Source organism: Ectopseudomonas guguanensis (genome assembly GCF_900104265.1).
GTDB classification, from domain to species: domain Bacteria; phylum Pseudomonadota; class Gammaproteobacteria; order Pseudomonadales; family Pseudomonadaceae; genus Aquipseudomonas; species Aquipseudomonas guguanensis.
This window is the reverse complement of sequence record NZ_FNJJ01000006.1, coordinates 1-57,671: the sequence shown is the minus strand read 5'-3', so window position 1 is coordinate 57,671 and position 57,671 is coordinate 1. Positions and strand designations below refer to the sequence as shown.

The following is a 57,671-nucleotide window of genomic DNA, read 5'->3' as shown; positions in this document are numbered from 1 at the left end:
TGCGGGCGAACGCCGGCTGGTTTGCCAGGGTGGTGAGAATGGTGTTGTGTCGCTGCCGTTCGATCGGCTGTTGCTGATGACCGGCAATTACGCTGATGTCGAAGGGCTGGGGCTGGACGAACTGAAACTGCAATGCTGTGACGATGTTACGTTGGAAGTGGATGAGTATCTGGCCACTTGTTACCCGAACATTTACGCAGTAGGAAGTGTCGCCGGGCCGTGCGGGGCCCCGCATGTCGCAGAGCACCAAGCCTGGTATGCCGCGGTGAATGCGCTATTTGGTGGACTGAAACGGTTCGTGGTGAGCGAGCGGGTATTGCCCCGTGCCGTCTTCACCTCGCCGGAGATAGCGTCGGTGGGCCTGACCGAGCAAAAGGCGCGAGAGCTGAAACTGGAGTACGAGGTGACCCGCCTGGATATGGCGACGTTGCCGGGGGCGGTGGTCGAAGGTGCAAAGCAGGGGTTCGTCAAAGTGCTCACCCAACAGGGTGAGGATCGAATTCTCGGCGTCACCATCGTCAGTGCCCAAGCGAGCGAAACACTCGCCGGATTCGTTGTGGCGATGAAGTACAAGCTGGGCTTGCGCAAGCTGGGCGACACAGTCCAGCTTAGTCCTACCCAGGCTCAAGCGCTGAGACGTGTCGCTGAGGCCTGGCGGCAACAGCACAGATCCGCACGACTGCTGGCCTGGGCCGAGCGGCTGAGTCGCTGGCGAATCAAAAGGTAAGCGCGCCAGAGCGACTGGTTACTGTGCGTTGGCCGGCCACGATAGTGTTTTCCAGCCAGCGGACATCGATTAGCGCCAAGGCTTCTTTCAAACACTGTGTGTGAGCCCCTTGTCTGCCTGGCTAGGCTATGGATCTGCGCTTGGATGGTCGTGCGCGAATATCACAACAGCCGCATTCAGACGCAGTGCTTCCTTCATAGGAATCGCACCATGAGAAAACCTTTCCTTCTAGCAGCCGTTCTTTTGGCGGTGCCTGGCTGTCTGGTGGCTGGCTTCATGATGCTCTGCGAGATCGCCACCGATCCTTTTGGCCGAGAACTGGCGCTCCGATCCGGACCGAGCCACGGCCCGGATGGCAAGACCGAGTTGAACCTGAGCGACGAACTGGTCTGGCGGCGGCATGCCGCTCCAGCGTGAGAGGCGCCTACCCGTGTGTTCCGAAGCGGGTCTCAGACGAGTTCGAGGATGCAAGCCCCAAGCGGCAGCCTCACCTGAGTGCGCAAGAGCCGGACGCCACAGTTACCCCCGTGCCGAGTGGCACGTCCACTATTGGAGGACGCATATGAGAGTCGCGCCAACGGCCTTGCTGGCCGCCATCGGTCTTGGCCTGGCAGCCCCGGTATCGGCTGCCGATACGCAGCAACTGGCACAGATCGCCAAGGATGCCTACGTCTACGGTTACTCGCTGATCACCACGGAAGTCACCCGCGTGCAGATGACCAACGTGGCCGAGGTAGACAACGAGCACGCGCCCATGGGGCAGTTCTTCAACGTCAAGCGCTACCCGCCAGCCGAGTACCGCGGGGTGTCGGCACCCAACGCCGATACGCTCTATTCGATCGTGCCCAACCCGCTGAACAAGTTCACCGTCAGCCCGCGCGATGATCTGCAGTACAACGCCGATGGCTCGCTGACCCTGTACTTCCAGCACGAATCGCTTGGCAAGGACAAGGAGTCCAACTGGCTGCCGGCACCTCAGGGCGGCTTCCTGCCGATGCTGCGCATGTACTGGCCGAAGGTGCAGAGTCCGTCGATCTTCGACGGCAGCTGGGCTCCGCCTCAGGTCGTCCGAGCGCAATAGCGACCTTCTTAGCTCACCCCCTCGCCGCTGGGGGGTAAGGTAAAGTCGAGCAACCCTATGCTGTGCCTCGTGCCATCGCGGCGCGCGGTATGACCCGCGCCGGAGAGAGCCCCTACCTCTTACAAGAACAATGGAGCGAAGCCGTGCTGGGTTTGATGCAGGATCACCCCCTACTTATTTCATCGGTTCTCGAGCATGCCTTGAGGTGCCATCCGACGGGGCAGATTGTCTCGCGTACGGTCGAGGGCCCCATGCACCACTGCACCTACGCTGACATAGGGCGCCGTGCAAAACAGATGGCCAACGCGCTGAGTCGGCTCGGAATCGAGCCGGGCGATCGCATCGGCACCCTGGCGTGGAACGGCTATAGGCACCTGGAGCTGTATTTCGCAGTGTCCGGCATGGGCGCGGTGCTGCACACGATCAACCCCAGACTGTTTCCCGAGCAGATCGAGTTCATCGTCAGCCATGCCGAAGACCGCGTGCTGTTCTTTGACCTGAGTTTCGCCGCACTGGTCGAGCAACTGGCGCCGCATCTGACCGGTGTGCAGGCCTTCGTGGCGATGACCGAGCGCAGCCACATGCCCGATATACGGGTACCCAACCTGCTGTGTTTTGAGGAGCTTATCTCCGACGAAAGCGAGGAATTCGCCTGGCCGAGTTTTGACGAACGCCAGGCATCTTCCATGTGCTACACCTCTGGCACCACCGGTAACCCCAAGGGGGTGCTGTATTCTCATCGCTCTTCGCTGCTGCACTCGCTGGCGCTTTGTACCCGTGAGGGTTTCGGCCTGTCTTCGCTGGACTCGGCATTGCTGGTGGTGCCCATGTTCCACGTCAATGCATGGGGCATGCCCTACGCCTGCGCCATGACCGGTACCAAACTGGTGCTACCAGGGCCGGCTCTTGACGGAGCGAGTATCTACGAACTGATGCGCAGCGAGCGAGTGACCCTGGCCCTGGGCGTGCCGACCGTGTGGATGATGCTGCAGCAGCATGTCGAAAGTCAGGGGCTTTTGCCTGCCAGCGAGCTTTGTCTGGAGCGGGTAGTGATCGGGGGTGCTGCGGCGCCGCGCAGCCAGGTCGAGCGCTTCGAGCGTGACTTCGACACCCGGGTCATGCACGCCTGGGGCATGACCGAAATGTCGCCATTGGGCACGCTCTGCGCGCCCTTGCCCAAGCACGTCGGTGCCGACCTCGAGGCGCGCCTGGACCTTCAGGCCAAGCAGGGCAGAGCGCTGTTCGGCGTGACCATGAAGGTGGTCGACGAGGATGGCGCCGAGTTGCTGCGCGACGGCCGCTCGGCAGGGCGCCTGTTGGTGAAGGGGCCCTGGATCGCCAGCCACTACTACCGGCAGACCGAGACCATCCTCGATGAGGAGGGCTGGTTCGATACCGGCGACGTGGCCACCATCGATGCCGACGGCTACATGCAGATCACTGACCGCGCCAAGGATGTGATCAAGTCGGGCGGGGAATGGATTTCCTCCATCGATCTGGAGAATGCCGCGATGGGCCACCCGGCGGTCGCTGAAGCGGCGGTAATCGGCATCCCTCACGAGAAGTGGCAGGAACGCCCGCTGCTGGTGGTGGTGTTGAAATCGGGCAAGTCGGCGAGCAAGGCACAGCTGCGCGACTTCCTCGCCGAGCGCGTGGCCAAGTGGTGGCTGCCGGACGACGTGGCCTTCGTCGATGCCCTGCCGCATACCGCCACTGGCAAACTACAGAAGATGAAGCTGCGTGAGCAGTTTCGTGATCATGTTCTTCAGGCAGATTGAGACCAGGGCCCTGCTTACCGACTGGCGCAGCGGTGGAGTCTGCACCGATACTGGTAACGAATTCATTCCCTGCCCGAGGCGCCGTACGTGGAAAGGATCGAGCCAGAGCTGGTACTCAAGACCACCCCGCCGAGAAGCCAGAAGACTGCCTACCGCCGTGAACGCCTGAGCCTGGAGATGGATGGGCTGGCTTCACGCATGGCCATTTCCGTGCATGCGCCAGCGGGTTTCGGCAAGACCTGGTTGCTGTCTCAGTGGCGTCGCGAGCTGCTTTCTCGCGGTGCTGTCGTGGCATGGCTGACCCTGGATGGCCGCGACGACGGAGTGCGCTTCGTACAGGGCCTGGCCGCCGCCATGCTGGTGGCCAGCGGTCGTCAGGTTTTTGCCAGTTCGACCAACCAGGCCATGAGCCGCCGCGACGCGCTGGGTGATCTGACCGAGTGGCTGGCCGAAGTGGCCGACCTGGGCGGTGAGGTGGCGTTGATACTGGACGAAGTCGACGTGCTGCCGGATGCCACCATTCGCTTTGCTCTGGCTTATCTGCTGCACAATGCGCCGGCCAACCTGCGCGTGCTGATGGCTTCGCGCCGCCGCCTCAATCTGCAAGCTACCGAGCTGGAGGCGCGTGGGGCATTTCTCGGTTTGGGCCTGGAGGACCTGCGTTTTCGCGTCGAGGAAACGGTAGAGGTGCTCGCCAGTCGCTTCGGTGAGAGTCTCGACATAGACCTGCGGGTCGTGTTGCACGAACTGACCGAGGGTTGGCCTCTGGGTTTGCAGCTTACGGTGGCGGCTATCGAGAGAAGCGGTACTCCGGCGCGCGCCATCGAGGAGCTCAAGGCCTGTACCGGGGATATCCAGCGCTACTTCGTGGATAGCCTGGTGGAGAAGCTGCCCGCGGATCAGGTCGACTTTCTCACCTGCATCGCCTTGCCGGAAAACCTGCATCCCGAACTGTGCATCGCGCTGACGGACGACCCGCAGGCGGGCGAACGGATGTCTGAGCTATGCGCCAGCACGCCGATCTTCGCCGAGTCGCAGGGCACCGACTGGGTGCGTATCCACCCTTTGGCTCGCGAGTTCCTGCAACAGCGTGTGGCCCTGCTGTCGCAGGCGCGGCGCAGCGATCTGCACCGGCGGGCCGCCGTCTGGCTGGAGACCCGCGGCTTCTTCGAGGAGGCGGCGCGCCATTACCTGAGTGCCGAACTGCCGGCGAAGGCCTACAACATGATCGAGCAATGCCTGTACGAGATCATGCTGCGTGGCCAGTTCAATCGGGTCATCGAATGGATTGGCGAGCTGCCCGCCGCAGAGGTCGAATCGCGTCCGCGCATGTGCCTGGCAGCTGCCTGGGCACTGGCCATGAGCGATCGTTCGGAGCAGGCCAGGCATCTGATCGAACGGTTGCAGTCCGATCCATCGATCGATGAGGAGGCCAGCTGCGAGGCTGCCGCCATCGCCTCGGCTGCCGCCTATTTCTCCGACCGCCCGGACGAGTCTCAGGCCATCATCGGCCGCTGGACGCAATCGCCGCCGCGAAGCTCGGTGAAGGTGCAGGCCATATTGGCCAACCAGCAGGCACGCCTGGCGCTGTTTCGCGGCCAGCCGGAGGCCGCCCGGCGCATCTGTCGCAAGGCGCCGCAGTTCAGCTGGACGGACGGCCTGGATGCGATTCGCGGTTTTGCCGAGTGGGTGGTCGGCGTCACCTACCTGTGGGAGGGGCGCATGCAACCTGCCGCAGACTCCCTGCGCAACACCTTGCAGCGTGCCGAGCAGGATATCGGTCGGCGTAGTTCGGTGGCGACCCTGCTGGCCTGCTCGTTGGCGGCGGTGCTGCTGGAGCGGGACGAGCTGGGCGAAGCGACTACCCTGCTGGCGAACCGGCTGGACGTCGTCGAACGGCTGGCCAGCCCTGACGCCATCGTCTTCGGTTTCGTCACGGCAGCACGACTGGCGGGCCTGCAAGGGCAGGGTAACCGTAGCTACGATCTGCTGGAGGCGCTATATGCCCTCGGTGACGAGCGCAATGTGCCGCGGTTTCGAATGGTCTCGCTCGGCGAGCAGATCCGTCTGCATGCGCTGCAGGGGCGAGTGGATACCTGCCAGGTGCTGTGGCGGCGGATCGAGGAGGTGCTTCCAGCCTGTTTCCACGACCCTGACAGCCTGCTGGCGCCGGAGCTGCGCCTGCATGTCGGTATCGCTCGTGCCTATACCTTGCTGGCGCAGCGAGGTTGGCCGGAGTTGCTGGTTACCGCCTCCGAACTCCATGAGTTGGCCAGCCGGATGCGGCGTGGTCGCGAGCTGGTACAGGCCCTGCTATTCAAGGCCCTTGCGCTGCATGAGACGGGGCGCGACGGCCAATCCAGCCTGCGGGAGGCTCACAGCCTGGCGGCGGAGTACGGCATGCGTCGGGTGCTGCTCGATACCCACCCGTTGCTGGCTCGCTGGAACCTGCAGGAAGATCCATCCGTGAAGGCGTTACCCAAGGCGCCCGCCATGGAAACTGCTGCGCGGATTCCCGCGACCAAGGTAGCGCCAAGCCGCCTGCTGACACCCAAGGAGCAGGAGGTTCTGCAGCTGCTGGCACGCAATCTTTCCAACAAGCAGATTGCCCTGGCCCTCAACGTCGGCGAGGAGACGGTCAAGTGGCACCTGAAGAATCTCTTCGGCAAGTTCCAGGCGGGTACGCGACGGCATGTAGTGGATCGCGCCTACATGCTCGGTATCCTCGAGGCGGAGCGCTGATTCGGCGCCGCTTCGCTGCCAGCTCCGATCCCTAGCCCCCCATCTCCCTGACGCAACCCCCCATACGCTGGGGGGGGCATGCTCCTCTGCCGCGCATACCTTCTCCACACGGATTCAATGCCAGCCGGATTCCTCCGGCGAGGCCGTCGACCTGGTGGAGCCAACATGTCGGAACGAGTGCTCATCGCAGGGGTTGGAGTTACCCCCTTCACCCCATTGACCACACGAAGCCCGCTGCCCGAACTCGTCGGTCGTGCGGTGCGCCTGGCGCTTGAAGATGCGCGCATCGACTACGACCTCGTCGATCAGGTGTTCATGGCCAGCGTGAATTGTGGGGTCGGCATCAGCGAGCAGCTGTTGATGCAGATCGGCTTGTCCGGTGTGCCGATGTTCTGCATGCGCGATGGCGGAGTCTCCGCCAGCACCGCCGTGCACCAGGCGAGAAACAGCATTCTGGCTGGCGAGGCCGAGGCGATCCTGGTGCTCGGCTTCGAGGACATGCGTGCAGGCATCAGCAAGCGCACCCTGTTCGGGCTGGACGATTTACCCGGAGATGACCTGGCAGAGGCCTCACTACCCGCCACGCCCTTGCACATGATTGCCCTGCGCGACCATCCAGCGGCGCTTTATGCGGCGCAGATGGCTTGGCTGAAAGACCACCTGGGCGTCACGGATGCCGGCTTCGAGGCGGTGGTCGAGCGGGCCCGCAATCGTGCCCGTCAGGGTGGCGCGATCATGGCCGATTCGCTTCAGCAGGACGCTTGGCTGCCTCCCTATCTATGCCCGCCTGCCTGTGGCGCGGCAGCGGTGCTGCTCTGCTCCCAGGCTTTCGCCGCGCGCTACGGCGCCCGTGGCGGGGTGGCCATTCTCAGCAGTACGCGTGCCAGCGAAACGCTCTCGGAACTGGCAGCCGGCAACCTTCTGGATGTGCTTGGCCGTGCGGCGACCCGCAGGGCCTGCTTGCAGGCCTGCGCACAGGCCGGAGTTGGCGTCGAGGATCTGGACGTCGTCGAGTTGCATGACCAGAGCGTGGGCGACTTCCTGACGTTCAGCGCCGCGCTGGGTCTGTGCGAGGAGGAGGGGATGGGCGAGTTTGCCCTGTGTGAAACGTCCAGGCCTGCCGTCTGCCCATCGGGTGGGTTGCTCGGATGCGGCCTGGTGCCGGGAGTCAGCGCCCTGGCGCAACTGGCGGAGCTGGTTCGCCAGCTCCGCGGTGAAGCGGGGGGGCGCCAGGTTCATGGGGCCCGCACTGGTCTTCAGCACAGTGCCGCCGTCGGCCGTTCGGTCACGGTCGCGATTGTTCAGCGGCTCTGAGTTCGTAACTGCAGCATTCACCACAACACAGTGAGTATCACGATGAAGAACAACAATAATACCCGCCATCTCTTGCGGCCCAGCCTGTTGGCCTCGGCCGTGCTGGTCGCGATGGGTGGCCTACCCGTGCATGCCCTCGAGCTGGATACCGGCATCGATGACCTCCAGGTACGCTTCGACAACACGCTGAAGTTCAACTACGCCCAGCGCGTGGAAAGCGCCAATTCCAAACTGGCCAATGCCTGGAACAACAACGACGGCAACCGCAACTTCTCTGCGGGCAGCGCCGTCTCCCAGCGGGTGGATGTGCTCTCCGAACTGGACGTTGTCTATCAGCAGAGAATGGGCTTTCGGGTCAGTGCCAACAGCTGGTACGACCATGCCTACGACAAGGTGGGCAGTGCCAATGCGGCGACCAATCAGCTTCATAACGGCGCGCCGGATTCGCGCACGCTGAGCAGTTATGCCGACCGCTATTTCAACGGTCCTTCGGCCGAAGTTCTCGATGCATTCGCGTTCTTCAGCGCCGAGGTCGGCGAGGAGTCGCTGCTGAGCGCCAAGCTGGGCAAGCATACCCAGTACTGGGGCGAGAGCCTCCTGGCCTTCGCCCATGGCAACAGCTACGGCCAATCCGGCCTGGATATCGCCAAGGCCCTGGCGGTGCCGGGCACCGAGGCCAAGGAGCTGTTCATCCCGCGCAATCAGCTTTCGCTGAATTTCACCTTGAATTCCGAATTGTCCGTCGGTGCCCAGTACTTCCTGGACTGGGATGCTTCGCGTCTGCCTGAGTCGGGAACCTATCTGGGCTTCAACGATGCCATCCAGCATGGCAGCGACGATCTCTCGCTGATCGCCCAGCCCAATCCGATCTTCGGCTTGGTGCCAGGCGCTCCCCGATTCCTGCGGCTGACCGGTGGGCATACCTACACGCCGGACAAACGCGGCGACTTCGGTCTGATGGCCAAGTGGAGCCCCGCGTGGCTCGACGGCACGCTCGGGATTTACTACCGCAATACCTCCGACATCCTGCCCAACCTGGCTTTGCAGCCGGTAGCGGTGGGCATGCCGCAGCTGATGTCCGGTGTCGTGGGCAGCTACAACCAGTTCTATGTCGACGACATCGACGTATACGGCATCAGCCTGTCGAAGAATATCGCCGGCGTCAGCGTGGGCGTGGACGTCAACTACCGCGAAAACATGCCGCTGGCCAGCATCCCGGCTACCGTCAACCCGCTCGCTGCGGCGGGCACGCCGGGTTTCGTCAGCCGCTTCGATGGCAGCGACGGCGTTGCACGTGGCAAGACGGTGCATGCCGTGGTCAACGGCCTGACCACCTTCGCCGGTACCCCGGTGTGGGATGGTGCCTCGCTGTTGGTCGAGCTTGCCTACAGCCGCTGGCTGGATGTGACCAAGAACGAGCAACTGTTCAAGGGCGAGGCCTGGTACCGCGGCATCGACAAGGTCACCAAGGACAACTATGTCCTGGGAGTCAACTTCACCCCGACCTGGTACCAGGTCTTCCCTGGCGTCGATATCCATCTGCCGATGACCTACAACGTCGGCCTCAACGGTCACTCTGCCGTGCAACTGGGTGGCAACGAGGATTCCGGCAGCTACTCGGTAGGCATCGCCGCCGACGTGCGCAATCAGTACCGCTTCGACCTGAAGTACGTGGACAACTTCGGCCCGTTCGACACCTGCGAGTCGCCGGTCGATGGGGCCGCTCCGGGCGCCAACGGTCAGTACAACTGCGCACTGGGCCAGCCCACTGCCTTTGCCGGTACGCCTGCGCAGTTGAAAGACCGCGGCATGGTCACCTTCACCTTCAAAACGACGTTCTGATCACTGCCTGATCACAGGAGATAGCTATGACATTTCTCAAAACCCTGCTGGCCAGTGCACTGGTCATGGCCTTGGGAGGCGTTGCACAGGCGGCCGTCTCGCCTGAGCAGGCCGCAGAACTTGGCAAGAGCCTGACCCCGGTTGGTGCCGAGCAGGCCGGCAATGCCGACGGCACCATCCCTGCTTACAACGGCGGGCTTACCACCGTGCCCAGCGGTTACAAGGCTGGTAGCTCCATGCGGGTCGATCCCTTTGCCGACGAGACGCCACGTCTGGTGATAACCGGACAGAACGTCGCAGAGCATCAGGACAAGCTGACTGCCGCGACCCAGGCGTTGTTAAAGCGTTTCCCAAGCTACCGCGTCGATGTCTACCCGACGCACCGAACGGTGGCGTTGCCGCAGCGTCTGCTCGACAACACTCTGAAGAACGCGGTGCAGACCCAGGCAGTAGAGGGCGGCCTCGCCCTGGAGACCGCCTTGCCCGGCGTGCCGTTCCCCATTCCGCAAAGCGGCTACGAGGTGATGTGGAACCACTTGCTTCGTTATCAGGGCCACGCAATCAACTCCAAATACGATTCGTGGAACGTCGATGCCTCCGGCACGGCATCGCTGGCCACCACGGGTAACGCCTTCATCGAGTATCCGCTGTACGACCCGGCCAATACCGGTCCGGCCAAGGAAAACGACATCTATTTCAAGACCAAGCTCTACTATCAGGGACCTGCGCGTCGTGCCGGCGAGGCGATTCTGATTGTCGACGCGGTCAATCCGCTGAAGCAGCCGCGGCGTGGCTGGCAATATCTGCCGGGGCAGCGCCGGGTCAAGCTGGCACCGGACATCGCCTACGACACGCCGAACCCGGGAGCGGTCGGTGCATCCACCTACGATGACGCCTGGGTATTCAACGGCGCGATGGACCGCTTCGACTTCAAGCTGGTGGGCAAGAAGGAAATGTACGTGCCGTACAACACCTACAAGCTGAACTACCACGAGAAGGCGGCCGACATCACCACGCCCAACCACATCAATCCGGATCTGACGCGTTGGGAGCTGCATCGCGTATGGGTGGTCGAGGCCACGCTGAAGCCAGGCAAGCGCCACATCTACGCCAAGCGCACCTTCTACGTGGACGAGGACAGCTGGATCGCCCTGGCCTCCGATGCCTATGACGCACGTGGCCAGCTGTTCCGTGGCGCCTTCGCGCACATGGCCTACAGCTACGACGTGCAGGCGCCGAACTCGGACAACCACATGTTCTACGACTTCGTCTCCGGGTCCTACAACATCACCGGCATCTATGGCCCCTATGGCGGCGTGAAGTACATCGAGCCGCTCTCCAAAGCCCAGTGGTCGGCGGAGTCGCTGGCCGGTGCCGGTATTCGCTGAGTCGCACTCCAGCGGTGATTTCCACCGAGGGGCCGTATGCCCTCGGTGGCTTTTTAACCCGGGAACTCCATCATGAATATGTTCAAGGGGGCAGCCTTGGTTGCCCTGATCGTGGCCGTGGCTCTGCCGTTTACCCGTGAGGTCGTCGCGGCCGCAAACCTCGATGTGCTGGACACACCGGCGACGTACAGCCCGCTGGCAACCCAGGGCATTCTCACCGGCATCGCTCGGGCCGGAACACGACTGGTCGTGGTCGGCCAGCGCGGCCATATCCTCTACTCCGACGATGCCGGCCAGCAATGGCAGCAGGCCCAGGTGCCAGTCAGCTCGGATCTGGTCGCCGTGCATTTTCCTACCGCAAGTCTCGGCTGGGCGGTTGGTCACGATGGCGTGGTGCTGCATAGCAGCGATGCCGGCGCCACTTGGCTACGCCAGTTGGATGGTCGCCGGATTGGAGCGCTCATGCTCCAGCACTATCAGCGCCTGGCGGCACTCCGGCCCGAGGACGACGCTCTGGCTGCATGGATAGAGGAAGCGCAGCGCATGGAAGAGCAGGGCGCGGACAAACCTTTCCTGGACGTCTGGTTCGCCGATGAGCGTGACGGCTATGTAGTCGGGGCCTTCGGCCTGATCCTTAAGACCGAGGATGGCGGCCGCAGTTGGCATCCGTTGCTCGAGCGCGTCGACAACCCGAGCCTGCTGCATCTGTACGCCATTCGCCCGGTCGGCGAGGAGCTGTTTGTGGTTGGCGAACAGGGTCTGGTGCTGCGCCTGGACCGGTCGGCACAACGTTTCACTGCCATTCCCATGCCTTACAACGGCAGCTTCTTCGGAATCCTCGGCAAGCCCGGAGTGGTCATTGCTTACGGCTTGCGTGGCAACGTGTTTCGTAGCACGGATGGGGGAGCGAACTGGAGCAAGGTGGAGACAGGCCTGGAGCTGAGCATCACGGCAGGCACTGTGATCGCCGACGGTCGCATGGTGTTGTTCACCCAGTCCGGCCACCCGCTGGTGAGTTCCGATGATGGCGCCAGCTTCCAGCCAGCCGAGCAATCGCGCTTGTTACCCGTATCCGCCGCAACCGAGTCAGGTACCGGTTCGCTGGTTCTCGCCGGCCCTCGTGGCGTGCGTCTGTTGCCGTTCGAATAAGTACAAGAAAGAGAGACAACCTTCATGGCTATCCAAAAGCTCGACTCCATGCCCGTGATCCGCGAGCTGAAGGACTTCGACGCCCGCTCCGGCAGCCTGCTGGAGCGATTGATCTTCAACCATCGCCGGCTGGTGATCTTCGCCTGTCTGCTCGTCACCCTGGTGCTGAGTTACTTCGCCGCGACGCGTCTGGAGCTCAATGCCAGTTTCGAGAAGATGATTCCGCACAACCAGCCCTTTATCAAAAACTACCTGGAGAACCGCCACGCGCTGCGTGGCCTGGGCAGTTCGGTACGGGTGGTGGTGGAAAATACCCAGGGCGACATCTTCGACCCTCACTATCTGGAAGTGCTGAAAGAGGTCAACGACGAGCTGTTCCTCACCCCGGGTGTCGACCGCGCCTGGATCAAGTCGTTGTGGACACCGGCCGTACGCTGGACCGAAGTGACCGAAGAGGGTTTCCGTGGCGGTCCGGTCATGCCCGATTCCTACGACGGTTCGGTCCAGGGGGCCGAGCAGTTGCGCCTCAATATCGCCCGTGCCGGCATCGTCGGCAGTCTGGTGGGTAATGACTTCCAGTCATCGATGATCTTCGTGCCGCTGCTGGACAAGGACCCCGTTACCGGCCAGTCGGTCGATTACCATGCCTTCTCCCGGCTTCTCGAAGAGAAGCTGCGCGGCAAATTCGAGTACGCCGGCAGCAACGGCCAGCACGCCGCGGATCAGGAAGGGACAGGCAAGATCAAGATCCGCGTGATCGGCTTCGCCAAGCTGGTCGGCGACCTGATCGACGGCCTGATGAAGGTGATGCTGTACTTCGGCGTCGCTGCAGTGATCGCTACTGCCATCATCTACGCCTACACCCGCTGCGTGCGCAGCACTGCACTGGTGGTCAGCTGTTCGGCGGTGGCAGTGGCCTGGCAGCTCGGCCTCGTGGCGCTGCTCGGCTATGCGCTCGATCCCTTCTCCATCCTGGTGCCGTTTCTGGTATTCGCCATCGGCGTATCCCATGGCGCGCAGAAGATGAACGGCATCATGCAGGACGTCGGCCGCGGTACCCACCAGCTGGTGGCGGCTCGCTACACCTTCCGACGGCTATTCCTCGCTGGCCTGACCGCGCTGCTGGCCGATGCGGTGGGCTTTGCCGTGCTGATGCTGATCGACATACCGGTGATCCAGGATCTGGCGATCACCGCGAGCATCGGCGTGGCCGTGCTGATCTTCACCAACCTGGTGTTGTTGCCGGTGCTGCTCTCCTACACCGGCGTCAGCCAGGCCGCCGCCGTGCGCAGCCTGGTGGAAGAAGGCGAGGAGCGCCGGGGCAGAGGCCTCGGCGCTCTCTGGAACCTGCTCGACCGCTTCACCGAGCGCCGCTGGGCAAGTGTGACCGTGGCCGTCGCCGCTCTGCTGGCGGTTGGTGGGATAGCGGTCAGCAGCCAACTGCAGATCGGCGACCTTGATCCGGGTGCGCCCGAGCTGCGCGCGGATTCGCGTTACAACCGCGACAACGCCTACATCACCGAGCACTATTCGCTGTCCAGCGATCTCTTCGCGGTGATGGTGAAAACCCCGCCGGAAGGCTGCCTGAAGTACCAGACACTGGTGGAGGCCGACAGACTGGGCTGGTTGCTGCAGCAACAGCCCGGAGTACAGGCCACGGTATCGTTGGTCGATGCGGTGCGTCAGATCACCGCCGGTACCTACGAGGGCAACCCGAAATGGCTGACCGTGGCGCGCAACCAGGACGTACTCAACTACGGCGCCCAGCAGGCCTCGGTGAACAACCCGGATCTGTTCAACAACGAATGCACCATGATGCCGGTGGTTGCCTACCTGTCCGATCACAAGGCCGAGACCCTGGAGCGCGTGGTGCAGGTGGCCGATGAATTCGCCCGCGAGCACAGCACGGATGAGCGGCAGTTCCTCCTTGCCGCCGGCAGCGCAGGGATCGAGGCGGCCACCAATATCGTCGTGCGCGAAGCCAACCGCACCATGCTGATCTATGTCTATCTGGCGGTCATCGTGCTGTGTTTCATCACCTTCCGCAGCTGGCGTGCGGTGGTCGTGGCGGTGGTACCCCTGATGCTGACGTCGATACTCTGCGAGGCGCTGATGGTGTGGCTGGGCATGGGGGTGAAGGTCGCCACCCTGCCGGTGATCGCTCTCGGTGTGGGCATCGGTGTGGATTACGCGCTCTACCTGCTCAGCGTGCAGCTGGCCCAGCAACGCGACGGTTTGCCGCTGGCCCAGGCCTACAAGAACGCCGTGGCCTTCACCGGCAAGGTGGTGGCATTGATTGGCGTCACCCTGGCCGCCGGTGTGGTTACCTGGGCCTGGTCGCCGATCAAGTTCCAGGCCGACATGGGCATCCTGCTGACCTTCATGTTCGTCTGGAACATGATCGGTGCGCTGGTGTTGATTCCGGCCCTGTCGCATTTCCTGCTCAGGAAGGCACACTGAGGGTTAGGCCGTGCGCCAGTGGCTGTTGCGGTTGTGGTTGCTTGGCCTGGGGGCCGTTACGCCACTGGCGGCTCAGGCCGATCGCCTGCGTATCTGTGTGAGCGACCATGCCTATCCGCCCTTGACCTTTCCGCATCGTGACGGCCAGGCCCAGTATCTGATCCGCCGTGCCGTCGGCGAGGTCGGCTGGCAGCTGGAGTTCGTCGTGCTGCCCTGGCGACGTTGTCTCAAGGCAGTGACGCAGGGCGACCTCGATGGGGCCGCTACTGTCGCCGACACGGCCGAAAACCGTAGCAAACTGGCGATGCCGCTGCGGCGTGGCATGGCCCATGCGGCGCGCTCCGTGGGCGAGGTCGTGGCGGTGGTAATCCGCCGTCGGGATAGCCAGACCGAGTGGAACGGCAAGGTCTTCAGCGCGCTACGGACGCCGGTCATCCACGAGGCCGGCATTTCGGCCTTCAGCGAGCGCCTGGCGGAACTCGGCTATCGCGGCCTGGACAGCGCCCACTCGCCGGAGCAACTGATGCGCATGCTGCTGATGGGGCGCGCGGACGTCGCCCTCGGCCTGGAGCCAAGGGTAAGCGAGTTGTTGCGACAGCCCGAGTTCGCGGGATTGCAGCGCCTGCCTTTGCCCTTCATGCGCAGTAACACCTACCTGGCGTTCAACAAGGCGCTATATGCCGAACAGCGGGAGCACCTGGATCGCGTCTGGATGGCCATCGAGCGGATACGTCACTCGCCGGAGTGGCCGGAGCTGGCACGCACGATCTACCCGGGCCGCCTGCACACCCCAGGCGTTGCTGGCGACAGGCAGGAGCCCTAGACGGCTGATACTTCTCCGTGAAAGGAGGGAATGTCGATGCGGTTGGCCCTAGTGCCGTTGCTCGGTCGTTTTTATGTGCCGGGGCTGAGCGAGGAGGGGGTACGGAGCCCGACGACGAGGACCTAGCGCTGCGTGTCGGCGCATGGTGCGCCGTCATCTGTGCGAACTGTGGCTAACGACCAGAGCGAGCTGACTGCTCTGGGGGGCGAGAGACCTGTCTTCGACTTACAAGCCATGGCGCCGGCGCATCAGCTCGATCTGTTCCGCGTGCTCCAGGAGGAAACGGTCGAATTCGGCGATCAGCTCTGGTCGCCTGATACTGGATAGGTAGTAGTGGTCCTCCACATAGCCCATTTGCGGCGCGAATACCAATGCGTCTGGTGTCAGTCCCAATTGCTGCAGGTGATGGGCCGCTACCCGGGGGTTGAGGTATACCGCATCTATTCGATTGCTCAACGCCATGCGCAGTAGCGCGTCGATGCGGTTGTTCTGCACCAGTTGCATGCGTCCGCTACGTATGGCTTCCAGATAGGGCCAGGGGGTGAACCCATTCTGGGTGCCGAGCAGCTTTACGCGTCCAGGCTCTTGGCCCAGGTCTGACGGCTTGAGCAACATGCCGTCCAGATAAGTTGCGGTTGGCTGACTGTAATGAATGACCAGACCAGCCTTCTGCTCGGCATTCCACAAGGGATGGTCAGGGTATTTGAGATCAAAGCGGCCGGAGAGAAAGTCGCGGTGGAGGCGTTGCACCGGCCGAGGCTCATAGATGAAGCGGTATCCTCGGCTAGCGGCGAAAGCATCCAGCAGTTCACGGGCGTAGCCGCGGTACTCGTCGTCCTGTACCTCGTAGTAAGGCAGATAGGGCTGCAATTCGACGCCGACGCGGATTGTCTCCTGAGAGTGCGCTTGCAGGCATAGGCAGAGAACAGGCAGGCAGAGCAAGCTCTTCATCGAGACGCCCTCTAGGTGCGAAAGCGTATGGCCTGCTGCTGCAGACCATTGGCCAACTGGGCCAACTCGCGGCTGGCAACGGAATTCTGTTGGGCGGCGCTGACGACTTCCTGAATGCTATCGTTGAGGCCGGTTATATTGAGGCTGATGTCACAGGCCACTGCGGTCTGCTCTTCTGTGGCTGTGGAAATTTGCACGCTGCCGTCGGCGATGCAGTCGACCGCCGCGGCAATATGCTGCAGCACTTCGCCCGAGCGTCTGGCATGGCCGACGCTTTCATCGGCCTGAGCACAGGACTGACGCATCGCCTCGACCGCCTGGCGAGCCCCTTCCTGCAGGGCGGCGATCATGCCGTGGATGGATTCGGTGGCTTGCTGAGTATTGCTCGCCAAACTCCGTACCTCGTCCGCGACCACTGCAAATCCGCGTCCAGCCTCGCCGGCACGGGCGGCCTCGATGGCCGCATTTAGGGCCAGCAGGTTGGTCTGTCCGGCGATGTTCTGAATGACTGTCAGAACGCTGCCTATCTCCTCACTTTTGGCGTGCAGGCGGTCGATGACGCCGGCGCCTTGCTGGACCCTTGCGCTTAGCTGTTCGATGGCCTGCACGTTGGACTGCACCAGGCTGCTGCCCAGATGGGCTTCGCGCCGCGCCTCAGCGGCATTGCCGGACGTGTTCTGCGCACTGCCGGCAACCTCCTGGATGGCTGCGCTCATCTCGTGCACCGCCGTGGCGACCAGGGCGGCCTGTTGGCCTTGCTGGGCGGTCGCACCACTGACCTGGACGCTGATCGTGCTCATCTGTTCGGCTGACGCCGCTAATTGGCTGGCGGTGTCGCCGAGATGACGGATCAGGCTGTGGAAGTGCTCGAGCAGGGCGTTGAGCGCCTGCGCGGTGATGGCCAACTCGTCGCGACCCTCCACGGGTACGCGCAGGGTAAGGTCGCAGTTGTGACGAACCTCACCGATCAGACCGCACAGGCGGCCCAAGGGGCGGATGATTGAAAGGGCGATGGTCCACGAGCAGGCGAGCACCAGCAGCAAAGCGATGAGCCCGACAGCGATGAAGAGGTTGCGTGTCAGCAGATACTCGCTGTGTGTCGACTCGCTCAGCTTTCGGCCTTCGTCCAGTTGCAGCTGCACCAGACTATCCAGCTCGCTGCCCAGCGGGTCGAAGACCGCATAGAGCTGGCGGTTGAAGCTGCTCGCCTCCTGCTCACGCAGCGGTTCGCCAAGCTGGCGCAGATACCCTGTGGCCAGTCCGTCAGCCTCCTGCAGCAACGCCCGAATGCGCTCCAGATGCTGGCGCTCCTCAGCGGTCAGGCGCGTCGCGGAATAGGTGTCCAGTGCCTTGTCTGCCTCTTGGCGTGAGGTGGTGAACGTCTGGCGCAGCTGTTCTTCCACGATCAGACCCGCACGGTATTTGTGCAGGGCATCGACCATGTCCACCGCATAGGCATCGGCCACGCTCTTGATCTGGCTGATTGGTTGCATTCGATCAATGAACAGCTCCTCGAAGTGTCGGTTGAGCCGGCCAGCGATATCGAGAGCCAGTGCCATCACCACCACTAGGGCCGCGAGCGGCGCCAGGGTCAGGATCAGCAGGCGACGCTGGATGGAGATGCTGGCCAGCATGGTGGGTTTCTCCTTCGGTTGGGGCTACAGCTTGATCAACAGGGGGCCGTGGAAGGCCTGCATGATCAGCTCGGCGGGCTGGCCATGGGCGACGAGCTTGGCCATGGCGTTGAGGTAGGGGGTGAGGTGGCGGAAATAGCGCTTGTAGCCGGCGCACAGGTAGTTGAGCCCGGGCTTGCCGTCCGGTGTGTCGATGAAGCGGTTCTTCGGGCACTCGCCGTGGCAGGCGAACAGGTAGTCGCAACTGCGACAGTAGTCGGGCAGCGCCTCTTGCTTGGCCGCGCCGAAGGCCTGCTGGGCGGGCGAGGCGAGCAGCTCGGCCGGATCCTGCTCGCGGATGTTGCCAAGGCGGTACTCGGGGTACATGTAGTGGTCGCAGGAGTACAGGCTGCCGTCGTGCTCGACTATCGCCGCCTTGCCGCAGCGCGGGGCGAACAGGCAGACGCTGGGCGGCAGCTGGCACCAGGCGGCCAGCGCCCATTCGAAGTTCATCACGTGTACGCTGCCGACGTCCTGGCGCACCCATTCGTCGAAGATGGCCACGAGAAAATCGCCATAGGCCTCGGCCTCGACGCTTTGCGCCGTAACCGCTGCCGTGGTTGCCTGTATATCGCGCAGGCGCAGCTCGGGCGGGGTGGCGAACTGTTGACCGCGTGCGGCATCGGGCTGGGTCGGCGCGCGCTCGACCACCGGGTTGAACTGGATATGGCGCACGCCCGCCTCCTTGAGGAAACGGTAGAGTGCCAGCGGTTGTTCGGTGGCCTCACGCGTTACGGTGACCAGCACGTTGTAGGGCACCGCGTGCTGCTGCAGCAGGCGCAGGCCGCGCATCACGGCGTCGAAACTGGAGCGGCCGCGCTTGTCCGGGCGGTGCCGGTCGTGCAGTTGCCGTGGCCCATCGAGGCTGATACCGACCGTGAACCCCTCGCGGGCGAGAAAGGCACACCAGCTCTCGTCGAGCAGGGTGCCGTTGGTCTGCAGGGTGTTGCGAATGCGCTTGCCGCCGGCGAACTCGCGCTGGTAGTCCAGAGCGCGCTGGAAGAATTCCAGGCCGAGCAGGGTGGGCTCGCCGCCCTGCCAGGTGAACTCCACTACCGGGCTGCGCTGCGCCGCGATATAGCGCTGCACATAGGCGCGCAGCACCTCGTCGCTCATGCGAAAGCGGTTGCCCGCAGGGTGCAGCCGCTCCTTCTCCAGGTAGAAGCAGTAGTCGCAATCGAGGTTGCAGATCGGTCCGACGGGCTTGGCCATCAGGTGCAGGCCTTGCGGCTGGTGATTGCTCATGGCGCAGGCTCAGAGATAACCGAACTTGTGCGCGTCCTTGAGGACGATTTTGCGCAGCAGGCCGATCGAGACGCGCTTTAGCTGGAAGATCAGGCGGGCGAAGGGGCCCACCAGGATCAGATCGCGACCATCCTTCACCGCACGTATCAGGCTCTCGGCCACAAGCTCCGGGCTGCAGCCCTTGGCCTGGTAGTAGGACTGCAGGCGGCCGATCTGCTCGTCGCTCACCGAGGCGGCGATATTGCTGCGGCTGGCCACGATGGGCGTGTTGATCACGCCGGGACATAGGGTGGTGACCTGCACCTGGGTATCGTGCAGCTCCATCTTCAGTACTTCGCTGAAGCCGTAGACCGCATGCTTGGATGCTGCATAGGCGGCCATGCTGGGGGAGGGGAACAGCGCTGCCGCCGAGGCCACGTTGATTACCAGGCGCGGCCCGCCGGCTTCGATCATGGCCGGAATGAAGCAGTGGCAGCCATGCACCACGCCCATCAGGTTGATGTCCAGCACTCGCTGCCAGTGGCCCAGATCGCTGTCGAGAAAGCGGCCCAGGTAACCGATGCCGGCGTTGTTGACCAGCACGTCGAGAGTGCCCTGCGTGGCGTGAATGCGCGTTGCCAGCTCCGCCATGGCGCGGGCGTTGCTGACATCCACGGTATAGGCAAAACATTCGCTGCCGACCCCCGCGATCTGCTGGCGCAGCGACTCCAGGGCGGCGGTATCGATATCGCACAGCAGCACGGTAGCGCCCTGGCGGGCGAAGGCCAGCGCGGCGGCACGGCCGATGCCGGAGGCGGCGCCGGTGATCAGGACTTTCTTGTGGTTAAGATCGGCTATGGCCATGGTCGTCTCCTAAGGCCACGCATAGCGCGGCCCATGCAGTCTGGCTCAGGGGGTGTAGCGCACGAGCAGGTCCTGCACCTTGCCGTCGAAGGCAAAGGGCGCGCGCTCGAAGTAGTCCAGTGCCACCGGTGAGCCGAGATCCTCGCCGATGTCGAAGGTCTCGCTGGCGGTAAAGGTCAGCGGTGGGGCGAAAGGGGTCACCCCACTGGCCACTTCCTCGCCGTCTACCAGCAGGCTCAGTTGCACCGGAGCGGCTGGTTTGGCGGCGGTCGGTTGGGTGCGTACCTCGATGGTCGTGTTACCGGCGCTCAGAGGCCGTTCGGCACGCAGCTTGATACGCGCCAGCGCCATGGCGTTGTACTCGTAGACCACATGTCCTTGGTCCAGATAGAGGGTCACACCGCCACTGATGCCACCCAGCGCGTAGATCACGCCGTTGGCCTTTTCCGGTAGCTCGACCTGGACACTCACCAGGCTGCCGCGACTGCGCAGGTTGGGCGCGACGAACTCGGGCAGGCGCTTGGTACGTGCATCGAAGCGCCATTCCTGACGACCGTCACCAGCGAGCAGCGTCGGGTCGAGGAAGGGATACAGCCCCGCGCCAATGGGATAAACGTGGTTGGCCTTGGCCTGCGCATCGAATTCGGCCTTCAGCTCAGCGAGCTTCTCCGGGTATTTGTCCGCCAGGTCGATGGCCTGCGAATAGTCGCTGCGCAGGTCATACAGGGCCCAGCGGTCGTTCTGTGGCTGCCAGCCCATGAACTGGGCGAAGCCTTGGACCCAGGGCTTGCGCGGGCCGAACACCGAGGCCATCCAGCCATCCTTGTAGAGACCACGGCTACCAAATACCTCGAAGTATTGCGGCGGCTTGCGCGAATCGGCATGCGCCTCGTCAAAGCTGTAGCGCATGCTGACGCCGTCCAGTGGGTCCTGAACGACGCCGTTGACCGACTGCGGCGGCGCTATGTCGAGGATGTCGTAGACGGTCGGCGCGATGTCGTTGACGTGGTGAAACTGGTTACGGACCCGCTTGTCCGCCGCGATACCCTTGGGCCAGGACACTGCCAGCGGCGTGCGTGTGCCGCCGAAGTAGCCGGCTACCAGCTTGGTGCCGGGGAAGGGGCCTGAGCCGGCCCAGGCCCAGGCCGCGTTGTACATGCTCTCCAGCTTGGCCCCGCCCAGCGCCGACATGCCGCCGTACATGCTCTCGAGCACCTGCAACTGCTGTTCCTTGGGGAAGGGGATGCCGTTCTGTGCGAGCAGCTCGCTGATGCTGCCTTCCATGCCCTCGGCGGAGGCACCGTTGTCACCGAACACGTAGAAGATCAGGGTGTTGTCGCGCTCGCCCTGGCGCTCCAGCTCGTCGAGAATCTTGCCGGCCTGGGTGTCGGCATGCTCCATGAAGCCGGCATACACCTCCATCAGGCGGGCCTGGTAGCGCTGCTGCTCGGGGCTGAGGCTGTCCCAGGCCGGCAGCTCGGCCGGACGCGGGGTCAGCTGGGCGTTCTGCGGAATGAAGCCGAGTTCCTTCTGGCGCGCGAAGGTTTCTTCGCGGTAGCGATCCCAGCCGCTGTCGAACTTGCCCTTGTACTTGTCCGCCCAGCTGGCACTCACCTGGTGCGGGCCGTGTACGGCGCCCGGCGTCCAGTAGAGAAAGAAGGGCTTGTTCGGCGCCAGGGTTTTCTGTTCGTGCAGCCAGTTCACCGCCTGCTCGGCGAGATCCTCGCTGAGGTGGTAGCCCGGCTCGCGTGGCGGTTCGATGGGGGTGGTGTTGCGGTAAAGGCGCGGCTCGTACTGAGAGGTCTCGCCGGCGAGGAAGCCATAGAAATGCTCGAAGCCATAGCCGGTGGGCCAGGTATCGAAGGGGCCGGCCGCCGTGGTGTACTGGGTCGGGGTGTTGTGCCACTTGCCGAAGGCTGCGGTGCTGTAGCCATACTGCTTGAGCACTTCGGCCATGGTCGCCGAACTCTTGGGTATTTCCCCGGTGTAGCCGTCCCAGTCGGTGGCCAGCTCGGCGATGACGCCATTGCCCACCCGGTGATGGTTTCGCCCCGTCAGCAGCGCCGCACGTGTCGCCGAGCTGATTGCTGTGGTGTGGAAGGCGTTGTAACGGATGCCGCTGTCGGCGACCCGGCTCAGGGTCGGCGTGTGAATGCCACCGCCGACGGTGTCGGCTTGGGCGAAGCCGGCATCGTCGAGCATGATGACCAGAATGTTCGGCGCGTCCTCCGGCAGGTGCGACGGCGCCTGCCGCTTCTGGTGCCGTGACTCCAGCAGGGTCGGGCCGGCATCGCTGGCTGACGGGGTCGGAGGGAAGGGCAGGTTGGCCTGCGCCATGGCGACAGGCGCACCGAGTAGCGCACCGATCGTCAGCGCCATCTGTCCCGGGCAGGGCTTCTTGATCATCTGGGTATCCATCTTGTTGTTCTATGGCGAGGAGCCCGCCGAACTTGCCGAGGCGGCGGGCGATGCGCTGGCTCAGGCTGCGAAGCTGGTGATGTCCCTGGCTTCGATGCCGTTGGCCTTGCAGTAGGCCAGGTAGCGCTCGACCCCGGATTTCCAGTTCTCGATGGCGCAGATATTGTCGTTCTCGTCGAAGTACAACAGGTCGCCCTGGACGATGTTCAGGGTGATGATCTCGTCGCCGTACTCGGTCAGCGCCAAGGGGGTGTGGCTGGTGCCGGCGGTCTCGAAGACCACGCCGCCTTCCTTGGAGATCCAGTCGTGCTCGAGGTATTTCCAGGCACCCTTGATGGTGTAGACGATTACCGTGCCGGAATGGTGGTGCTTGGGCATGGTGACGCCGGCAGGCGACTTGAGCAGGGTAATGGTCTCCCCGCGCACGGGGTCGCACTTGATGTATTTGACGAAGACTTCGTTGCTGTAGGGGGCAAACGGCACCCAGGGCAGGTCTTCATCGTTGATGGCGGCGGTATCGATCGATTCGTACAGCATGGGGGCTCCTTGGCTCAGGCTCGTGCGGGTTGCGAACACTTGCGAGGATTCTGATCAGGTGCCGTGATCCTTGCCCCCCTCTTGTTGGGTGGTGCCACGTGAATGGGGCGGGCAGGCTATCCAGGTGATGACGAGCTGATGGCTGGGACACGCCTACAGGCGCCTGTCACCCGTACAAGGCCCGGTCGTTCCCCATATACCGGCGTCCTTGAGCGCAGCTCTCAGCGTTTCAGCGTGCCAATGCACTCCGTTTTCCCAGCGACTGGCTGGTCGTGAAATGCAAGCTGAAGACGGTTCCTGTCGCGTCGCTTTTGACGCTGGCCTCTCCCGCATGCGCGTGCATGATTGATTGGACGATCGCCAACCCGAGCCCGCCGGAGTCGTCGGGTTGATTGCGTGAGGCATCACAGCGATAGAAGCGCTTGAACAGATGGGGCAGGTGCGCGGCCTCTATGGGGTTGCCCTGGTTGTGAACCAGAATTTCCAGGCTGTTGCCTTCCATCCTGGTGCTGATGGTCACCTGGCTATCAGCGGCACCATAGCGTAGAGCGTTGGCGAGGAGATTGGCCAACGCCCGGCGCAGTAGCTCAGGCTCCGCTTCGAGCTGTCCATGGCTGCGGTTGACCAACAAGATGCCGCGATCCTCAGCCATACCTTCGAAATACTCGCACAGCTGTTCGACAAGAGCCTGCAGGTCTACCGGCTCCCGCTTGATCGTTGCCATGGGCTGCTCACACCTGGCCAGAAACAGCATGCTGTCGATCATTCGGGCTAGTCGCTCGTACTCTTCCAGATTGGAGGCCAGCGCGTTCTGGTATTCCTCGGGTGAGCGGTTTCGGCCGAGCAATTGCTGGCTCTGCCCCAGCAGGTTGGTCAAAGGCGTGCGCATCTCGTGGGCCAGGTCTTCTGAAAAGCGAGACAGCTGGGCGAAGCCTTGCTCCAGCCTGTCCAGCATCTGGTTGAGTGCCTGACTCAGGATTTGGAGTTCGGCGGTATCGGCGAAATCGTCGAGGCGCAGGTGGAGATGACGAGCGTCGATGCCCGCTGCCTGAGCGGCCAGCGTTCTAACGGGTCTCAAGCCTCGCTGGCTGACCAGCCAGCCTAGCGCAAAGGCCAGGAACACACCGGCTCCGAGTGCCATCCAGATTTTGGCGCGGTAGGCGCCCAGCATCTGATCGCGCTCGTCCGAACGTTTGCCTGCGATCAACTTGAGGCTACCGCCGGGACTTGCTACGTCCAGCCATGCCAGGCGCAGTGAGCTGTTGTTTGGAGCATTGCCCAGTACAGGTGAGGAGGTATCCGGCAATTCGGGGAGCGGCAGCGAACCGGGGTTTACTTCGATCAGGGCGCGATCAGACGCATCGACTATCCACAGAAAGCTGTCCCTGTTGCCCAGCATGTTTTCGTAAAGCTGAGGGCGGTTACGCAAAGCTTCGATACTCTCGGTATCGTTCAGAATCGCCTGCATGCGTTGCAGGCGACCCAGCAGAGCCTGGTCGTCTCTCCAGAGGATTTCACGCTCCAGAGAGTGATACAGGTAGGCCGCTACTGCGCCGAGCAGCATGCAGCTCGAAAGCGCGAACATCAGCGCCAGGCGTAGGCTCAGCGTTCTGGGCGATAGTCTCATGCCTGCAGATCCAGCATGTAGCCCATGCCCCTCACGGTGTGAATCAGTTTCAGGGGGTAGGGATCGTCAACTTTTGCGCGCAGCCGCCGGATGGCCACGTCCACCACGTTGGTGTCGCTGTCGAAATTCATTTGCCAGACATGCGAGGCGATCAGCGTCCTCGACAGCACTTCACCCTGGCGGCTGATTAAAAGGTGGAGCAGGGCGAACTCCTTGTTCGTCAGGTTGAGGCGATCACCCGCGCGGCTGACCTTGCGCTTGAGCAGGTCGAGCGCAAGATCGGCCACCTGGAAATGTTCGATCTCCCGCGCTGGCCCTCTGCGCAGAAGCGTGCGAACCCTGGCGAGCAACTCTGCGTAGGAGAATGGCTTGATCAGATAGTCGTCGGCGCCCAGCTCCAGCCCTTTGACGCGATCTTCCACGGCGTCACGCGCGGTCAGAAACAGCACGGGGGTGTCGAGCTTGCGCCGTATGACCTGCAGCAACTGCCAGCCATCGAGTCCCGGCAGCATGACGTCGAGAATGATCAGGTCGAAGTCGAATTCCTGCGCGAGGTGCTGACCATCCAGGCCGTTCAGCGCCACCTCGACCATGAAGCCCGACTCGCTCAAGCCCTTTCTCAAGTAGTCAGCCGTTTTGACTTCGTCTTCAACCAGCAGAATGCGCATTTCTGTCTCCTGAACCTGTGCATAGCCTAGGCGCAACCGCTGCCGACTCCCATTACAAATTCGTAATCCTGACGCAATCCATCTGACGGTCGCCGGTGGGCAGGATTGCCGGCATCCGCTCAGCAGAGCCTTACCAGGAGAACGGCATGCCCAAGCTTCACATCACCTTGTCCGCACTGACGCTGTCGATCCTCGCGTCCAGCTCATGGGCCACCGAGCCAGTCGCGATGCGTCAGGACGTGACGCTGCCGCTGGCCAATCAGCTACTGGATGCAACCCTGTCCGCCTGCCACGCCGATGGCCGCAGCGCGGTCGCGGCGGTCGTCGACCGTGGCGGCAACCTGGTCGCTCTTCAGCGCGACGATAACGTCGGCCCCCACAACACGGCGGCCGCGCAGCGCAAGGCCTTCACGGCACTGTCGACGAAAACACCGACACGCCTGCTGGCCGAACGAGCCCGCAGTACCCCCGACGCCGAGAACCTCAACACTCTCGACGAACTTCTGCTGTTGGGCGGCGGTGTACCGCTGAAAGTGGGGGATCAGGTGATCGGGGCTCTTGGCGTCGCAGGCGCCGGCGGTGCTGCCAATGACGAGGCCTGTGCACTCAAGGCCATCGAACAGATTCTTTCCATCCATCAATAAAATCGGAGATACAGCATGAAGACTCTTAAAACCCTTCTGGCAGGTGCAGTCCTGAGTGGTCTTTCTTCCCTGGCGTTGGCAGACACCAATCCGCTCAGCGTCCATGTACTGAACCTGCAGGACGGCTTGCCGTCGCCAGCCGTCGCCGTGACGCTGGAAAAGAAGGACGGCCAGAATTGGCAGACACTCAATGACGGCGTCACCAACGAGCAGGGACGTATCACCGCCCTGTATCCGCAAGGCAAAACCCTCGAGAAGGGCACCTATCGCGTGACGTTCAAGACCGGTGAGTGGTTTGCGAAGCACGACACGAAGAGCTTCTTCCCCGAAGTGCCTGTGATCTTCGAGGTCGACGGTACCGTGCCGCATTACCACATTCCGCTGTTGCTCAGCCCCTATGGGTTTTCGACCTATCGGGGCAATTGAACTGGTGTAAGCCTGATCGCAGCATCCGGTTGCATGGTTGAAACGGACAATGTCCGTCTGCTCTGGCCATCTACGTGAAACCGCTCTCTCGCCTCTGGGTGCATGCACGAGTGATTCGGGTCGGCTGTCCGGCCCGTCTGGCTGCTTGATGCGACAGGACCGAACCTTCCGCTCTGTAAAGCCTTCAGCCTCGTGATTGGTACTCAAGTCGGCAATGGCACGGGAAGTGTTGGCGCTTCGGCCAAAACCGCTGAGCTTCAACTAGACTGACTATCGCCACTACGGACGAGGTAACCAATGGGCTGTCCACAGGTATGCAGCGGCGCCACGCTACAGTGCAGCTTTGGTGTTGCTCCAAGCATGTTGAACGTGTTGCCGACGAACCGCACGCTCACAGGGGGCATGCCGGCGGCGAACATCATGGATCATATTCCGCTGGTGAATATCATGCCTTTCGGCATGTGTCAGAGCCTGGCCAACCCCATGGTGGCTGCGGCTACCGCTGCGGCGCTGGGAGCCCTGACGCCCATGCCTTGCATACCCGCTACGGCATCGCCCTGGATACCCGGAGCGCCTACCATGCTGCTGGGCAACATGCCTTCGCTGGATTCCAACTGTACGTTGATGTGCAACTGGGCCGGGGTGATCAAGGTGGTGATGCCCGGCCAGGTCCAGATGCTGATTCCTTAGGCTTTTGAAACTACCTCGGCTTTGGCTTCCTGCGTCGCTCTACCTCATGTGTCCATGCAGTCGTGCGTTGCCATTGCAGCGTCAAGAACAGGCTCGTGCGCGAGTTCGAGCTAGGCGCCCCCATCAAAATGCTCATTTACAGCTCGTAAAGTCGGCCGCGACTCCGATCGTTTTTCGCCTGTTTCTGTGGGGCCGCCATCGGTATTGCACCGGCTGCCTTGCCTACGTTTTTCAGTAATCTGCTAGGCCTCGGCCGATTCGTTCCACCTTCTCCACCACCAACGCAGCCGCGAGATGGGTTTGCCGTCGGCGTCCAGTGGACGGCCGTCTTCGGCGAAGCCCTGGCCTTCGTCCAGCGGTTTGCCTTTGGCGTAGCGGCCGCGATGCGCTACCTGGCCGTTGCCATGGAAGCGCTGATAGAGACCGTCACGCACACCATCGCGGTACAGCTCCAGCTCGGCCAGGCTGCCATCCGGGTAGTAGCTGCTGGCTTCGCCGTGCATCAAGCCTTGGCGATAGGCGACCTTGCGCTGCAACCAGCCTTCGGCGGCGAAGTACTGGGCCACGCCATGCAGGCGTCCCTCGGCGTAGGGCAGTTGCGCGGAAATCTGGCCGTTGGGGTGGTAGAGGATGCTGGGGCCGTGCAGCATGCCATTGGCGTAGCCGAGCTGGGCCTGTGGGCGGCCGGCCTCCTGAATGCGCACCGGGCCGTCGAGGGCGCCATCCTCCAGGCGGCCCTGGAGGTGGCTGTCGCCGCGGGTGAGGTCGAGATTGCCGTTGGCCATGGGCGTCTCAGTTGACCTTCACCAGTCCGCCCTTGAGGGTCAGCATGCCGCCGCCGTCCACGGTCTGTTCGGCGGCGGCCTTGTTGGTGAGGCTGACGCCGGCGTCGTTGGTCAGGGTGGTGCCGGCCTTGTTGTCCAGGGACGTACCGGCCTGATTGGTGAGTGAGGTACCTGCCTTGTCGGTGAGGGCCATGCCGGCCTGGGTGGTGAGGTTCTTGTCGCTCTTGGCGGTGAAGTCGCCGCCGCTCTGCAGGGTGAGGGTGCCGGTCACCTTGATGGTGAGGTTGCCGTCCACGGTCAGCTCGTAATTGCCGCTGACCTTGTGGCTGTAGTTGCCGCCGGTGCTGTGGGTCTGGTCGGCGCCAACGCTGACGGTGCGGCTGTCCTTCACGTCGAGGGTGTCGCTGCCGGTCTGGATGGTCACCGTGCGCTTGCCCTTCTCCAGGGTGATGGTTTCGTCGCCTTCCTTCACCGTGCGGGTGCGGGCGTTCTGCACCGTGAGGGTTTCGTCGTGGCCGATGGTGGCGGTGCTGTCGTTGAGCACGTTGACCTTCATGTCCTTCTGCGCCTGGAGGAAGACTTCCTCGGCGTCCTTCTTGTCTTCGAAGCGAAGCTCGTTGAAACCGCCGCCGCCTTTGGAGGAGTTGGTCTTGATGCCCGACTGCGTCTGGTTGTCCGGCAGGGCGTATGGCAGGGTGTTGTCGCCGTTGTAGACGCAGCCGGTGACCAGCGGGCGGTCCGGGTCGCCGTCGATGAAGGTGACGATCACTTCCTGGCCGATACGCGGGATGAACTGCATGCCGAAGCCCTTGCCGCTCCAGGGCAGCACCACGCGCACCCAGCAGGACGAGGTTTCGTCGTTCTTGCCGTCGCGATCCCAGGGGAACTGGATCTTGATGCGGCCGTACTGGTCGGTCCAGATCTCCTCGCCGGCTTTGCCCACCACCTGCGCGGTCTGGGTATGCATGCGTGGCTTGGGCGTGAGCCGGGGCGGGCGGTAGGTGGTGGCCTTGGGGATGGCCTCGAAACGGTTGCGGTAGTGCTCGTGGCTGGCGTCGTGGGTGACGGCGGTCACCACCCAGTCGATATTGAGGCTGGCGTCGTCATGCCCGGTGAGGGTGAACCAGTGGCCGGGCACCAGCCAGCGGCAGTCGCTCTCGCCTATCAGGCGCTTCTCCTGGCTGCGCAGCCCGTCCACGCGCTGCTTGGTCAAGGCATCGCCGCGCGCCTTGGCGATATAGCCGCCCGGGTGCTCGTACATCGACAGCGGTCCGGCCACTGCCTCGGCCTGGCTGTAGAGCGAGGTGGTGGGGGTGGTGAAGGCGTAGTCCGTGGCGCTGTACACCCCGCTTACCGCCTGCACGCTGTACTGCGTCGAGCGGATGCCATGCAGCTCGCGCACGCCGATGCCCTGGCCCAGGTAGGGCACCTTCGGCCCGTTGGGGATCGGCACGAAGGCATCGCTGCTGTCGCCCAGCACCAGCGTGTGCTTGCCGTCTTCGTGGGTGAAGAACCAGAAGATGCCTTCCTCCTCCAGCAGCCGCGAAACGAAGGCGAAATCCGTCTCCCCGTACTGCACGCAATACTCACGCGGCTCGTAGCTGCCGGAGAGCGACAGCTTGAAGTCGGTAAAGCCATGGGCCTTGAAAATGGTGGTGACGATGTCGCTGGTGGAGAGGTTCTGGAATACCCGGTTATTGCTGGCAAGGGTCAGCCACCAGAGCCAGGGGCGCAGCACCACTTGATAACGATCGGCGGTGGCATCGGCGGGGAGCTGGCGGATTTCCGCGACCAGGGCGTCGAGGGGGCGCTGGTTGGTGTCGTTGTGGAGGATGAGGGTGACGTGGGTAGCGATGGCGTCGGGGAGGGTGAGGGCGGTGGCGCTATTGCCGAGCAGGACTAGCTCGTCGAGTTGCCCCAGTGTTTCACGCCCGGATGCAGCTTCGGGGTAGAGAGCCGTTAGACTGCCTGCCGTAAGTGAAAGGCTGGAGTTGGTGTCCGTTGCTCGATCCATCGCGTGTCCTGTCGTCCTTGTGGTCAGTAAAGATGGGGGTTGCCGTTTCTCGCGCCGTTGCAGGGCGGGCAGAGAGGCCGGACATTAGTTATGTCGTTTCGCATGAGTTCGATCAGGTCGTAGCTTACGGTTTGGGCATTCAGACCCGTCGCCTGTGGAAAGGTCACAAGTACGGTCCGGTTCAGCGGCGTGTAGACGTAGTTTGCCGTGATGACATTGGGCCCCTGGTGGGGAATGATCTGGATCGTACCCTGATCGCACACCTTCCAGATCGAAGTCAGAGCATCCCTACCCAGTACGCCTGTGGTGGGAACGAAGCCTCCCTGGTACTGGTTGCCGACGAGTGTCTGGGTAAAGGAGCCGAGGCGATGGGCGAAGTTGGACTGCAGGGTGGCCTGGGTGATGCGGTGATCCATCTGGGCGCAGTCTAGAGGCAATACCCGCCCACCACACTGGCCTTCGCACTTGAAGGCATCGAAGTTGAAATTGGATTCGAACGTGCGCTGACCTGCGAAGGTTGAAATGGCTACACCGTGGGTACCCATCAGATTGCAGATGGCTGACCAATTGTTGCGCATCATCGTCTGGGTGTTGTCCCAGCTCAGCCCCCCATTGGGGCCAACAAAAACGATCATCGGAATCATTGAGCGGGCTCCGTTTTTAAAGTTTGTCGTCAGGCATCGATCAATCTGACGACACATGGCTTTGTGGCTGCATCCATTTTCAACTACGGCTGAACCTATGGTGCTTTCGGTCTGCGAGGTTCAGGTTGATGCTGTACTGACTGAGTGACTACACCATGATCCCATATTGGGCACTTTCAACTCCTTGGGGAGACTCGGGGGATATGTCGTAATAGCGATAGCCAAAGGGGATTTATTTATTCTTGGCAAGCGCGCTAGTAAATGATTCGTCCCTTTTCTTTTGGCTTCTTTTAACTTGATCTTGATGTATTAGTCGCACAGGTCGAAACCAATGGCGTTGCATACTAGCTCTAAGCTGAATTTTTCTTCTTTTACGAGGCTGTAAAGATAGGGGCTTAGAAAGTCTTCCATATTTGATATTGCATAAAGATAGTCGCCGTCTGATAGCTGCAAAAAATCTTTCTGGATGGCTGCTTTAGTTTTTTTTACATGAAGCTCCTTTGTGTTCATTTCAATTAGCCTTTTTTGAAGTTGTTGCTTTGAGTCCTCTTGCATTTGAAGTATCTGTTTTCTAAATGCGTCGCTTAGTAGTTCTATATTGCTTTTTTCTTTTTCCTCAACGGCGTCATCCTCATCGATGGTCATAAGGAAAGAACTTTTAAGATGTTGTGTCATGTATTTCATTTCGTGTGTCTGTCCACGCTTTGTCTTTTTTTGGAATCCTTTTTCTTTTGCTAGAACGTCCCACATTTTTACCGCAACACCGGTGCTGGCAAGAGACAGCAGTGCAAATGAATTCACTATTGGCCCCTGATCCCCAGAGTAAAGCCTAAGTATTTTTAGGCGCAGATTTACATTGTAGTGCTGTATGAATTTTATTAATTTTTTAGAGCATTGGTCGCAGGGGGATTTTGTTATTTTTAGTGTTATGACAATTGGCTTTCCTTGAAGGTCTTGAAGAGCTCTTATTTGCTTCATTATAGGTTCGTCCCAGAGCTCTTCCCAAGTTGCCATGAAGTAGTCTTCGCTGTGGTCGCCTATGATTGTTTCTTCGCCAATTTTATATTTCTTTGGCTCTCCCGTGTTGTTGCAGAATCGGCCAAAAATTATCCCGCAAACCTTTGCAAGGACAACGGTCGCGTATTCTGAGTTGAGGGTAAAGGGATTGTTTCCGCCACCAATGTCTATTGGGTCAAAGATGTAGTTTCCACTGACTATAGGCTTGTCCTTGCTGATGCAACTTTCCACCTTGCTTGTGAAATAAGTTCCATACTTTCCTCTAGGCATATTTCGCTGTCCTTATGACCTTAACTATCACTCCAACACCCATTCCGCCAACTTCCCCGTCACCTGCGCCATCAGCACATTCTCGATATCCCGCGCGCCCGCTGCGCTGCATTTGGCGAGCACCGCTTTCACGATGGCGGGGTCAAAGTCGAATGGCTTGCCGGTGGCGGTCTTGTAGCGTTCCCGCAGTTTTTCCAGCTTGGCCAGGACGATGCCTTCCAGCGTCGTTTCGTCCAGTGGGCGGTAGGGCACGACGGTCAAGCGGGCGAGGAAGGCGGGGCGGAAGGCCTGGAGCAGCACCTTGCGCAGGCGTTCGTTGAAGGCGTCGCTGCCGAGTTGGTCGGTGGGGGCGTCCAGCACCAGTTCGGCGCCGACGTTGCTGGTGGCGAGCATCACGGTGTTCTTGAAGTCCACCACCAGGCCGGTGCCGTCTTCCATCACGCCTTTGTCGAAGACGTTGTAGAAGGCCTCCAGCACGTCGGGGTGGGCCTTTTCGATCTCGTCCAGCAGCACCACGGAGTAGGGCCGGCGGCGCACCGCTTCGGTAAGCACGCCGCCGGTGCCGTAGCCGACGTAGCCGGGCGGGGCGCCCTTGAGCTGGCTGACGGTGTGGGCCTCCTGGTACTCGGAGAGGTTGATGCTGATGAGGTTGCGTTCGCCGCCGTAGAGGGCGTCGGCCAGGGCGTAGGCGGTCTCGGTCTTGCCGACGCCGGTGGGGCCCACCAGCAGGAACACGCCCACCGGCTTGGCCGGATCGGTGAGGCCGGCGCGGTACGCCTGGATGCGCTGGGCGATGGTGGCCAGGGCGCTGTCCTGGCCCATGACCCGCTGGCCCAGACGCTGGCCGAGGGTGCGCACGGCATAGGCTTCGTCGGCGAGCATCTTGCCGATGGGGATGCCGGTCCAGCCGGCGATCACGGCGGCCACGGTGCGTGAGTCCACCTGCTCGGGCACCAGCGGGTCGTCCTGGCGGATGGCGTCGAGGCCAGCCTCCAGCCGGGTGAGTTCGGCGGCGAGGTGGTCGATACGCTCGTCCATGGCTTCGTCGGGGTGGCTGGCGTCGGCGCTTTCGCTCAGGGCCAGCAGTTCGCGGCGGGTCTCCAGCAGTTCGCGCACGGCTTCGCGCTCCTCGCCCCAGCGGGTTTCCAGTTCGCGGATGGCGGCCTGGTTGCTGGTGGACTCCTGCTCCAGGGTGGTGATGCGTTCGCGGTGGTCGAGGCCGGTGGCCTGTTCCCGACGCAGGCGTTGCAGTTCCTCGCCCAGGGCCTGCTGGCGGTGGCGCAGGCTTTCCAGCGGCGGCGGCACGTCGTGCTGGCCGAGGGAGACCCGGGCGCAGGCGGTGTCGAGCACGCTGATGGCCTTGTCCGGCAGCTGGCGGCCGGAGATGTAGCGGTGGGAGAGCTTGACCGCGTCCTGGATGGCGCTGTCGAGCACCTGCACGCCGTGGTGCTGTTCCAGCTTGGCGGCGACGCCGCGCAGCATCTCCACAGCGCTGGCCTCGTCGGGTTCTTCCACCTGCACCAGTTGAAAGCGGCGGGCCAGAGCCGGGTCTTTCTCGAAGTACTTCTTGTATTCCAGCCAGGTGGTGGCCGCGAGGGTGCGCAGCTCGCCACGGGCCAGTGCCGGCTTGAGCAGGTTGGCGGCGTCGCTGCCTCCTTCGCTGCCGCCGGCGCCGATCAGGGTGTGGGCCTCGTCGATGAACAGGATGATCGGCTGTTCGCTGCTGCGCACGGCGTCGATCACGCCCTTGAGGCGCTGCTCGAACTCGCCCTTTACCCCGGCGCCGGCCTGTAGCAGGCCGAGGTCGAGCACCCGCAGGATGACGTTCTGCAGGGGCGGCGGCACGTCACCGGCAGCGATGCGCAGGGCCAGGCCCTCGACCACGGCCGTTTTGCCGACGCCGGGGGCGCCGACGAGGATCGGGTTGTTCTGCCGCCGGCGCAGGAGGATGTCGATGCTCTGGCGAATCTCGCCGTCGCGCCCGACTATGGGGTCGATGCGGCCGGCGCGGGCGTCGGCGGTGAGGTCCTGGGTGTACTGGTCGAGCACGCTGTCCTGGGGGGCTTCCTGGGCGGGGCGGGCCTTGCCAACCGGGCCGGGGCTGCCGGTGTGCTCGCGGGAGGTCTGGGTCCATTCCAGCAGGTTGGCGCGCAGGGCTTCGCGGGGGATGCGCAGCAGCGAGGAGGCGCTGTTGAGCAGCAGGCTGCGGCGTTCATCGCGGTCCAGCAGGGCCACGAGCAGCAGGCCGGAACGGATGCTCGCCTGGCCCTGCACGCTGGCCTGCACCACGGCGTCTTCCAGCAGGCCGATGGTCTGGGCGGAGAGGGCGGGGGTGCGGGTGCTGCCGGCCTTGAACAGCTCCAGGGCGCGGTTGATTTCGGTGGCCACGGCGTCGCGCTCCAGGCCGAAGCGCGGCAGCAGCCAGGCGAGGTCGCCGCCTTCTATATCCAGCAGCTCCAGCAGCAGGTGCTCGATCTCCACGTAGTGGTGGGTGCGCTGCAGGCAACGCTGGGCGGCCCGTTCCATGGCGCGGCGGCTGTCGGCGTTGAGGCGGCCGATGAGTGCGGCGAGTTCCATCAGGGCATCTCCTTGTGCCGCAGGCGGGTATCGATGCGTTGCAGGGTGCTACCGGCAACCAGATGCAGCCCGCCGCTCCAGCGCAGGCGCGGGGGCTGTTTTCGATCCAGACGCAGCGGCGCGCCAGGGCGCACCAGCAGGCGCAGGTGGCAGTCCAGATCGGGGCCGAGGTAGAGCCCTGCGAGGTCGGCGAGCCGTTGGTGCTGCGTGCCGTCAGGCAGGTAGGCGTTGGCTTGCTCGGTGCTCAGCGGCCCGAGGGTGAGGCGGATGCCGGCGTGCTCGTCCCACACCCGGGTGCCGGCGATGGCGTCATGGCCCAGGCCAAGGTTGCGGCCGCCACGTTGCAGGCGGCTGCGGCTGGCCACTGGGATCTCACGCCAGGCGCCTTGATAGGCTTCGTAGTCCACCGCTACACCGAACTGATGGCGCACCAGTACGGCGAAGCCGGCCAGGGAGCGGCGCGGGCCATTGAACAGCGCGGCGCGGGCAGTGACGGCGGCATCCGGCAGGTCCAGGCGCTGTTGCAGGCTGCGTGGTAGCAGGCCGGCCAGTGCCATTAACGACTGGTGCACGGGCGCCTGTTCCGGCGGCTCGAAGCCGAGTGCCAGGCGATGCCGGCCCAGCACGCGATAGAGCTGGGCGAGCAGGCGGTTGTGGAACAGGTCGAGGAACTCTGCTGGGGCGTGGTCCTTGTGGCGCGCGCGCTGTTGCAGCCATTCCTGGTAGGCGTAGGGCAGCGGGCCGTCGGGGCCGCCCAGGCCGAACACCGCGGTGCTCAGTACCGGCTGTTGGCCCGGTTGTTCCTCCAGGCGTTCCACCTGGCTGGCGGCGAAGGTCGGCGTGAGCGGCCCGCGCAGGCGCAGGGCCTCGTCGTCCGGGCTGCTGCCCTTGCCCAGCGGCGTGGCGTCGGGGCGTTCGCGCTCCAGCAGCAACAGGGCCTGGAGAAACTCGAAGGCCTGGGGTTTTGCGCGCAGGCGCTGGCTCAGAGGCTGAGGGGCTTGCCGGCCTGGGGCTGCCATGTCCGCACCTCCTTGTCGGCGTCTACCAGCACAGTGCGCACGAAGCGGTTGGGCGTGGCGTAGAGGGAGAAGAACTGCGCCAGCACGGCGGAGAACAGCACGGCGCTGCTGCCGGCGAAGTGCTGTGGGTCTAGGCGGATGCGCACTTCCAGGCCGTTGCGCCAGCCGCGCCAGGCGTCGTTGCCGACTCGCGCTACCACCCGCTCAGCGGTCAACTCGACCAGGCCGTCTACTTGGCGCCGGGGGCCGGCTTCGGCGCGCAAGTTGTGCAGATGCAGCAACTCGCGCAGTGCGTCGAGAGCTTGCGGCCCTTCCACCAGGGACAGGTGGTTGAGGCTCAGTTGCGACACCAGACGCCAACGCGAAGGGCCGGAGAGGCGTGGCAGGCTCTGTGGTGTTGGTGGTGCCAGCAGGCTGGCCAGGGCAACCGGGCCGGGTCGTTCGAAACCCAGGCGGGTGCCGGCAGGCAGGTTCTCCGCCAGATGCCGGTTGGTGCACAGCAGCTCGGCGGTAAGGCTGTATTCGGGGGCATCGTGCAGCGGGTCGAAGGCGGTGTCCACCAGGCTCAGCAGCAGGTCGCTGCCGGGGCGTGCCGGGTTCAGGCCCTGGACGCGCCGGGCGTGCCAGTACAGGCCTGCGCCGGCGTGGCTGTGGCTGTAGTAGGCCGCCACGCGGCGCACACCCTGCGGCGTTGCGGCCCGTACGTTGCGAATGCTGTGGATCTCCACGCTGCTTTCGCGGTGGGCGTCGGCCACCAGGCGGTATTCGCTGCGGGTGCCGTCCGGACGCAAGGGTTCGGAGGTGCGCGGGAACAGGTTGATGGCCGGGGCGCAGCCCAGGCGCAGTTCACTGGCCTGCAGGTGCGGCCGGCCCGCCGGGGCGCGGTCGAAGGCGATCAGCACCTGGCATTCGCGCCCGTCTCCCGCCGGTGGCAGCAGTGGCAGGTCGAAGAAGGCGAACTTGTCGGGGAAGGCGAAGTATTCCGCCAGCAGGCGCAGGCCGGGATGCTGGCCGTCTTCGTCGGGCAGCAGCGCCTGGTCGTCGGCGAAGCCCACCGGGGCGATCTCGCCGGGCACCGCCTGCAGCGGGCCTTCCGCTGCGCCACTCCAGATGCCGAGGCTATGGGCGCCGAGCAGGTCGTAGAGGGTGGCATTGGTCATCGGTGAGGCGGCCAGGTGTATCCGCAGGTGGCGCACCGGCAGTTGCGACCAGTCGAATTCGCCGAGGCATTCCAGGGTCAGGCGAAGGGCCGAGCGCGCGCGCGGGTGGCCGGAGAAGGCCACGGCGGCGTCGCCATCGAGCAGAGTCGCCTCGCGAATGCGCAGCGGCCAGAGCACCGCCTCGGCAGTGGTGCGCAGGTGCACGCTGGCGCCGTCGCGGGTAGTGACGAACAGCGGCGTATCACGGGGCAGGCGGTAGCCCTCGGCGAGGCTGCCCTGGGTCGGGTCGGGCTCGAACTGTACGATGGCGCAGGAGGGCAGGGGCCTCAGCGCCAGCGGATAGAGCTGTTCCAGTAGGGCATCGCTGAATTCGGCGTAGTCGTCGTCGAGGCGTCGGTGCAGCCGCGCGCTGAGCAGCGCGAAGCCTTCCAGCAGCCGTTCGACATGGGGGTCCGGGCATTCACCTGGCGCCAGTTCCAGGCGCCGCGCCACTTTCGGGTAGCGCTGGGCAAAGCTGCTGCCGGCATGGCGCAGCCAGGTGAGTTCGCGCTGGTAGTAGTCCAGCAGGTCGGCATCAATCGAGTCGCTCATGGCGCACCTCCAGGCCGTCGTCGCCAGGGGCGAGGAGGAACAGCGCGGGCCAGGTGCGATGGCCGCTGCGCAGGTGCCCGGCCAGGCGGATGCCAAGGCGCTGGGGCTGGTCGGGCAGGGCGTCAACGTCGATTTCGCTCAGCTGCAGGCGCGGCTCGAAATGCTGCACGGCGGCGCGCAACTCCCGCAGCAGCAGGCGGCGGTCGTCGACCCGCAGGGCCTGCAGGGCGCTCCAGTCGGCGATGCCGTAGTCCAGCACCGTCAGCGGTCGACCGGGAGCCCGCGGCGAGCGGCGGGTGTTGAGCAGGCGTGCCAGCTCCAGGCGGACTGACTCGGCCAGGGCGTCGCGGTCGAAGTCCGGCGCCTCGTCCGCCTGAGCGGATAGGCGCTCGAGCAGAGGGGGTAGCAGTCCGCTGTACGGCATGGCGCGCCGGAGTCCTTAACTCAGCTGGACTTGACGAGCTTGTTGGCTGCCAGGTCCCAGGTGGAGGCTGCGGTACCCTCCTTGGTGCCATCGTCCTTTTGCGCGGTGAGCTCCCACTTTATCTTGGTGAAGTTCAGCGACAGGGTTTCCACCGGCTTGCCGCCTGCGCCGCCACTGACACTGACGTTGGAGAGCACCACGTTGTCGAGCGTGTAGATGATGAACGGCAGCAGCTTGCCGTCGCCTTCGGCGGCGTTGCGGCCGATGGTGATCTTGGCCGTGGCGATGGGCTTGCCGGAGCAGCAGAATTCGTTGAGCGAGGGGGTGGCGGTGTCGACGAACTTGGTGACGGTGAATTCGCCGATGTGCGGCTTGCCGGAGGTGCGCTCCGAGTTGCTGACGTCGTTGGTGACCTGCATCGCCACGTTGTGGCTGTAGGACATCAACTCGATCTTGTCGGTGTAGCCCTCGAGCAGGCTGTCGCCTTTGATGTCTTCGCCGAGGTCGAGAATGATGGCATCCATCGCGGATAACTCCTGGGTCTGGAAACGGGGTGGATCATGATGGGGCGAGCCCCCGCCGGATTGGCCGGCGGGGGCGTCGGATCAGGCTGCTGCCGGAGGTGGCAGGCTGGCCACAAGGCGGATCGAGGCGGTCAGCTCCTCCAGCTGAAAGTGCGGGCGCAGGAATACCGTGGCGCGGTAGACGCCCGGCTTGCCGGGAACTTCCGAGACGTCCACGCGGGCTTCGCGCAGCGGGTACTGGGCCTTGATCTCCTGGGGCGCGTTGTCGTTGATCAGTACGTAGTCCGCGATCCAGTTGTTGAGGTAGGTCTGCACGTTGTCGCGGGTCATGAAGCTGCCCACCTTGTCGCGCATGATCACCTTCAGGTAGTGGGCGAAGCGCGAGGCCGCCAGTACGTAAGGCAGCATGGCCGAGATGCGTGCGTTGGCGTTGGCTTCGTTGGTGTTGTAGACCTTGGCCTTGTTGGTGGTCTGGCCGCCGAAGAACACCGCCATGTCGGTGTTCTTCTTGTGGCAGAGGGAGATGAAGCCGAGGTCGTTGAGCTCCTTCTCGCGGCGGTCGGTGATCGCCACTTCGGTCGGGCACTTCAGCGACAGGTCGCCGGACAGGGTGCGGAAGGTGTGGGCCGGCAGACCCTCCACAGCGCCACCGCCCTCGGCACCACGGATCGCCGCGCACCAGCCGTACTTGGCGAAGGCGCTGGTGATGCGGGCAGCCAGTAGCCAGGCGGCATTGCCCCAAAGGTACTTGGAGTGGTCGGTACCGTTGACGTCCTCGAGGTAGTTCATGCCTTCCACCGGCTTGGTGTCCGGGCCGTAGGGCAGGCGCAGGAGGAAGTTCGGCAGCACCAGGGAGACGTAGCGCGAATCCTCGCTCTCGCGGAAGCTGCGCCATTTGATCAGCTCCAGGCTCTCGAAGATCTTGCTCAGATCGCGCGGCACGGCCAGCTCGGTGAAGCTGTTCATGTCGAACAGCTTGGGGTTGGCGGCGGCGATGAAGGGCGCGTGGGCAGCGGCGGCGACGTTGGAGAGTTTCTCCAGCAGGGCCACGTCCTGGGGGTGGCGGCCGAAGGCATAGTCGCCCACCAGCAGGCTGAACGGATGCCCGCCGAAGGTGCCATATTCCTCTTCGTAGATCTTCTTGAACAGCGCGCTCTGGTCGAACTCGACCGCCTTCTCCAGATCGTTCTGCAGCTCCTTCTGGGTGACGTTGAGCAGGCGCAGCTTCAGGCGGCTGCTGGTCTCGGTCTGGTCCACCAGCATGTGCAGGCCGCGCCAGGACGCCTCCAGCTTCTGCAGGTCGGGGTGGTGCAGGACTTCGTTGAGCTGGTCGCTGATCAGCTTGTCGATCTGGCTGATGCGGTCGTTGATCATGGCCACGGTGTCCTTGTCGACGGCCATGCCTTCGTCGAGGACCTGGGTGGCGAATTCCGCGAGCATGTCGCGGGCGTAGTCCTGCTGGCTTTCGTCGTGGGCCATGCGGCCCTCGGCGATGATGCGGTCGAGCAGGGTCAGGGTCTGGGTCGTGCTCTCGCTGGATGCACCGGCTTCGGTTGCCATTGCGTTGTCTCCGGGAATTCGGGGTCGGTCAGGCCGGCTCGGCCGGTGCTTCGTCATCGGACGCGGCGGCGCCTTCGGCAGCCGGGGCCTCGTCTTCAGGGCGTGCGGACTTGATCTCCTGCAGGCCTTCGGTGTTGCTCACCACTTCCTGCAGCAGCTTGTCGAGGTCGTCGTTGCCGTCGAGCTTGGTGAGCAGGTCGCGCAAGCGCTGGCGGGCCTCGTAGAGGCGGCGCAGTGGGGTGATCTGCTTGACGATGTTGACCGGGTCGAAGTCCTCGAAGTGGCGGAAGCGCAGCTCGACGTTGAGCTTGCTGCCGTCGCCGCTGATGGTGTTCTCCACCTGCAGGGTGCTACGCGGCTCGATGGAGGCGAGCACCTCGTTGAAATTGTCGCGGTCGATCTCGGTGAAACGACGTTCGATCAGCTTGGGCAGGGGCGTTTCGGGCTTGCCGGAGAGGTCGGCGAGGATGCCGACCACCAGGGGCAGCTCCTTCTTCTCGATGGCATTGCCGATCTCGACGTCGTAGGTGATCTGGACTCGTGGAGGACGGATTCGGTCCAGCTTGTGTTGCGTGCTCTCAGCCATGTTGGTTGGGCTCCGGGGCAGTACCTGGAGCGCAATGCAGCGGAAGGATCCTATGCTCGCACTCCCTTGCTGGACCGTGATCAAGAAGGGGCGGCACACACCCGAACCGTTCTTGACGATCCATCCAGATCCGTCACGAAGACGAACTTTCATAGACGCTAGATCAGGTCTATAAATTTGCAAATGCAAAATTCAAGGTGAAATCTTCATGACACAGGGACGTGCGATTTCCTGTTTTTCTTGCCTGCTGCTGGTCTTGATTTCCTTACTGGCCGGGTGCTCCTTTCGCGGTGAAAGGATCGGATTGGACAGCCTGACTCTGGACGTGGCGGAGCGCGCCAATGACGATACGCCCATTGCTGTGGACTTCGTCGCAGTGCGCGATGCGGAGCTGCTCAAACTGCTGTCCGATATCCCCGCCAAACAGTGGTTCGCCGAGCGAGAGCAGTACCGCCGCGACTATCGGGAGTCGTTTTCGGTATGGAGTCTGGAGCTCGTGCCCGGACAATTTCGCGACGTTCCAGACTTCCCTTTTTCGGGTGACCAGGCCGCTGGACTTTTGGTATTCGCCGGCTATAACACTCTTGGTGCGCACCGCTTGCGCCTGATCGAGTCAGGCCGTGTGTGGCTACGTTTCGATAGCAGGGAAATGCGTCTGCTGACAGATCGGGACCCCTAGCCAGTGGCGTACGCAGCTCGCATGCCAAACAGCGGATGTCGAAGGGGAGTCGTATGAAGGTGTTGCCGGATGCAGTCTGCTGGCACGAAGGCATGCAACTGTTGCCTCAGCATTTTCAACTGCAAGGAATACGTGCCGAGGTCGTCGCCGCGCTCTATGCCGGGGCCAGCAATCCCTGGTTTTGGGGAGTGACCGAGTTGGAGGTCGACCCAGCCGCACTCAGTACCGGCCTGGTACGTATTCGTTCGCTTGAGGCGATCCTGCCAGATGGCTTGCCCGTGAGCGTGCAACCGGGGAGCGGCAAGGCTTTGGAGTTCGATGCCGGTCCTGCAGTAGCGGCTTCGACCAATGCCTGCGTCACTGTTCATCTGGCAGTCAACCCCCTTGGTCGCAGCGGCCAGGTACTGCCGCTCAATGGACGATTGCAGTCACATCTCGCGGAGGCCATCCCCGATCTGGCCAGCGGCGAGCATCCCGAGCCGATCGTCGTCTGGCGTCCCAATTTGCGTCTGGTGGCTGATGGCGACAGGGCTGATTCGATTTGTCTGCCCCTGTTGCGGATCTCCAGGGAGGGTGGCGGCTTCGTCAGGCAACCCTACGTGCCGCCGATGGGGCTGATTCTGCCGGAGTCGGATCTGGGGCAGATGATCTCTGCGCTGTGCGCGCGGGGGCGGGAAAAGTGCATGTTCCTTGCCGGACGGTTGCGCCAGGCAGAGCAGGCGGGTAATCGCGATGATGTGCAGGAACTCAGGCGTCAGTTGACGGCGTTGTGGGCCCGTCTTCCCGAAGTTGAAGTCGCCTTGAACAGCCGAGTGGCTACGCCGGCCCATCTGCATGGCTTGATGGCCGGGCTGGCGGGAGCTTGGAGTGCGTTAGATCCATTGAACGGTGTGCCTGCTTTCGCACCTCTTGATTTTCTCGATCTCAAGCGAGGCTTTGACGAACTAATCGAGTGGCTCCATCGGAATCTGGACAGTATTCGCGTCGGTTACCGTTGCCTGGTGTTCGAGCAGTCCGAACAAGGCTTTTTCATTGATTTGCCGGATACCCAGGCTCGTCGCCAGCGTCTTGTGGTGGGGCTGCGCATGCCCGCAGGCACCGGCCAGGAAGCCGCTCAGGCATGGCTGGGGCAGGTCGTGATCGCCTCCCGGCAACACGTGAGTAGGCTCGTACAGCAACGCATGAGCGGTCTGCCCCACCAGCCCATGAGCCGCAACGAGCGAGCTGCCTACGGTGTGGGGGAGGAAACGCACCTCTTCCTGATCCAGGCTTCAGGTGATTGGTTCGATCCCGAACAGCCGTTTTGCCTGACCGTCACTTCGCAAAGAGCGAGTCCAAGTCCCTGGCAAGTTCTTCTATTCACGACCGATAGCCACTGAAGTCAGCCTTCACCAGCCAAGGATGCATCGATGTCGGAAAGGAGCGTTTCGCTTTATCCCCCAGAGTTCGGAGAGGCGCCTCTTAGCCAGGCCTTTCGAGAGGCCTGGATCGAATGGCGGGATGCCTGGGATGGCATGGCTGGCTTGAACAACCCTGGCAATGAACAGATCGAGCGCATGGCCGAGGTCACGACCCTCGTGGTCCGTCGTCTATGGCGCAGTGCATTCGTCCGCGTAGGGGCGTCCTCCTCGAGCCAGGTCAAGGCCATGGTCTATGCATTCGTCGCCCTGGTTGACGAGCGCCTGTTGTTCGATGATTGGCCAGGCCGTACTGCCTGGCAGCCACGTCCGCTGGAAACCCGCCTTTACGGTTCGCGTAATGCGGGTGAGCGGTTGCCGCGCGCCATCCACAAGCTGCTCAAGGAGCGAGATCCGGCTTCCCGCGATCTGGCCAACGTCTACCTCCAGTGCCTGATCCTGGGCTTCTATGGCGGCCTGCGCAGCGACCGTGGTCGTGCACTGCATGCACGCTGGCGGCATGCACTTTTTACTTTCGCCTGGCGACGCGAGCCGGCGTTGAACGGGGTGATGAGCAGCCTGTCTCGGCCCAGCCGTGCGGCGCCCTTGCGCCTGCCCATGAGGCGAGTGCTACCCGACGGCATGCGCCTGGGACTGGCGATTTGCGGCTTGCTGGTGGTCCTGAGCGTGATCGGGCACTGGATGTGGAGCGACATTCAGTCGGAGCTGACTTCGCTGCAGCACCTGATCACTCTGGACGACGGCGGGAGCCCGGCAGAATGAGCCCACTCGCGATCATTCTCGGCGTGGTCGGCATCATCCTGCTGGTCATCGCCCTGGCTGCCTTGTTCTGGTGGTTGCGTACGCAATCTGGCATGGCGATCCGCACCTTCTATGCCGCAGTACGCAGGATGGAGCACGAGCAGGGCATCGAGTCGCGCTATCAGATTCCTTGGCTGATGCTGCTCGGCGATCCGCGGGAGGGCAGCCAGCTTTGCCTCGATTGGCAGCTCATGCCCGTTGGGCGTCCGGCGTGGTTCGGTCGCTGGTGGGCCGATCAGGATGGCGCCTTGCTGGTGGTGCCTCAAGGCGTATTTCTTCCTGGCGACGGCAGTACTGCTTCTACGTTCGTCTGGCGTCGTCTGCTCAGCATGCTGCTGAGGCTACGGGGTCAGCGTCCTCTGGATGGCGTGATCTGGAACATACCGCTCGGCCAGTTGCAGGATGGTGCGCAGAGTGCAGCCGATGTGATCGTTCTGCGCCGTCGCTTCGCTGAGTTGCTTCAACGCCTTGGCCTTGGGCTTCCCGTGTATGTCCTGATCACCGGGCTGGAGGAAATGCCGGGGTTTCAGGAACTGGTATCCGCGCTTCCGGAGGAAGGCCGCACGCGACTGCTGGGGTGGTCATCATCCTATGGTCTGGATGCCGGCTGGCAAAGTTATTGGCTCGATGACGCGCTGGAATCCGTAGTTCAAAGCATGCAGGGAGCCATCCTTGAGGTCGGGGCCTTGAAAGGCGAGTTGGCCGAGGATCTGTATCGCCTGCCCGATCTGTTGCTGGCTCTCAAGGGCAACCTGCGTAACCTGCTGGAACCGGTTTTTCAGGGCAACACCCAAGGCGAGGCCCCCAGGTTGCGCGGTCTTTACCTGGGAGCTTCGCAGGCACGTGTAGAGTCGAATGGTGAGCAGCTCTATCCAGGTGAGTCGGTCTCGACGCAGGGGGCGTTCACCCAGTTGTTGTGGCGACAGCGGTTGCTGGCCGAGCAGGGATTGGCACAGGCCCTTCCGCGCGTTCTGCGCCTTCGCCAACGCTGGCAGAAAACAGTGGGCGGCGTCGCTGCGGTACTGGCGCTGTGCTGGCTGGTGGGCATGCTGTGGGTATGGCAGGCAAGACAGCAGGATGCGCGTGAGTTGAGCCGCCTGGTGCAGGAGGTGCATTCCGGCCATGTGAACCTGCGAGCTCCCGAGCGTCGCCAAGAGCAAGCCCGGCTCAACGTTCAGGGGTTCTGGCGGCTGCTGCAGCAAACCCCGCGCTGGCATTTTTCATCCCTGGTCTATCCCACTTCCTGGGGCTCTTCTCTGGATAATCAGATGGACCTGCTGTTGCGTGGCATGGCTCGTCGCGAGGCGCTGCTGCCATTGCAGCAGTTGCAGGAATACCAACTGAAGACGCTGCTGGATATTCGTAATGAGCAGCGGCGCCCTGATGTCGAAAGCGCCCAACCGGATCAGTGGCCAAACTACGTCAAGGCCCGCACCCTGGCTGAGGGGGTTGTGAGCCTCGAGCGACAAAATCGTCTGCTCAACGATGCCCTGACCGGCCAGGAGGGCTTCGTCGAAACACTGGCTCAACTCAGTAACGATGCGCTGGGACTGAATCTCGATCCCTCCAGCCTGCCTCGCAGAGCCTTTTACGATCAGACCTTGAGGAGCCTGGCCGCGCCTGGGTTGCGCCCCGTGGATCTGGAGCCCAACCGTAAACATCTATCTGCACAGTTCCAGACATTGATGAAGTTTTGGCTGGCGCAGTACTTCCTGGCAGGGAACTTCGTTACGCCCGCCGGCTATCTGAAAAGGAGCCTGAACGACCTGGAATATGGCAGGGATACCTCGCTGAACAAGCTCGAGGAAATCAACAGCCTGGTCGGGCACTTGGAGGACCTGATCATTCTTACCAATTCCGCATGGAGCCATGGCAGTGGCGAGGAGTTGGTGGCGGGGTACCGTGACCTGATGAATGATGTGAAACAGAGCCGGCTTTTGGGGCCAGCCGTCGAAGCCTCCGTCACCCTCGAGGCCGAGCAGCTGCGTAAAGGATTCCACAGCCAGTGGATCGAGGGGGCCGCCAGTCGCGACAATCTGCTACAGCGGCAGGCTGGCGGCACACTGGTGCTGCAGGAGCACATCAGCAAGCTGTCGAGGAGCATCAGTGACCTGCTCAAGCGAGATTTTGCGGTCAGCGCAATGCGCCGTACTGATGGCGCGGTTGATGCTCGGGCAGTGATTCATTTGACCGAGCAACAAATCACCCGGGCGCTGGTTTACCAGAGTAGTTACCAGAGCTTCGTGGCTCAGGAACTGGCGCAGATATCGCCGGCCTATCGTCCAGGCATGCTCAAGGCTGCCGAACAGGCAGCAGCGCTCGCGATGTGGACGGAGCTGACCACTTCCGCCGGATCTTATGTCCAGGTTTCCTCGGAGAGCCGGTTCAACGTCTCTGTCGAAAAGGCCATGGAGATCATTCAGGCCCTGGCAGCCCTCGGGCGTGCCGACCTGGCCAATACTCTGCAATCCCAATTGACCTTGCGCGCCATGGCCGATGTCGATGGCGTACTCGCCGACATCGACAGCTTGCCACTGTTCACCGAACGCTACCCGGTGTCCGAGTGGGACGGTAAGCCCAATCTGGGACTCAAGCTGTTTCGGGCCACTGACGTGCAGGATCTGAAAGCCTCCCTATCTCGGCAGTTCGCGCAGATCAGCGTCAGTATCGACAGGGTCAGGCCGGAACTGACATGGTTGAGGACGCAGGCAGACCTGCCCTTGTCCCTGCAGGACAAGGTATCGAGGCTTGGTTCGATCATGGATGAAATGCAGAAGTACAAGACACAAAACCCTACCAGCGCTCCTGCATTGTTCGAGCAACTGGTCAGCAGGGACCTGGTAGAACTGGATATCGACAACTGTCTGCAGGTGCTGTCGACTGCAAGCCTGCCTCAGGGTGGCGGTGATCTTGCTCGATATACCCGTGACATCACCGATCAGGTACACAGGCGTTGTAGCCAGTTGCAGGTACAAGGCGCCGCACAGGCCTGGAGTGCACTGGCGGACTATTTCAATCAGTACTTGGCGGGCCGCTTTCCATTTTCGTACAGCCTGGAAAATGGCGATGCTGATCCTGCTCGCGTCAAGCACTTGCTGGATTTGATCGATACCCACCTTGAAGTCGCCGAGAAGGGGCTGGTTCTGGCGCCCCCTGGTAGCCGTCTGGCGGCCGAAGACTTCCTTTCGCGGATGAAACAGGCCAGGAGCTGGCTTGGCCCCATGTTCGTGCGCGACAAAACCGGGGCGGTCGGCGTGGAGCTTGAGGTGCGCTGGCGAACTGATCGTGAAGACGAGCGGGGTGCAGACCAGGTGATCGCCTGGACCTTGAATGGGGCCGGGCGCCAGATCACTCATCCCGGCGAATCCGGCGAGCGCCTGCGCTGGAGCGTTGGTGATCCGCTACAGCTGGTGTTGCGCTGGGCACGTGACAGCAGCCAGCGTCCGGTCATTGATCCTCTGCAACCCAGTATGGCCGTGAATGGTCTCGAAGCCGGATGGGAGTATCGTGGCCCCTGGGCTTTGTTGCGCATGATGCGCTCGCATGTGGTGCCCCAACGGTTGCCGAACATGGACTACACGGACTTTCCCCTGACCTTGCAGGTCCCGGTGCGGGGGGCGCCTGATGCCGGCGCGCAGGCGCAAATGTTCATGCGCCTGTCACTGCTTGGTCAGGGCAGCAAGCTGCCCTTGTCGATCCAGCCCCTGCCCGTGGTCGCGCCCGGGTCGCCGTTTTCCAGCTTTCAGCTGCAGGCCTTGCAAGGCGGAGTTGCCACGCCGTGACGTACATTTCGATCGAGCCCTATCTTGAACCTGTGCCGGGCGATGCCCCTTGCGGCCCCAGCCTGCGTTACGAGGGTGTCTGGGATCGCCTGCGAGAACTGCGTCGAGAGGATGATGCGAGTTTACCGGCCGGTGTCTGGCAGAGTGATCTCAAGCGCGGTGACTGGGCCGCGCTGGAGCACTTGGCTGGCGATCTGCTGCGTGAGCGCAGCAAGGACCTGATGATCGCCGTTTGGTTGGGCGAAGCCTGGATACGTCGCCACGGGGTGACTGGGGCTGCGTCGGCGCTGCAGTTGCTGGCGGGGTTGTGTGAACGCTATCCGGATACCCTGCATCCTCAGCCCGAGGAGGGCGATCGCAGCTGGCGTGTGTTTCCGCTGGAGTGGATGGTTCGTCAATACAGCATCACCCTCCTGACCCAGACGCCGCTCTTTGACATCGATGCGCAGGAGTTCATGCACCTAAGCCTGCACGACTGGCTGCAGTTGCAGCAGCGTCAGGTTCAAATGAGTGACAGCAAGCAGGACAAGGTGGCGGCAGAAGCGGCCCGGTTGGAATATCGCAAGCTGCATGAAAAGCTGAGGCAGGCGCCCGAAGGGCATTTGCGCACCACTGTTCTTGGCCTGCAGGCTGCGCTTGCGGCTCTTGAACGCTTGGAAAGCTGGAGCGACGGCTGGCTGGCTGAGTCCGCCCCCAGCTTTGCTGCCCTGCGCCAGACACTGACCAGCCTACTTGCGCAGATCGAGGAGTTCGTCCCGATGTCAGAACACATCTCTCCACCTGACCCCGAGCACGATACCCTGAGAGACGGTCAGCCTGACGAGGCTTGCGCGCCTGCGCTGCCTCTGGCCGGTATGCCCAGCAATCGTGAGCAGGCTTACCGCCAGCTTGCGCTGATCGCTGACTACCTGGCTAGAACCGAGCCGCATAGCCCGGTGCCATATGTCATTCGCCGGGCGGTGGAGTGGGGTAACCAGCCCCTTGGCGAACTGCTGGATGAGTTGATCAGCGCCGACGCCGAATCCAGGCGATTGTGGAAGCTGCTCGGGGTGCTCAAGTAAGGCATGCGCCATGAGCGGACATCTAGCGTTCTGATGGTCTAGTCGTTGGTGACATAACTTTTGGCGACTCACCTTGTCGCCAAATGCTGGCAAACTTGCGCTTCGATTTTCGACAGGAGTCAGTCGATGCCCGCCAGCCCGGAGTTGTCCCCCGGCCTTATCGTCATTCACGGCAATCACCTCGAAGAGCTGCGTGCGCTGGCGGTGCAGTGGATGCGGCGCTATCCGCTGCGGCCGCTGGAAAACGAAGTGCTGCTGGTGCAGAGCAACGGCATCGCCCAATGGCTCAAGCTGGCGCTGGCCGAGCGTGACGGCTGCGGCATCGCGGCGGCGCTGGACGTTGACCTGCCGGCGCGCTTTCTCTGGCAGGCGTATCGCAACGTGTTGGGCAGGGACGCGATTCCGCAAGAGTCGCCCCTGGACAAGGCGCCGCTGACCTGGCGCCTGATGCGGCTGTTGCCGGGCCTGCTGGCCGAGGAGGCCTTCGCTCCGCTGCGCCGCTTCCTCGCGGATGATCAGGACCTGCGCAAGCGCCACCAACTGGCCGAGCGTCTGGCCGATCTGTTCGACCAGTATCAGGTCTACCGCGCCGACTGGCTGGCCGACTGGGCTGCCGGGCAGGATCGCCTGCGCACCTCGCGCGGCGGCGAGCGGCCACTGGAGGGCGATTCACGCTGGCAGCCCGCGCTGTGGCGCGCCCTGCTGGCGGACGTTGGCGAGCAGCATCTGGCCGAGAGCCGCGCCGGCGTGCATCCACGCTTCGTCGCCCGTCTGGCCGAGCTGGACGCGCCGCCAGCCGGCCTGCCGCGACGCATCACCGTTTTCGGAATCTCTTCGTTGCCGGCCCAGGTGCTGGAGGCGCTGGCGGCCATGGCGCGCTTCAGCCAGGTCATGTTGTACGTACACAACCCCTGTCAGCACCACTGGGGCGATATCGTCGAGGACAAGGATCTCCTGCGCCACGAGTACCGTCGCCAGCAGCGCAAGGGCAGGCCGGGCGCGCAGATCGGCCTGTTCGAGCAGGAGGACATGCACCAGCACGGGCAACCGCTGCTTGCTGCCTGGGGCAAGCAGGGGCGCGACTACATCAACCTGCTGGATCAGTACGACGAGCCGCAGCGTTACCGCGAGCAGTTCGACCGTATCGACCTGTTCAGCCCGGCCAGTGAGGACAGCCTGCTCGGCCAACTGCAGAACGACATCCTCGACCTGCGTCCGCTAGCGGAAACGCGCAGCACCTGGCCTGCGGTCGACCCGGAACGTGATCATTCGCTGCGTTTTCATATCGCCCACAGCGCTCAGCGCGAAGTGGAAATCCTCCACGATCAGCTGCTCGCCAGTTTCAGCGAGGACGCCACGCTGCGCCCGCGCGACATCATCGTCATGGTGCCCGACGTCAACGCCTACGCACCGCATATTCAGGCCGTGTTCGGCCAGTTCGCCAGCGACGATCCGCGCTTCATTCCCTTCACCCTGGCCGACCAGGGGCTGCGCGGCAAGGAGCCGATGGTCATCGCACTGGAGCATTTGTTGCGCCTGCCGGACAGCCGCTTCAGCGTCAGCGAGATTCTCGATCTGCTGGATGTCGCCGCGCTGCGTCAGCGCTTCGCCATCGCCGAGGAGCAACTGCCTACCCTGCACCGCTGGCTGGAGGGTGCCGGTGTGCGCTGGGGGCTGGATTCGAGCCAGCGGCAGGCGCTGGGCCTGGGTGAGAATCTGGAGCAGAACACCTGGCGCTTCGGCCTGCGGCGCATGCTGCTGGGCTACGCGGTAGGTGCGGGCGACGCCTTTGCCGGCATCGAGCCTTACGACGAGATCGGCGGACTCGATGCTGCGCTGATCGGCCCGGTGACTCGGCTGTTGGAAAGCCTCGATCGGCACCTGCAGCAGTTGCGCGAGCCGGCCACGCCGGTGCGGTGGGGCGAGCGTCTGCGCAGTTTGCTCGACGACTTCTTTCAGCCGCAGAGCGACCGTGAAGAAGTATTGACGACCCAGCTGCTCGATGCACTGGATGCCTGGCTGGCGCTGTGCGAGGCCGCGACGCTGGACGAAGCGCTGACTCTACCGGTGGTGCGTGAGGCCTGGCTGGACGGGCTCGACCAGGGACGGCTGAGCCAGCGTTTTCTCGCCGGTGCGGTGAACTTCTGCACCCTGATGCCGATGCGCGCGATTCCGTTCCGCCAGGTCTGCCTGCTGGGCATGAACGATGGCGATTATCCGCGCAGCCAGGCGCCGCTGGATTTCGACCTGATGGCAGGCGATTACCGCCCCGGTGACCGCTCGCGCCGCGAGGATGACCGCTATCTGCTGTTGGAAGCGCTGCTGGCGGCGCGCGATCGTCTGTATATCAGCTGGGTGGGGCGCAGCATTCGCGACAACAGCGAGCGCCCACCGTCCGTGCTGGTAGGTCAACTGCGTGACCATCTTGCCAGCGCCTGGACACTCGCCGGTGGCGGCGATCTGCTGCACGGGCTGACCACTGAGCACCCCTTGCAACCTTTCAGCCGCCGCTACTTCGATGGCCAGGGGCAGCTGTTCAGTTATGCCCACGAGTGGGCAGCCCTGCATGGCCAGGTCTCGGCCTGCGAAAGTGCTGCGTCCTTGCCCGCCTGGGAGGAGGGACAACAGCTTACGCCCGAGCTGTTGCAGTCGTTCCTGCGCGATCCGGTGAAGTGCTTCTTCACCCGTCGGCTCAAGGTGTATCTCGACGAAGAAGAGCAGGCGCAGCTCGACAGCGAACCCTTCGCCCTCGACGGCCTGCAGCGCTACCAGTTGCAGGAAGCGCTGCTCAAGGCGGCAGTCGCAGGCGAGGGGGACAGCGACGATGCGCTGAGGGCGGCAGCTGACCGTCTGCAGCGTAGCGGCGTGCTGCCACTGGCCGGTTTTGGCGAGCAGTACCGCAACGCCCTGCTGGAGCCGCTGCCGGCGCAGGTGCAGCGCTACCAGGGGCTTTGCCTGTGCTGGCCGACCCTGCTGGAATCGCCGCAGCGCCTGACTTTCGCCGCAGCCGGTGTTCAACTCGACGGCTGGCTTTCCGGGCTGCGGCAGAAGGCCGATGGCGGCCTGGCGCGCCTGGAGCTGCTGCCGGGCGCACTGCACAAGGACAAGGGCTGGAAATGGCATCGCCTGCTGCGCCCCTACGTGCTGCACGTCATTGCCGCGGCCTGCGGCCTGCCGCTGACCACGCTGCTGGTGGGGGAAGATCGCAGCCTGGTTTTCGAACCTGTAGCGACCGAGCATGCTGCGCGCGTTTTGACGGTCTGGCTGGAAGCCTGGAGTGCCGGTATGCAGGCACCGTTGCCGGTCGCCCTGAAAACCTCGTTGGCCTGGTTGCAGGACAACAATGAGGACAAGGCTCGCAGCGTCTACGAGGGCAGCTACAACCTCGCCGGTGAAGTCCAGGGTAGCGCCAGCCTGGCGAGGCAGTTCCCGGACTACGCCGCGCTCATCGCCGATGGCCAGTTTCCGGCATGGAGCGAACGGCTCTATCAGCCGCTGCTCGACAGCCATCCGCAAGCGCTCGAGGAGGACGCAGCATGAACCGACAGCGCCCTCTGGCCCTGACGTTTCCCCTGCATGGCAGTCGCCTGATCGAAGCCAGCGCCGGTACCGGCAAGACCTTCACCATTTCCGCGCTCTACCTGCGACTGATCCTCGGCCATGGCGGCGACGCCGCGTTCCGCGAGCCCCTGCTGCCGCCGCAGATTCTGGTGGTGACCTTCACCGACGCGGCCACCCGCGAATTGCGCGACCGGATTCGCGCGCGACTGGTCGAGGCCGCGACCGTATTTCGTGGTGATGCCCAAGGCGATGATCTGCTGCGCGAATTGCGCAGTGACTTCGCTCAGACGCAGTGGGACGAGTGCGCCCGCCGTCTGGAACTGGCGGCGCAGTGGATGGACGAGGCAGCCGTGTCCACCATCCACGGCTGGTGCCAGCGCATGCTGCGTGAACATGCCTTCGACAGCGGCAGTCTGTTCAGCCAGACGCTTGAGACCGATCACAGCGAACTGCTGGCCGAAGTGGTGCGCGATTATTGGCGGCAGCACTGCTATCCGTTGCAGGGCGCGGCGCTGCAATGGGTCGCGGGTGTCTGGGGGACGCCTGCAGGGCTGGGGGCGCGGCTGCGACCGTTGTTGGGCGAAGAGGGGGAGCTTGCGACGCAAGCGCTGGGCGAATTGCTCGATGGCGCGCTGCAGCAGCGCGAGCAGGCACTGGCCGAGCTCAAGGCACCCTGGCTGGCCTGGGCCGATGAACTGCAGCTGCTGCTGGACGCTGCGGTGGCGGCCAAGCAGGTGGACGGCAAGAAAATCCAGGCGCGCTTCTACAACCCCTGGCTGGCCAAGTTGCGCGAGTGGGCCGGTGGCGAAGAACCGCGCCTCGACCTGGGCACCGGCTTCACCCGCCTGACCCCCGATGGCCTGGCCGAAGCCTGGAAAGGCGAGGCGCCTGCTCATCCCGCGTTGGACGCCATGGCTCTGCTCAAGGCGCAACTCGATGCGCTGCCTGATCCCGCTGACGCGGCGTTGCGCCACGCGGCGGCCTGGGTGCGCCAGCGCTTCGATTGGGAGAAACGCCAGCGCGCGGAGATGGGCTTCGACGACATGCTCGTGCGCCTGGACGCTGCCCTGCAAGGCAGCAATGGCCCGCGCCTGGCCGAAGTGATTCGTGGGCAATTCCCGGTGGCGCTGATCGACGAATTCCAGGACACCGACCCGCTGCAGTACCGCATCTTCGATACGCTCTACGAAGTCGAGGTTAATCGCGACGACTGCGGCCTGTTCATGATCGGCGATCCCAAGCAGGCCATCTATTCCTTCCGTGGCGCCGATATTCATACCTACCTGCGCGCGCGCCGGGCGACGTTGGGTCGGCACTACAACCTGGACAAGAATTTCCGTTCCAGCCAGGCCATGGTCGATGCCGTCAACGGCGTTTTCCTGCGGGCCGAGCAGCGTGACGGCGGCGAGGGGGCATTCCTGCTGCGTGACGATCTGCCTTTTATCGAGGTGGGCGCGCAAGGTCGACGCGAGGTCTGGAGTGTCGACGGCCAGGCGCAACCCGCCCTGACGCTGTGGCATCTGGCGAGTGACGAGCCGGTTGCCAAGGGCGCCTATCTGGATGCCATGGCGGCCGGTGCGGCGAGCGAGATCGTGCGTCTGCTGGATCTTGGCCAGCGTGGACAGGCAGGTTTCATCAAGGACGGCGTGCTGAGTGCTCTGCGGCCCAGCGACATTGCGGTGCTGGTGCGCGACTTCAATGAGGCGCAGGCCATTCGCGGCGAGCTGGCCGTACGCGGCGTGCGCAGCGTCTATCTCTCCGACAAGGATTCGGTGTTCGCCGCCCAGGAAGCACGCGATCTGCTGCTGTGGCTGCGCGCCTGTGCCGAGCCGGATCAGGATCGCCCGCTGCGTGCGGCACTGGCCAGCGCGACACTGGGGCTGGAGTTGGCCGAACTGGAGCAGCTCAACCTCGACGAGCGCACCTGGGAGCGCCGGGTCATGCAGTTCCGCGACTACCGTCAGCGCTGGCAGCGTCAGGGCGTGCTGCCGATGCTGCGTCAGTTGCTGCAGGACTTCGAGCTGCCGCAGCGCCTGATGGGGCGTGACGATGGCGAGCGGGTACTGACCAATCTGCTGCACCTGGCCGAGCTGCTGCAGCAGGCTGCCGCCGAACTCGATGGTGAACTGGCGCTGATTCGCCACCTAGGCGAGCTGTTGACCGGTGAGGGGCAGGCTGCCGATGAGCAGGTGCTACGCCTGGAGAGCGACGAGGCGCTGGTACGCGTGGTCACCATCCACAAATCCAAGGGCCTGGAGTATCCCCTGGTGTTTTTGCCGTTCATCTGCGCATTCCGCCCGGTGGATGAGAAGAAGCCGCTGCAGATTCACGACGGCGAACGCCGCCGCCTGGTGCTCAAGGCCGATGACGACAGCCTGCAGCGTGCCGAGCGCGAACGCCTGGGTGAAGACCTGCGCCTGCTCTACGTGGCGCTGACCCGTGCCCGGCATGCCTGCTGGCTGGGCGTGGCGGATCTGAAGATCGGCAACGGCAAGAAGTCGCGTCTGCACGAATCGGCGTTGGGCTACTTGCTCGGGGGCGGATTGCCTCTTGCGGCCAGCGGCGAGCTTGCCAACTGGCTCGCGCCGTTCGCCAGCGGACTCGATAGCGCCGTGTCGCCTGTGCCGCCGGCCAGTGAGCAGCGTTATCGAATGATCGAAGAAGGACAGTTCGCGCCGCACTGGCGCACGCCGGCGCGGCGCGCTGCTGAGCACTGGTGGATCGCCTCCTACAGCGCACTGCGCCTGGACGAGGATGCCCCCAGTCAGGTCAGCCGCCACGAGGACGCCGCGCCCGATAGTCCGGCGATGCAGAACGTCATCGACGATGAGCATCCGCTGCTGGCCCTTGCGCCGCTGCCGGCATCCGCTCAGGGCCTGCATCGCTTCCCGCGTGGGCCCAACCCCGGCACCTTCCTCCATGGTCTGCTGGAAATGGCAGCGCAGGAAGGCTTCGCGACCCTGGCACAGGATCCGCCCAGGTTGCGCGAGGCGTTGGCCAGGCGTTGCCAGCGTCGCGGTCTGCAAAGCTGGATCGATCCGCTGCAGGACTGGCTGCTGGCGCTGCTGAGCCAACCGCTCCCACTGGCGGGCGCGGATAGCGTGGTGCTGGCGCAACTGACGCAGTATCAGCCCGAACTGGAGTTCTGGTTCGAGGCGCGTGGGGTGGACGTCAGGCTGCTGGATCAGTGGGTGCAGCAGTACGAATTGCCGGGCCTCGCCAGACAGCCGCTGCGTGCCGATACCCTCAACGGCATGTTCAAGGGCTTCATCGATCTGGTATTCGAACATCAGGGGCGTTACTACGTGGCGGATTACAAATCCAACTGGCTCGGCGGCGACGATGGCGCCTACACCCGTGAAGCCATGGAGGTCGCCATCGCCAGCCACCGCTACGATCTGCAGTACGTGCTTTACGTGTTGGCCCTGCATCGGCAGTTGCGTCTGCGCCTGCCGGATTACGACTACGACCGGCATGTGGGTGGCGCGCTCTATGTGTTTCTGCGCGCACCGCAGCAGGGCGCCTACCTGGCCCGGCCGCCTCGTGAGCTGATCGAGCGGCTGGACGCGTTGTTCAGGGGCGAAGCAGAGGAGGGCGCAGCATGAGTACGACGCTTGCGCCGGCGCTGCGTGATCGCGCCGAACTCTTTGCCCTGCTTTCCATTTGGAGCGAGCGTGGCTGGCTGCGCGAGCTGGATCGTGCGCTGGCGCAGCTGTTCGCCGAACTGGATCCGGACGCTTCGCCCTTGCTACTGCTTGGCGCCGCGCTGGCCAGCCACCAACTGGGCCAGGGCCACGTCTGCCTCGATCTGGCGGCCACGCTGGCCAATCCGGATTTCACCCTGTCTCTGCCGCCGGAAGGCGAGGATGCGCAAGAAGCGATGCTCTTGCCGTCCCAGGTACTGGCCGGGCTCAGTCTGGAGTCCTGGCTGGCGGCCTGTGTCGGCAGCTCGCTGCTGGAGTCCGAAGGTGCGCCGCTGGTGCTCAGCGGCGCCTGTCTATATATGAGGCGTTACTGGAACTACGAACGTCAGGTGGCAGGCGATATCGCCCGGCGTCTGCAGGCGAGCGCTGCGGCCCCGAGCGATCTGGCCGCGCGCCTGGCTTCACTCTTTCCCGACGCGCTGGTGGTGGACGGCCAGCGCCAGACCGACTGGCAGAAGCTGGCCTGCGCCATGGCCGCGCAGGGACGCTTCACCCTGATCACCGGGGGGCCCGGAACCGGCAAGACGACGACGGTGGTGCGCCTTCTGGCGCTACTGCAGGAAGCCGCCATGGCCAATGACGAGCCGCTGCGCCTTAGCCTGGCAGCTCCTACCGGCAAGGCAGCCGCGCGGCTGACCGAATCCATCGGCGCGCAGGTGCAGTCCCTGGCGCTGGACGAGCGAGTGCGTGAACAGATTCCAACCCTCGTGACGACGCTGCATCGTCTGCTGGGCAGTCGTCCCGGCAGCCGTCATTTCCGTCACGATGCCGCCAACCCCTTGCCACTGGATGTGCTGGTGGTCGACGAAGCCTCGATGATCGATCTGGAAATGATGGCCAGCCTGCTGGGCGCGTTGCCGGCGCATGCGCGTCTGATTCTGCTGGGCGACAAGGACCAGCTGGCGTCAGTAGAGGCCGGCGCGGTGCTGGGTGACCTGTGTCGGGAGGCGGAAAGCGGTGGTTACAGCGAGGCGACGCGTGCCTGGCTGGAAAGTCAGACGGGCGAGCGGCTGGACGATCCGGCGCTGATATCCGGTAACAAGGCGTTGGCGCAGCATATCGTCATGCTGCGCCACTCGCGTCGTTTCGGCAGTGGCTCGGGTATCGGCCGTCTGGCGCGGGCGGTGAACCAGGGGGATGCACAGGCGGCTCGTGCGACTCTGGCAACCGGCGCGGACGACCTGCATGTGCTGCGCCTGTCCGGCGAGCAGGACCGAGCGTTGGAGCGACTGTTGATCGGCGGGCTGGGCGAAGCCGAGCCACGTCCGCAGGGGTATGCGCATTTTCTACAGGTGATGCAGGCGCAGCGTCCTGCCCCGGGTGCTGACTCCCAGGCCTGGGATCGTTGGGCCGGTAATGTCCTGGCAGCGTTCGATCAGTTCCAACTGCTCTGTGCGGTTCGTAAAGGCACTTGGGGGGTCGAAGCGCTCAACGAACGTATCGCTGAAGCATTGGTGCGTCGCGGCCTCCTTGAACAGTCGCATGGTTGGTATGAAGGGCGCCCCGTGCTGGTAACGCGCAACGACTACAGCCTGGGGTTGATGAATGGCGATATCGGCATCGCGCTGCGTCTGCCCGAGCCGCCAGAGTTTCCAGGTGCGCCTGTACGCGAGGTGCTGCGCGTTGTGTTCCCGCGCAACGACGGCAGTGGGGCCTTGCGGCATATCCTGCCCAGTCGTCTCAGCGCGGTGGAGACCGTGTTCGCCATGACCGTGCACAAGTCGCAGGGCTCGGAGTTCGCCCATTGCGCGTTGATCCTGCCTGACAACCTCAATCCGGTGTTGACCAAGGAGCTGGTCTACACCGGTGTCACCCGGGCGCGTCACTGGTTCAGCCTGATCGAAAGCCGTTCCGGCATCTTCGAGCAGGCGGTGCTGCGGCGGGTGCAGCGGCGTAGTGGTTTGCGCGAGGCCCTCGAAGCGCTATAAGTCATAAAACTGCAAAATAAGCTTGACGCGCATTCTGCTGGATGTAGAATGCGCGCCACTTCAGCGATGAAGCGCTTCGAAAACTTCTTGTTAATCAATAAGTTAAGTTAAATGAAGGGCTTGCAAAGCTGAATCTGGCGTGTAGAATGCGCGCCGGTCGACAGGGTGGCGGTTTGATCCTGTCGGTGCTTCGGTCGAATGGATCGAAGGCGGTTGAAAGAGGTGGTTGACAGCGGTTTTGAACGCTGTAGAATGCGCCTCCCGCTGGAGAGAAGAAGTTCTGATCGAAGGCTCAAGTGGTTGAGTAGAAAAGAGTTTCTTCGGAAATAAATTCGAAAAACAGCTTGACAGAAGGAAGGGCTGATGTAGAATGCGCGGCCTCGGTTGAGACGAAAAGCTTAACCAACTGCTCTTTAACAACTGAATCAAGCAATTCGTGTGGGTGCTTGTGAGGTAAGACTGATAGTCGACAGATTATCAGCATCACAAAGCAACACTCGTGAATTCGAGAGTTACTCTTTTAAGTAAGAGATTTGCGAT

At 63.3% G+C, this 57,671-nt stretch carries 41 protein-coding genes and 1 pseudogene (1 of these 42 running past the window's edge); 22 read left to right on the top strand and 20 right to left on the bottom strand.

From position 1 onward, the window contains the following. On the top strand, nt 1-727 hold the 3' end of the coding sequence (locus BLS61_RS10320; RefSeq protein ID WP_090430503.1) for an FAD-dependent oxidoreductase. 1,394 nt of this gene lie to the left of the window's left edge; the window shows 727 of its 2,121 coding nt (coding positions 1,395-2,121); its start codon lies off the left edge, out of view; the stop codon is at nt 725-727. On the opposite strand, the pseudogene BLS61_RS23835 reads toward BLS61_RS10320, so the two are convergent. After that, nucleotides 717-925: pseudogene (locus BLS61_RS23835) on the bottom strand (JAB domain-containing protein); the annotation flags it as partial. The gene BLS61_RS10320 and the pseudogene BLS61_RS23835 sit on opposite strands and share 11 nt — an antisense overlap. A gap of 12 nt (nt 926-937) precedes the next feature. Here BLS61_RS23835 and BLS61_RS10310 point away from each other — a divergent pair. From BLS61_RS10310 to BLS61_RS10265, 10 genes are all read left to right on the top strand, one after another. Beyond that, nucleotides 938-1,144 carry a hypothetical protein gene (locus BLS61_RS10310; RefSeq protein WP_090430501.1) on the top strand — a complete coding sequence of 69 codons (207 nt, stop codon included), beginning with the start codon at nt 938-940 and terminating at the stop codon, nt 1,142-1,144. 145 nt (nt 1,145-1,289) lie between these two features. Beyond that, entirely contained in the window at nt 1,290-1,808 is a 519-nt protein-coding gene (locus BLS61_RS10305; protein ID WP_090430499.1) for a DUF1214 domain-containing protein, read from the top strand. 89 nt (nt 1,809-1,897) lie between these two features. After that, the gene (locus BLS61_RS10300) at nt 1,898-3,586 is read left to right on the top strand and encodes a 3-(methylthio)propionyl-CoA ligase (RefSeq protein WP_244157932.1); all 1,689 of its coding nucleotides are present in this window, start codon (nt 1,898-1,900) and stop codon (nt 3,584-3,586) included. An 87-nt stretch (nt 3,587-3,673) separates the two neighbouring features. After that, entirely contained in the window at nt 3,674-6,328 is a 2,655-nt protein-coding gene (locus tag BLS61_RS10295; RefSeq protein ID WP_244157931.1) for a helix-turn-helix transcriptional regulator, read from the top strand. Between the two features lie 165 nt (nt 6,329-6,493). Continuing rightward, the gene (locus tag BLS61_RS10290) at nt 6,494-7,642 is read left to right on the top strand and encodes a thiolase C-terminal domain-containing protein (protein ID WP_090430495.1); all 1,149 of its coding nucleotides are present in this window, start codon (nt 6,494-6,496) and stop codon (nt 7,640-7,642) included. A 42-nt stretch (nt 7,643-7,684) separates the two neighbouring features. Beyond that, nucleotides 7,685-9,484, top strand: a complete 1,800-nt coding sequence (locus BLS61_RS10285; protein ID WP_090430494.1) for a DUF1302 domain-containing protein — start codon at nt 7,685-7,687, stop codon at nt 9,482-9,484. A gap of 26 nt (nt 9,485-9,510) precedes the next feature. Continuing rightward, a complete protein-coding gene (locus BLS61_RS10280) occupies nt 9,511-10,872 on the top strand; it encodes a DUF1329 domain-containing protein (protein WP_090430492.1) in 1,362 nt (453 codons plus the stop codon). 72 nt (nt 10,873-10,944) lie between these two features. Beyond that, nucleotides 10,945-12,021, top strand: a complete 1,077-nt coding sequence (locus BLS61_RS10275; protein ID WP_090430490.1) for a WD40/YVTN/BNR-like repeat-containing protein — start codon at nt 10,945-10,947, stop codon at nt 12,019-12,021. Nucleotides 12,022-12,045: 24 nt separating this feature from the next. Next, a complete protein-coding gene (locus tag BLS61_RS10270) occupies nt 12,046-14,481 on the top strand; it encodes an efflux RND transporter permease subunit (protein ID WP_090430488.1) in 2,436 nt (811 codons plus the stop codon). 10 nt (nt 14,482-14,491) lie between these two features. Continuing rightward, nucleotides 14,492-15,304 (top strand): substrate-binding periplasmic protein, encoded by an 813-nt coding sequence (locus BLS61_RS10265; RefSeq protein WP_090430486.1) that lies wholly within the window; start codon nt 14,492-14,494, stop codon nt 15,302-15,304. Nucleotides 15,305-15,529: 225 nt separating this feature from the next. On the opposite strand, the gene BLS61_RS10260 is transcribed toward BLS61_RS10265, so the two are convergent. The 8 genes from BLS61_RS10260 to BLS61_RS10225 form a co-directional block, all read right to left on the bottom strand. Beyond that, nucleotides 15,530-16,255: a substrate-binding periplasmic protein gene (locus BLS61_RS10260; protein WP_090430483.1), complete on the bottom strand. Its 726-nt coding sequence runs from the start codon at nt 16,253-16,255 to the stop codon at nt 15,530-15,532. Between the two features lie 11 nt (nt 16,256-16,266). Continuing rightward, nucleotides 16,267-17,889, bottom strand: coding sequence for a methyl-accepting chemotaxis protein (locus tag BLS61_RS10255; protein ID WP_090430481.1), 1,623 nt, complete (start codon nt 17,887-17,889; stop codon nt 16,267-16,269). 24 nt (nt 17,890-17,913) lie between these two features. Next, nucleotides 17,914-19,173, bottom strand: a complete 1,260-nt coding sequence (locus BLS61_RS10250; RefSeq protein WP_090430479.1) for an anaerobic sulfatase maturase — start codon at nt 19,171-19,173, stop codon at nt 17,914-17,916. 9 nt (nt 19,174-19,182) lie between these two features. Beyond that, the gene (locus BLS61_RS10245) at nt 19,183-20,016 is read right to left on the bottom strand and encodes an SDR family NAD(P)-dependent oxidoreductase (protein WP_090430477.1); all 834 of its coding nucleotides are present in this window, start codon (nt 20,014-20,016) and stop codon (nt 19,183-19,185) included. Nucleotides 20,017-20,061: 45 nt separating this feature from the next. Further along, nucleotides 20,062-22,422 carry an arylsulfatase gene (locus BLS61_RS10240; RefSeq protein WP_090430869.1) on the bottom strand — a complete coding sequence of 787 codons (2,361 nt, stop codon included), beginning with the start codon at nt 22,420-22,422 and terminating at the stop codon, nt 20,062-20,064. 72 nt (nt 22,423-22,494) lie between these two features. After that, complete coding sequence (locus BLS61_RS10235) at nt 22,495-22,971, bottom strand: 2,4'-dihydroxyacetophenone dioxygenase family protein (RefSeq protein ID WP_090430475.1); 477 nt, start codon at nt 22,969-22,971, stop codon at nt 22,495-22,497. Nucleotides 22,972-23,200: 229 nt separating this feature from the next. Next, the gene (locus tag BLS61_RS10230; RefSeq protein ID WP_090430473.1) at nt 23,201-24,598 is read right to left on the bottom strand and encodes a heavy metal sensor histidine kinase; all 1,398 of its coding nucleotides are present in this window, start codon (nt 24,596-24,598) and stop codon (nt 23,201-23,203) included. Further along, nucleotides 24,595-25,266 carry a heavy metal response regulator transcription factor gene (locus tag BLS61_RS10225; protein ID WP_090430471.1) on the bottom strand — a complete coding sequence of 224 codons (672 nt, stop codon included), beginning with the start codon at nt 25,264-25,266 and terminating at the stop codon, nt 24,595-24,597. The genes BLS61_RS10230 and BLS61_RS10225 overlap by 4 nt, the downstream gene beginning before the upstream one ends. A 146-nt stretch (nt 25,267-25,412) precedes the next feature. Here BLS61_RS10225 and BLS61_RS10220 point away from each other — a divergent pair, with 146 nt between their 5' ends. From BLS61_RS10220 to BLS61_RS10210, 3 genes are all read left to right on the top strand, one after another. Next, nucleotides 25,413-25,910, top strand: a complete 498-nt coding sequence (locus tag BLS61_RS10220) for a GlcG/HbpS family heme-binding protein (protein WP_090430470.1) — start codon at nt 25,413-25,415, stop codon at nt 25,908-25,910. 15 nt (nt 25,911-25,925) lie between these two features. Then, nucleotides 25,926-26,336, top strand: coding sequence for a hydroxyisourate hydrolase (gene uraH, locus BLS61_RS10215; RefSeq protein ID WP_090430468.1), 411 nt, complete (start codon nt 25,926-25,928; stop codon nt 26,334-26,336). A 297-nt stretch (nt 26,337-26,633) separates the two neighbouring features. Continuing rightward, a complete protein-coding gene (locus BLS61_RS10210) occupies nt 26,634-27,026 on the top strand; it encodes a DUF4280 domain-containing protein (RefSeq protein WP_090430465.1) in 393 nt (130 codons plus the stop codon). Between the two features lie 242 nt (nt 27,027-27,268). On the opposite strand, the gene BLS61_RS10205 is transcribed toward BLS61_RS10210, so the two are convergent. The 11 genes from BLS61_RS10205 to tssB all read right to left on the bottom strand — a co-directional run bounded on the left by BLS61_RS10205 (nt 27,269) and on the right by tssB (nt 40,197). After that, nucleotides 27,269-27,811 (bottom strand): toxin-antitoxin system YwqK family antitoxin, encoded by a 543-nt coding sequence (locus BLS61_RS10205; protein ID WP_090430463.1) that lies wholly within the window; start codon nt 27,809-27,811, stop codon nt 27,269-27,271. Between the two features lie 7 nt (nt 27,812-27,818). Then, complete coding sequence (locus tag BLS61_RS10200) at nt 27,819-29,825, bottom strand: type VI secretion system Vgr family protein (RefSeq protein WP_090430462.1); 2,007 nt, start codon at nt 29,823-29,825, stop codon at nt 27,819-27,821. Nucleotides 29,826-29,848: 23 nt separating this feature from the next. Beyond that, complete coding sequence (locus BLS61_RS10195; RefSeq protein ID WP_090430460.1) at nt 29,849-30,469, bottom strand: hypothetical protein; 621 nt, start codon at nt 30,467-30,469, stop codon at nt 29,849-29,851. A 309-nt stretch (nt 30,470-30,778) separates the two neighbouring features. Further along, nucleotides 30,779-31,756 carry a hypothetical protein gene (locus BLS61_RS10190; RefSeq protein WP_090430458.1) on the bottom strand — a complete coding sequence of 326 codons (978 nt, stop codon included), beginning with the start codon at nt 31,754-31,756 and terminating at the stop codon, nt 30,779-30,781. Between the two features lie 27 nt (nt 31,757-31,783). After that, nucleotides 31,784-34,333 carry a type VI secretion system ATPase TssH gene (gene tssH / locus BLS61_RS10185; RefSeq protein ID WP_090430456.1) on the bottom strand — a complete coding sequence of 850 codons (2,550 nt, stop codon included), beginning with the start codon at nt 34,331-34,333 and terminating at the stop codon, nt 31,784-31,786. Next, on the bottom strand, nt 34,333-35,352 hold the full coding sequence (gene tssG / locus BLS61_RS10180) for a type VI secretion system baseplate subunit TssG (protein ID WP_090430454.1): 1,020 nt from the start codon (nt 35,350-35,352) through the stop codon (nt 34,333-34,335). Before tssG ends, tssH begins: the two co-directional genes overlap by 1 nt. Further along, nucleotides 35,316-37,103, bottom strand: a complete 1,788-nt coding sequence (tssF, locus tag BLS61_RS10175) for a type VI secretion system baseplate subunit TssF (protein ID WP_090430452.1) — start codon at nt 37,101-37,103, stop codon at nt 35,316-35,318. Before tssF ends, tssG begins: the two co-directional genes overlap by 37 nt. Beyond that, nucleotides 37,087-37,527: a type VI secretion system baseplate subunit TssE gene (gene tssE / locus BLS61_RS10170; RefSeq protein WP_090430450.1), complete on the bottom strand. Its 441-nt coding sequence runs from the start codon at nt 37,525-37,527 to the stop codon at nt 37,087-37,089. Before tssE ends, tssF begins: the two co-directional genes overlap by 17 nt. Nucleotides 37,528-37,547: 20 nt before the next feature. Then, complete coding sequence (locus tag BLS61_RS10165; protein WP_090430448.1) at nt 37,548-38,051, bottom strand: Hcp family type VI secretion system effector; 504 nt, start codon at nt 38,049-38,051, stop codon at nt 37,548-37,550. An 81-nt stretch (nt 38,052-38,132) separates the two neighbouring features. Then, on the bottom strand, nt 38,133-39,611 hold the full coding sequence (gene tssC, locus BLS61_RS10160) for a type VI secretion system contractile sheath large subunit (RefSeq protein WP_090430445.1): 1,479 nt from the start codon (nt 39,609-39,611) through the stop codon (nt 38,133-38,135). Nucleotides 39,612-39,639: 28 nt separating this feature from the next. Further along, nucleotides 39,640-40,197, bottom strand: coding sequence for a type VI secretion system contractile sheath small subunit (gene tssB / locus BLS61_RS10155; RefSeq protein ID WP_090430443.1), 558 nt, complete (start codon nt 40,195-40,197; stop codon nt 39,640-39,642). A gap of 208 nt (nt 40,198-40,405) precedes the next feature. Here tssB and BLS61_RS10150 point away from each other — a divergent pair, with 208 nt between their 5' ends. From BLS61_RS10150 to recD, 8 genes are all read left to right on the top strand, one after another. After that, entirely contained in the window at nt 40,406-40,876 is a 471-nt protein-coding gene (locus tag BLS61_RS10150; RefSeq protein ID WP_090430441.1) for a type VI secretion protein, read from the top strand. A gap of 53 nt (nt 40,877-40,929) precedes the next feature. After that, nucleotides 40,930-42,255, top strand: coding sequence for a type VI secretion system baseplate subunit TssK (gene tssK / locus BLS61_RS10145; protein WP_090430439.1), 1,326 nt, complete (start codon nt 40,930-40,932; stop codon nt 42,253-42,255). 30 nt (nt 42,256-42,285) lie between these two features. Then, nucleotides 42,286-43,056 carry a DotU family type IV/VI secretion system protein gene (locus BLS61_RS10140; protein ID WP_167358711.1) on the top strand — a complete coding sequence of 257 codons (771 nt, stop codon included), beginning with the start codon at nt 42,286-42,288 and terminating at the stop codon, nt 43,054-43,056. Next, on the top strand, nt 43,053-46,877 hold the full coding sequence (locus BLS61_RS10135) for a type VI secretion system protein (RefSeq protein WP_090430435.1): 3,825 nt from the start codon (nt 43,053-43,055) through the stop codon (nt 46,875-46,877). Before BLS61_RS10140 ends, BLS61_RS10135 begins: the two co-directional genes overlap by 4 nt. Then, nucleotides 46,874-47,938 (top strand): type VI secretion system protein TssA, encoded by a 1,065-nt coding sequence (tssA, locus tag BLS61_RS10130; RefSeq protein WP_090430433.1) that lies wholly within the window; start codon nt 46,874-46,876, stop codon nt 47,936-47,938. The genes BLS61_RS10135 and tssA overlap by 4 nt, the downstream gene beginning before the upstream one ends. A 126-nt stretch (nt 47,939-48,064) precedes the next feature. Then, nucleotides 48,065-51,478: an exodeoxyribonuclease V subunit gamma gene (gene recC / locus BLS61_RS10125; RefSeq protein ID WP_090430431.1), complete on the top strand. Its 3,414-nt coding sequence runs from the start codon at nt 48,065-48,067 to the stop codon at nt 51,476-51,478. Next, nucleotides 51,475-55,104, top strand: a complete 3,630-nt coding sequence (gene recB / locus BLS61_RS10120; RefSeq protein ID WP_090430429.1) for an exodeoxyribonuclease V subunit beta — start codon at nt 51,475-51,477, stop codon at nt 55,102-55,104. Before recC ends, recB begins: the two co-directional genes overlap by 4 nt. Next, a complete protein-coding gene (recD, locus tag BLS61_RS10115) occupies nt 55,101-57,131 on the top strand; it encodes an exodeoxyribonuclease V subunit alpha (protein WP_090430425.1) in 2,031 nt (676 codons plus the stop codon). The genes recB and recD overlap by 4 nt, the downstream gene beginning before the upstream one ends. The last annotated feature ends 540 nt before the right edge of the window (nt 57,132-57,671 follow it).

Excerpts from the sequence above, each read along its gene's own strand:
- BLS61_RS10310 (WP_090430501.1), top strand. The coding sequence starts at position 938 with ATGAGAAAACCTTTCCTTCTAGCAGCCGTTCTTTTGGCGGTGCCTGGC.
- BLS61_RS10305 (WP_090430499.1), top strand. The coding sequence starts at position 1,290 with ATGAGAGTCGCGCCAACGGCCTTGCTGGCCGCCATCGGTCTTGGCCTG.
- BLS61_RS10300 (WP_244157932.1), top strand. The coding sequence starts at position 1,898 with ATGACCCGCGCCGGAGAGAGCCCCTACCTCTTACAAGAACAATGGAGC.
- BLS61_RS10290 (WP_090430495.1), top strand. The coding sequence starts at position 6,494 with ATGTCGGAACGAGTGCTCATCGCAGGGGTTGGAGTTACCCCCTTCACC.
- BLS61_RS10285 (WP_090430494.1), top strand. The coding sequence starts at position 7,685 with ATGAAGAACAACAATAATACCCGCCATCTCTTGCGGCCCAGCCTGTTG.
- BLS61_RS10280 (WP_090430492.1), top strand. The coding sequence starts at position 9,511 with ATGACATTTCTCAAAACCCTGCTGGCCAGTGCACTGGTCATGGCCTTG.
- BLS61_RS10275 (WP_090430490.1), top strand. The coding sequence starts at position 10,945 with ATGAATATGTTCAAGGGGGCAGCCTTGGTTGCCCTGATCGTGGCCGTG.
- BLS61_RS10270 (WP_090430488.1), top strand. The coding sequence starts at position 12,046 with ATGGCTATCCAAAAGCTCGACTCCATGCCCGTGATCCGCGAGCTGAAG.
- BLS61_RS10260 (WP_090430483.1), bottom strand. The coding sequence starts at position 16,255 with ATGAAGAGCTTGCTCTGCCTGCCTGTTCTCTGCCTATGCCTGCAAGCG.
- BLS61_RS10255 (WP_090430481.1), bottom strand. The coding sequence starts at position 17,889 with ATGCTGGCCAGCATCTCCATCCAGCGTCGCCTGCTGATCCTGACCCTG.
- BLS61_RS10250 (WP_090430479.1), bottom strand. The coding sequence starts at position 19,173 with ATGAGCAATCACCAGCCGCAAGGCCTGCACCTGATGGCCAAGCCCGTC.
- BLS61_RS10245 (WP_090430477.1), bottom strand. The coding sequence starts at position 20,016 with ATGGCCATAGCCGATCTTAACCACAAGAAAGTCCTGATCACCGGCGCC.
- BLS61_RS10240 (WP_090430869.1), bottom strand. The coding sequence starts at position 22,422 with ATGATCAAGAAGCCCTGCCCGGGACAGATGGCGCTGACGATCGGTGCG.
- BLS61_RS10235 (WP_090430475.1), bottom strand. The coding sequence starts at position 22,971 with ATGCTGTACGAATCGATCGATACCGCCGCCATCAACGATGAAGACCTG.
- BLS61_RS10230 (WP_090430473.1), bottom strand. The coding sequence starts at position 24,598 with ATGAGACTATCGCCCAGAACGCTGAGCCTACGCCTGGCGCTGATGTTC.
- BLS61_RS10225 (WP_090430471.1), bottom strand. The coding sequence starts at position 25,266 with ATGCGCATTCTGCTGGTTGAAGACGAAGTCAAAACGGCTGACTACTTG.
- BLS61_RS10220 (WP_090430470.1), top strand. The coding sequence starts at position 25,413 with ATGCCCAAGCTTCACATCACCTTGTCCGCACTGACGCTGTCGATCCTC.
- uraH (WP_090430468.1), top strand. The coding sequence starts at position 25,926 with ATGAAGACTCTTAAAACCCTTCTGGCAGGTGCAGTCCTGAGTGGTCTT.
- BLS61_RS10210 (WP_090430465.1), top strand. The coding sequence starts at position 26,634 with ATGGGCTGTCCACAGGTATGCAGCGGCGCCACGCTACAGTGCAGCTTT.
- BLS61_RS10205 (WP_090430463.1), bottom strand. The coding sequence starts at position 27,811 with ATGGCCAACGGCAATCTCGACCTCACCCGCGGCGACAGCCACCTCCAG.
- BLS61_RS10200 (WP_090430462.1), bottom strand. The coding sequence starts at position 29,825 with ATGGATCGAGCAACGGACACCAACTCCAGCCTTTCACTTACGGCAGGC.
- BLS61_RS10195 (WP_090430460.1), bottom strand. The coding sequence starts at position 30,469 with ATGATTCCGATGATCGTTTTTGTTGGCCCCAATGGGGGGCTGAGCTGG.
- BLS61_RS10190 (WP_090430458.1), bottom strand. The coding sequence starts at position 31,756 with ATGCCTAGAGGAAAGTATGGAACTTATTTCACAAGCAAGGTGGAAAGT.
- tssH (WP_090430456.1), bottom strand. The coding sequence starts at position 34,333 with ATGGAACTCGCCGCACTCATCGGCCGCCTCAACGCCGACAGCCGCCGC.
- tssG (WP_090430454.1), bottom strand. The coding sequence starts at position 35,352 with ATGGCAGCCCCAGGCCGGCAAGCCCCTCAGCCTCTGAGCCAGCGCCTG.
- tssF (WP_090430452.1), bottom strand. The coding sequence starts at position 37,103 with ATGAGCGACTCGATTGATGCCGACCTGCTGGACTACTACCAGCGCGAA.
- tssE (WP_090430450.1), bottom strand. The coding sequence starts at position 37,527 with ATGCCGTACAGCGGACTGCTACCCCCTCTGCTCGAGCGCCTATCCGCT.
- BLS61_RS10165 (WP_090430448.1), bottom strand. The coding sequence starts at position 38,051 with ATGGATGCCATCATTCTCGACCTCGGCGAAGACATCAAAGGCGACAGC.
- tssC (WP_090430445.1), bottom strand. The coding sequence starts at position 39,611 with ATGGCAACCGAAGCCGGTGCATCCAGCGAGAGCACGACCCAGACCCTG.
- tssB (WP_090430443.1), bottom strand. The coding sequence starts at position 40,197 with ATGGCTGAGAGCACGCAACACAAGCTGGACCGAATCCGTCCTCCACGA.
- BLS61_RS10150 (WP_090430441.1), top strand. The coding sequence starts at position 40,406 with ATGACACAGGGACGTGCGATTTCCTGTTTTTCTTGCCTGCTGCTGGTC.
- tssK (WP_090430439.1), top strand. The coding sequence starts at position 40,930 with ATGAAGGTGTTGCCGGATGCAGTCTGCTGGCACGAAGGCATGCAACTG.
- BLS61_RS10140 (WP_167358711.1), top strand. The coding sequence starts at position 42,286 with ATGTCGGAAAGGAGCGTTTCGCTTTATCCCCCAGAGTTCGGAGAGGCG.
- BLS61_RS10135 (WP_090430435.1), top strand. The coding sequence starts at position 43,053 with ATGAGCCCACTCGCGATCATTCTCGGCGTGGTCGGCATCATCCTGCTG.
- recC (WP_090430431.1), top strand. The coding sequence starts at position 48,065 with ATGCCCGCCAGCCCGGAGTTGTCCCCCGGCCTTATCGTCATTCACGGC.
- recB (WP_090430429.1), top strand. The coding sequence starts at position 51,475 with ATGAACCGACAGCGCCCTCTGGCCCTGACGTTTCCCCTGCATGGCAGT.
- recD (WP_090430425.1), top strand. The coding sequence starts at position 55,101 with ATGAGTACGACGCTTGCGCCGGCGCTGCGTGATCGCGCCGAACTCTTT.